Origin of the sequence: Qipengyuania sp. SS22 (assembly GCF_025736935.1) — a bacterium.
In the GTDB taxonomy this organism is placed as follows: Bacteria; Pseudomonadota; Alphaproteobacteria; order Sphingomonadales; family Sphingomonadaceae; genus Qipengyuania.
On the sequence record NZ_CP107048.1, the window covers coordinates 282,688 to 338,348 of the forward strand.

The window sequence follows — 55,661 nt, forward strand, 5'->3', positions numbered from 1 at the left end:
CCCGACTTCGCCGCGCTGCTGGACGGCCGCGTACCGGTGGAACAGTGCGAGACGCTCGACCGCGCAGTAAGCGCCGCCGCTGCAAAAGCCGAGGCCGGTGATACCGTGCTCCTCTCGCCTGCCTGCGCCAGCTTCGACCAATATGCCGACTTCGAGAAACGCGGTGACCATTTCCGCGCGCTGGTGGACGGGCTGATATGAACACCATGCAGCCCTATGTCCCCGGCAAGCGCCAGCCAGCTCACATGCCCAAGGGCAAGCTCTCGCGCTGGTCCGAAATCAAGATCTGGTGGCGCGAGATCGACCGCGTGCTGCTGCTGCTGGTGCTCCTGCTAATGAGCTTCGGCACGATTGCCGTCGCCGCAGCCTCGCCCGCCAGCGCGGATCGCCTGTCGACTGCGAGCCAGACGCTCGACCCGCTTTATTTCTTCTACCGCCACCTCGCCTGGCAGGTGCTCGCCATCGCGGCCCTGCTCGGCATATCGATGCTCACGCGCGAGAATGCGCGGCGGCTCGCCATCGTGCTCGCTGCGGTGATGACCGGACTGCTGTTCCTCGTCCCGCTGATCGGGGTGGAGATCAACGGCGCGCGGCGCTGGATCAATCTCGGGATGCAATTCCAGCCGTCCGAATTCCTCAAGCCCGGCTTCGCCATCGCCATGGCGTGGATCCTGTCGTGGCGCATGCGGGATCCCAACCTGCCGGTTCTGGGCATCGCCACCGCCTATCTCGCGCTGATCGCGGCCCTGATGATGATGCAGCCCAATCTGGGCAGCACGATACTGTTCGGCGGCGTATGGTTTGTGATGGTGGTGCTGTCGGGGGTCGATGTGAAGCGGCTTGGCGCAGTGATCGGCGGCTGCATTATCGGTCTGACCGCGACCTATTTTCTCTATGACAATGCGCGCCACCGGATCGACGCCTTCCTCGGCGGCGGGACGGCCTTCGACCAGGTCGACCTCGCCAGCCGTACGCTGCTGGCGGGCGGGTGGACGGGAGCGGGATATGGCCTCGGCATCCGCAAGATGAGCCTGCCCGAGGCCCATACCGATTACATCTTCAGCGTCATCGGCGAGGAATTCGGCCTGATCGTCTGCGGCATGATCGTGCTGCTCTATCTCGCTATCGTCGTGCGGGTGCTGATGCGCCTGATCGACGAGGAAGACCTGTTCGCGCTGCTGGCCGGTGCAGGCCTGATCGCGCTGCTCGGCGGGCAGGCCTTCATCAATATCCTCGTCAATCTGCAGCTGTTCCCGTCGAAGGGGATGACGCTGCCGCTGGTCAGCTATGGCGGCTCTTCGACCATTGCCATCTGCCTCAATGTCGGGCTGATGCTGGCGATCACCCGGCGCAATCCGTTCCTGAAAAGCCGGACCATTGGACTTGGCGACAGGCTCGGCTTCGGGCAGACGGCCCCGATGAAAGACACTACGGGTTCCGCACGCCGGGAGATTCACCCATGACCGGCGCCAGTCGCCACTTCGTCCTCGCTGCCGGGGGCACCGGCGGGCATTTGCTCCCCGCCTTCGCGCTCGCGGCCGAGCTGAACCGACGCGGTCATCATGTCGCGCTGATCACCGACAAGCGCGGCGCGGACATCCCCGGCAAGCCCGATTTCCTCCCGGCGCACGTCATCCCCGCAGGCCGGTTCGGCAAGAACCCGCTCAGCTGGTTCAAGGGTCTCAAGGCGGTATGGGAAGGGCGGCGCATGGCGCTGCGCCTGTTCGACAGTTTCCAGCCCAGCGCGGTAGTCGGCTTCGGCGGGTATCCCTCGCTACCCGCGATCCTCGCCGCGACCAGCGCGGGCGTTCCCACCGTCGTGCACGAGCAGAACGCCGTGCTCGGCCGGGTCAATCGCCTGTTCGCACGTCGGGTTGATGCGATCGCCACCGCCTATCCCGAGGTCCAGCGGCTCGATGGCAAGCACGCCGGGAAAGTCCACCTTGTCGGCAATCCGGTGCGAGCGGGCGTGCTCAGCCTGCGCGACGAACCATTCCCTCCCTTTACTGAAGACGGCTTGCTGCGGGTGCTCGTCACCGGCGGCAGCCAGGGCGCGCGCGTGCTGTCCGAAGTGGTGCCCGATGGTCTTTCCATGCTCCCGCCCGCGCTGCGCCAGCAGTTGCAGGTGACGCAGCAGTGCCGCCCCGAGGATGTCGATGCGGTCCGCGAACGCTATCGCACGCATGGCATCCCCGCCGAACTGGCAACCTATTTCGAGGACATGGCCGCCCGGCTAGCCGATGCGCATCTGTTTATTGGCCGCGCGGGCGCGTCGACCATTGCCGAACTGACTGCGGTTGGCCGCCCCGCGATCCTGATCCCGCTGCCGATCGCGACCGATGATCACCAGGCCGCCAATGCACGCGAACTCGCCAAATCGGGCGGCGCGCGAATGATCCGGCAGGAGCGTTTCACCGGCAAGGAGCTGGCCAAGCAGATCAAGGTGCTGGCGGAAAATCCGCAGGGTCTCGCCAAGGCGGCGCATGCCGCGTGGAATTGCGGGCGACCCAAGGCGGTCGAGGATCTGGCCGATCTCATCGAAAGCTTCGGGGGGGCGGAACTGATGGATGTGATCCGCGTCGGCGGCAACAATGCACGCGGGTCCTCGCAAGGTGTGCCCGCCGGCCAGGGCGCGGTGCGGGAGGCTGCGGAATGAGAGGCGTTCCCACCGATATCGGTACCGTTCATTTCGTCGGCATCGGCGGCATCGGCATGTCCGGGATTGCCGAAGTGATGAACAATCTCGGCTATGCGGTTCAGGGTTCCGACGTGAAGGACAGCGCGACCGTCGAACGGCTGCGACAGCGCGGGATCGAAGTGGCGATCGGCCATGCTCCCGAAAACGTCGAGAGTGCTGCCGTCGTCGTCACCTCGACCGCGGTCAAGCGGACCAATCCCGAAGTCGCCTACGCGCTGGAAAATCGCATCCCCGTGGTGCGCCGGGCGGAAATGCTCGCCGAATTGATGCGTTTGAAATCGACCGTTGCCGTGGCCGGTACGCATGGCAAGACGACGACCACCAGCATGATCGCCGCGCTGCTCGATGCGGGCAATATCGACCCCACCGTGATCAATGGCGGGATCATCGAGCAGTACAGTTCGAACGCGCGGCTGGGCGACAGCGAATGGATGGTGGTCGAAGCGGACGAGAGCGACGGCAGCTTCCTGCGGCTCGACGGGACCATCGCGGTGGTCACCAATATCGATCCCGAACACCTCGACCATTACGGCGATTTCGACGGGGTGAAGGACGCTTTCGTCGAGTTCATCCACAACGTCCCGTTCTACGGCGCGGCGATCCTGTGCATCGATCACCCCGAAGTGCAGGCGGTGATCGGCAAGGTGCGCGATCGCAATGTCGTGACCTATGGCTTCAACCTGCAGGCAGACATCTGCGGCGTGAACATTCGCCCCGATGCGGGCGGCAATGTGTTCGACGTGATCGTGCGTCGCCGCGGACAGGAAGATCGCCGGATCGAGGGGGTGCGCCTGCCGATGCCGGGCCGCCACAATGTCCAGAACGCGCTGGCGGCGATTGCCGTGGCGATCGAGATGGGCTGTCCCGACGACGTTATCTGCAACGGCTTTTCCGCGTTCGGAGGGGTCCGGCGGCGCTTTACGCGGGTCGGCGAAGTGCCCAGCGGCGACGGCGTCGCGACGATTATCGATGATTACGGCCACCACCCGGTCGAAATCAGGGCGGTGCTGTCCGCCGCGCGCGAAAGTGCGGGCAAGGGCCGGGTCGTCGCGGTGGTCCAGCCGCATCGCTTCACGCGCCTGCGCGATCTGATGGACGACTTCCAGAGCTGCTTCAATGAAGCAGACGAGGTCTATGTCACGCCCGTCTATGCCGCTGGCGAGGATCCCATCGACGGGGTCGATGCCGATGCGCTGGTCGCCGGGCTCAAGGCGCGCGGCCACCGTGCAGCGCAAACCGTGACCGACGAGGAAGACCTGGCCGAAAAGCTGGCCGCCGATCTGCAACCGGGCGATCTGGTCGTATGCCTCGGTGCGGGCGATATCACCCAGTGGGCAGCGGGCCTCGCCAATGGCATCGCGAAGGTGAGCACCGCATGAGCGCGGGCGAGCAGCCCGGAGATGTGTGGAACCGCGACAGCGGCATGGCTCCCGATTGCGAAGTCGAGGGGAGTGTGGCTGCACCGATCGACACGCAGGGTTTGCGCGGCAAGCTGACCCCCGAGGCCCCGCTCGGCAAACTCGTTTGGTTCAAGGCCGGGGGCAAGGCCGACTGGCTGTTCGAGCCAGCCGACGCCGAAGACCTCAAGGAATTTCTCGAGCGGCTTGGCGGCAATCTGCCGGTAATGGCGCTTGGGCTGGGCTCGAACCTGATCGTGCGCGACGGCGGCGTGCCCGGCGTAGTGGTCAAGCTGGGCAAGCCCTTCGCCGATGTCGCGATCGATGAGGACGCATGCGTGGTTAAATGCGGCGCGGGTGCGCACGGCATCCTCGTCGCCAGCGCGGCGCGCGATGCGGGTGTGGCGGGACTCGAATTCATGCGCGGTATCCCCGGCACGGTTGGCGGCTTCGTGCGCATGAACGGCGGCGCCTATGACCGCGAAGTCAGAGATGTGCTGATCGATTGCACCGTAATCATGCCCGGCGGCCAGTGCCACACGTTGCCCGCGTCTGATCTGCAATATACCTATCGCCATTCGGCGCTGCCCGGTGGCGCGGTGGTCATTTCGGCGCGCTTTCAGGGCGAGCCGGGCGATCCGGTGGAAATCGGTGCGAAGATGGACGCCATCGGCGAAGCGCGCGAAAATTCGCAGCCGCTGCGCACCAAGACCGGCGGATCGACCTTCAAAAACCCTCCGGGCAAGAAGGCGTGGGAGCTGGTCGATGCCGCCGGCTGCCGCGGCCTGCGCATGGGCGGCGCGCAGGTGAGCGAGAAGCACACCAATTTCCTGCTCAATGTCGATAATGCCACCAGCGCCGATATCGAAGGGCTGGGCGAAGAAGTGAAACGCCGTGTGTACGAACATTCGGGTGTCGAACTCGAATGGGAAATCCAGCGTGTGGGGCGACCCTAAGGACCGACAATGACCGATCTCCCCAAACTGCATATCGTCGTCCTGATGGGCGGCTGGGCCAATGAGCGCCCGGTCTCGCTGATGTCGGGTGAAGGCATCGCCAAAGCGCTGGAAGAGCGCGGACACCGCGTGACGCGGATCGATATGGACCGCCAGGTCGCCGCGCGCATTGCCGAAGCCGCGCCCGATGTCGTGTTCAACGCACTGCATGGCGTCCCGGGCGAAGATGGCACCGTGCAGGGCATGCTCGACCTGATGGGCGTGCCCTATACGCATTCGGGCCTGGCGACCTCGGTGGTGGCGATCGACAAGCAGCTGACCAAGCAGGCGCTGGTGCCTCGCGGCATTCCCATGCCCGGCGGGCGGATCGTGAAAAGCGCGGACCTGCACCAGCGCGATCCGATCCCGCGCCCCTATGTGCTCAAACCGGTCAATGAAGGCAGCTCGGTGGGCGTCGCTATCGTCACCGACGAGGGCAATTACGGCAATCCCATCGCTGGCGATGCCAAGGGGCCGTGGCAGGATTTTGCCGAACTGCTGGCCGAACCCTATATCAAAGGCCGTGAGTTAACCGCGGCAGTGGTCGATTTCGCCGACGGGCCGCGCGCGCTGGCGGTCACCGAACTGAAGCCCAAGAGCGGGTTCTACGATTTCGACGCCAAATATACCGATGGCATGACCGATCATATCTGCCCGGCGGACATTCCGCCGCGGATCGCTGAACTGTGCCTCGAGTATACGCTGACCGCGCATAAGGTGCTCGGGTGCCGCGGGACCAGCCGGACCGATTTCCGCTGGGACGAGGAACAGGGCGAGGACGGGTTGTTCGTGCTCGAAACCAACACCCAGCCGGGGATGACCCCGCTCAGCCTCGTGCCCGAACAGGCCCGACACGCCGGGATTGAATACGCCACGCTGTGCGAGCTGATCGTGGCTGCAGCGCTGCGCGATCACGCCGACCGTTCCGGGGGCGATGATGGCTAAGGTCAAACGCACACCGACGGGCGTGCGCCGGTCAGCAGCCGCGCGCAATCGCAGCCAGAAAGCGCATGCCGCACGCAAGCATACGAGCGGATTGTTCGACCGCGCGATGGCCGCTCTGCCCTTCACCGAGGAGCAGTGGCACAGGTTTTTCCTGTTCGTGATCATCGCGGCGGGGCTGGGTATCGCTTGGACGATCGCGAGCTATGCCGGCGTGCCCGAAATGGCCAAGACGGAACTGGCCAAGTCGGCCTCGCGCTCGGGTTTCGAGGTCAGCCGCGTGCGCGTCTCGGGTGTCGAGCGCATGAACGAACAGCAGGTCTACGAGCGGGTGCTGGCCGAGCAGCACCGCCCGATGCCGCTGGTCGAACTCGATGCCGTGCGTGCGCGCCTGCTCGACCTGCCGTGGGTGGCCGATGCGCGCGTCTCGCGCCAGCTACCCGATACGCTCAAGATCGATATCGTCGAGCGGGTGCCGCATGCGGTGCTGCGCAAACCCGACCGGCTGGTGCTGATCGACCCGCGGGGTAACGAACTCGAACCGATCAGCGCCAAGGATGCGGAAGGCAAATTGCTGATCGAGGGGCCCGGCGCCGCGCGCCAGGTCGAGGAACTTGGCCGGCTGCTCGATGCCGCCCCTGCGCTCAAGCCGCAGATCGCGTCTGCCGAATGGGTTGGCAACCGGCGCTGGAACCTGACCTTCAAGACCGGCCAGTTGCTCGCGCTGCCCGAAGGCGATCTGGGTGCGCCCGCGCTGGTGAAGTTTGCCCAGCTCGACGGGATGCACCGGCTCATCGGGGGCAAGCCCATCGCAATCGACATGCGCGTGCCCGACCGCGCCTACCTGCGCTGCGCGGACGGGCCGTGCCCCAAACAGATGGCGCTTAACGGGAAGGCTGAGTAATGGCGTCGGAGCAGCCGCGCATCACCCGTGTCTTCGGCGCGGTGAACATTGGGTCGTTCCGCGTCTCGGCCATGATCATGGGGCAGGCCGAAGGCGGCGAGATGGTCGTGCTCGGCTCGAGCCACCGCGCCAGCGACGGGATCAAGCGTGGCTATGTCACCGATATGCGCGCGGCCAGCCATGCGATCCGCACCGCGATCGAAAAGGCCGAGGCAAATGCCAATACCTCGATCCAGAGCGTGTGGATCGGCTGCGCCGGCGCGGGCCTCTCGAGCAAGATTTCCAGCGTCGAGATCGCCATCGGCGGACGCCGGATCGAAGAAGATGATATCGAGCATCTGCTCTATGCCGCGCGCGATCACCTGCATCCCGACGGGCGCATGGTGTTGCATGCACAGCCCGCCCATTACACGCTCGACGGGGCGCATGGCGTCGCCAACCCCAAGGGTCTCCATGCCGAGGCACTGGGGGTCGATGTCCATGTCACGCTGGCCGAGGGACCGCCGGTCCGCAATCTGATCGAAGCGGTGCAGACCGCGCATCTCGATGTCGAGGGCGTGGTCGCCAGCCCCTTGGCGGCGGCTTATGCCTGCCTGACCGGCGAGGAACGCGATCTGGGCGTCGCGCTGGTCGAAATCGGCGCGCAGGTGACCAATGTCTCGGTCCATGCGGCGGGCATGCTGCTTGGGCTGAAATCGATCCCGATCGGGTCGAACGACATCACCGATGCGATCGCCTCGTCGCTGGGCATCCGTCGCAGCCAGGCCGAACGGCTCAAATGCGTTTCGGGGTCGGCCATCGCAACACCGACCGACCACCGCGAGATGATCCCCGTCAATGGCCCCGGAGAAGAGCCCGGCGGACGCCTGGCCCGCGGCGCGGACGAGCATAATCGCATCGCCCGCGCCGAACTGGTGTCGATCGTCACCGACCGGCTCGGCATCACCACGGCCGAAGTGGGCAAGGCGCTCAAGGCGATGGGATTCTCCGGTGCGCAGGGCGGGCAAGTTGTGCTCACCGGCGGCGGGGCGGAACTGCACGGGATCGCCGAATTCATGCAGGGCGCGCTCGGCCGCCCGGTGCGGATCGGCAAACCGCCCGTGTTGCAGGGCCTGCCGGAAGCGCATGCCACGCCCGGTTTCGCCACGCTCGCGGGCCTGTGTCTGTACGCGTCGGACGACCCGGTCGACATCCGTTCGGTCGGGCCGCGCTATCAGCCTACCAAGCGTTATCGCGGCATGGGTCTGATCAACCGTGTCTTACTCGCGGTGCGCGAGTATTTCTGAGGGTTGAACCACCGTGCAAACACGCCTTTAGGCCTTGTGGATAAGGCAATCATGACTTCGATGTGCGATTCGCTTTGTGCCAAAGTTGTGACATAAAGCCAGCAAACGACTTTTCGAATACCCAGGGGACTCTTGATGAGTATCAATATCGGACCGGCATCAGACGACGATCTTCGTCCCAAGATCATGGTCGTCGGCGTCGGCGGTGCGGGCGGCAACGCCATCGCCAACATGATGCAGGCAGAGATCGAAGGCGTCGACTTCATCGTCGCCAACACCGACGCCCAGGCGCTGAGTACGTCGCCTTCCGAAAAACGCATCCAGCTCGGCCCCGACATTACCGGCGGGCTCGGCGCCGGCGCGCGCCCCGAAGTGGGCAAGGCCGCGGCCGAGGAAACGGTTGAGGAAATCGAAGATTCGCTCGACGGGGTGAACATGGTGTTCATCGCCGCGGGCATGGGCGGCGGTACCGGCACGGGCGCGGCCCCCGTTATTGCCGAAGCGGCGCGCAAGCGCGGCGTGCTGACCGTCGGCGTGGTGACCAAGCCGTTCCTGTTCGAAGGCACGCGCCGCATGCGCGCCGCCGAGGCGGGCATCGACGAACTGCAGAAGCACGTCGATACGCTGATCGTCATCCCCAACCAGAACCTGTTCCTGGTCGCCAAGGCGGAAACGACCTTCAAGGAAGCCTTCATGCTGGCGGACGAGGTCCTCCAGCAGGGCGTGCGTTCGATCACCGACCTGATGGTCATGCCCGGCCTGATCAATCTCGACTTTGCCGACGTCCGCTCGGTGATGAGCGAGATGGGCAAGGCAATGATGGGCACGGGCGAGGGCGAAGGCGACAATCGCGCACTCGAAGCCGCTGAACGCGCCATCGCCAACCCACTGCTCGACGGCGTGTCGATGGCCGGCGCCAAGGGCGTGATCATCTCGATCATCGGCGGCGAGGACATGAAGCTGCTCGAAGTCGACGAAGCCGCGAACCACATCCGCGAATTGGTCGACGAAGACGCGAACATCATCTGGGGTTCGGCTTTCAATCCCGACCTCGACGGCAAGATCCGCGTGTCGGTGGTCGCCACCGGGATCGAGCCCGAGGGTTCGGTCGCGGCAGCACCTGCGCGGGCTTTCTCGATGCGTGAAAGCAGCGCGCCGCGGCGCCCGGTGCTCGACCTGCCGAGCGAAAATGTGGCCGAGGAAGAGCCGTTCGAACTCAACGAAGGCCTCTCGGCCGATCCCGAACCCGAACAGCCGTCCTACCGGTCGCAGCCCGCTCCCGAGCCGGAATACGACCCCGAGCCTGTCACGCCCGATGCGGATGCGTTCGACCTCACCGACGAAGCCGAGGAAGAGGATGTCGGTCAGGGCTTCGGTCTGTCGCCGGCAACTGCGGGGTCCTTCGACGAGGACGACGAGGAAGGCTTCAACGATGTCGAAGGCATCGTCGATCCGCTTGCGGGCATGCGCAACGAACATACCGAACGCTTTGACTGCGACGATGACGACGGCGTCCCGGCGCCTGCCGATGACCGCGAATTTGGCGGCACGCCGACGAAGGATGGTTGGAACGAAGACCGTCCCCCGCTCGACCTGTCGGGCGAAATGCGCGAATCCGACGGCGGATCGCAGGACGAATTCGAGCTCGGCGACGACCAGCGCGGCGCAGAAAGCCCGCTCGCGACCAAGCCGGGGCGCAAGCAACCGCTGTTCCCGGGCGAAGGCGCTGCCGATGAACAGCCTGCGCGGAGCGGTTCCAGCGGTGGGGCGGGCTCCGGCTCGCTGCCCGGGAATACGCTGTTCGAACGGATGGCCAATCTCTCGCGCGGAGCCAGCAATCCCGAAGGCGCGGATGACGAGGACGAAGACGATGATGGCGGCAGCAGCGGCGGCCTCAACATCCCGCGCTTCCTCGGGCGCCAAAACAACCAGTAGATAAGGCCGCGTCAGCGCGGGTTAACGCCCGCGCGGCGAGGGACAGGACATGATTTCGACCGGGCGACTTGCTGCTGCCGTGGCGTTGCTGGCTTTCGCAGCGCAGGCCGAGCGTGTCTCCGCCCAGCGCGAGATCGTGCAGCCATTACCCGCCGAAGGCGAGCGCAGGCTGGGGGACGCGCTGTCGCGGCTGGCGCGCAATTCGCTGGATGTCACCGCGCTGCTCGACGCGGGCGAAGCGACACTCGAACTCAATGATATCGACGCGGCAATCGGCTTTTTCGGCCGCGCCAACGAGCTGTCGCCAGGCAATTCGCGCAGCAAGGTGGGACTGGCCAAGGCCTACACCCGCTCGCGCCGCCCGGTAGAGGCGCTGCGCCTGTTCGCCGAGGCCGAGCAGGCGGGTGTCGCCAATGCACGCATGGCCGAGGATCGCGGGCTGGCCTTCGACCTCGTCGGCGATTCCGCCAGCGCGCAGCAATTGTACCGGCTCGCGCTGGCGAATGGGGCCGGTCCCGAAGCGACCCGTCGCCTCGCCTTGAGCCTGGCCATTTCGGGTGATCGGGATGGCTTCGAAGGCGCCTTGCTTCCCTTGCTGGAACAGCGCGATGTCGCCGCTTTCCGCACCCGCGCTTTCGGCCTGGCGATCCTGGGTGACGCGCGCGAAGCGAAGGACATCGCCAATACCATGCTCCCCGCGGGGATCGGCGGACGCATGGCAGCCTATTTCGAATATATGCCCCGGCTGACCAAGGCGCAGCAGGCGGCAGCGGGCAATTTGGGCGTCTTCCCGCGCACCGCCAGCATCGGCACAGACGATGCCGGGATTGCCGGGTATGCGGGCGATGCGGTGCAGATAGCCCGTGCCGGGCCGCCGCCTGTGCGGCAGGCTTCCGCACCTCCGCCTGCAGCCGCGGATCCGCGCAATCGCCAGGCCCGCCGTCGTCCCGATATGACGGGCAGCAAGGCTACAAGCGGGGAGACGAGCGCCATCGCGTCGGCTGCTGCAGTGGCACCCGCAGCACCACCCGATGTGCCGTCGTCTCCTCCGGCCGCGTTAACGATCCCTACGCCGAGCCCTGCACCTTCGCTGGCGACGACGCTTACCGAACCAGATTCCGCGCCGCAGCCCGACACTGCACCGGTCGTCATAGCGCGCGCAGACCCGCCGCCATCCATTCCGATGGGAACGACAGCCCCGCCACCGCCACCGCCACCGCCGCCGCCCGCGCCTATCCAACCGGAGCCCGAGCCGCAGCCCGCATCGGTCGCGGATGCCTTCGATGGTTTCACGCTTGCGCCCGGCACGCCGACGCCATCGGCCAGCGGTGCGGTGGATATCACGCGCATCGCCATCCCGCGCGAGCGTGAAGAACCCAAGCCGCCGCCGCCGCCCGCCCATCCGGCACGCCACTGGGTGCAGGTGGCGACCGGCAAGGATGTTTCGGCGCTCAAGTTCGACTGGCGGCGCATTGCGCGCAAGGCGGAGGGCAAGCTCGATGGCAGGGGGCCGTTCGTCACTCCCTGGGTCGAGGCCAACCGCTTGCTTTCGGGACCCTATGACAGCGCCGCCAAGGCGCGCGAAATGGTCAAGGAACTCAAGGAATTGGGCGTCGACTGTTTCACCTTCACCAGCGCCGAGGGCGAGGCGATCGAAAAGCTGTGAACCCGCGCAAAAGTTAACGCGCGCGGCCGTTTTGTTCACAAGCTTTGCACAACCCTTAACGGTTCTCCCCAGCGTCGAGCCGTGCTTCCATTGCCAAGCGACCCTGCGTTTCTGCATCCAGCAAGTCATGACGCGCATGGGACAGCTCCGATGAGACCATCAGAAGATCGCTACGAGGTCGAAGAAGACGCTGCGCCGCTCGACCTGCTGGTTGCGCTGTTCGAAGCGCGTGGCTGGCCGTGCGAATCGACCGCGACCGAAATGAGCGGCGAGATCCAGGGTAGCTGGACCAAGTATCAACTGCGCGGCATCTGGCGTCCGGAAGACATGGTGCTGCAGATCCTGTGCCTGCCCGATACCCGTATTGCCAAGGACAAGCGGACCCCCGCGTACGAACTTGTCAGCATGATCAACGAACAAATGTGGCTTGGGCATTTCGAGATCTGGTCGAATGGCGGCGTCCTGCTCTATCGCAATGCCACGATGCTGGGCGATGACGGGATGCTCAGTCTGGGCCAGGCGCAGGCGCTGGTCGAAATCGCGGTCGACGAATGCGATCGCTTCTACCCGGCGTTCCAGTTCGTGCTGTGGGGCGGGCGCACCCCGAGCGAAGCGCTCGAGGCCGCGATGGTGGATGCCGTCGGCGAGGCCTGAGCCGCTGTCCCGATCGGTTAAATCGCGTTAGTCTTACAAATTCCGGTTTCGCTTGAAATCGACGCGTAAAATGCCGATATTCTCAACCAAGAGCGGTGCGTATTTCCGCACTGCCAAGAGGAGTTGCATACAGATGGCCGATTGGAACGACACCAACCAGAGGCAGGGCTTCGGCTCGGTGCCGCGCGCTGGCGACGCTGTGGCCAGGCAGGAAACCTTCGATGCGGGCCTGCGTGCCCATATGCTCAAGATCTACAATTACATGGCTTCGGGCGTGTTGCTGACCGGTCTGGTCGCGCTGCTCACCGCCCGCAGCGGGCTGGCGCTGACGTTTGCCAGCGGTCCGCTGATGTGGATCGTCGCGCTTGCGCCGCTCGCTTTCGTTTTCGCGATGAGCTTCGGCGTGAACAAGTTCAGCCAGGCGACGCTGCAGCTGATGTTCTGGGCGTTCGCCACCGTCATGGGGCTGTCGCTCTCGACGATCTTCCTCGTCTATACGGGCGAAAGCATCGCTGCGACGTTCTTTGCTACTGCGGGTGCCTTCGCCGGTCTCAGCCTGTTCGGCTATACCACGAAGAAAGACCTGTCGGGCATGGGTACCTTCCTGGTGATGGGCGTGATTGGCCTGCTGATCGCGATGGTCATCAACATGTTCCTGCAGTCGAGCACGCTGGCATTGGCCGTCAGCTTCATCGGCGTGCTGATCTTCGCAGGCCTCACCGCCTACGATACGCAGCGCCTCAAGCGCGAATATCAGTACCTGCGCGGTACCGAATTCGCCGGCAAGGCCGTGATCATGGGCGCGCTGAGCCTGTATCTCGACTTCATCAATATGTTCCTGTTCCTGCTGCGCTTCATGGGCAGCCGCGAGTAAACCACTCGTCGCACACAGGAATCATTTTAACGTGCCCGGGGCGTAACCAGCGCCTCGGGCATTTTCTTTGTATGGGGCGAGCGCTAGGAAGCGCGTCTTCATCCTCTGTCAAGGGACGGCGACGCAGGATGAATGCCAGATTTATCGAGGAGTGCACGCGCCATGAGTCGCGGTTCTAACATCACCATTCGCATGACAGCCGCGGCTGCCGGGTTCGCCGCTCTGGGGGCCTGCGCTACGCCGCCTCCGCCGCCACCGCCACCGCCGCCGGCGGTCGAAGCGGTGCCGTATCGCCCATTGCCGCCGGGGCAGGCATCCTATGCGATGGCCATTCCGCCGGTAAATTCGCTGGGCCTGCGCGAAACGGTCAACCTCGGCATTTCGGACGATGAGAAGGTCTGGCACTTCCGCTCGGCCTGGAACGTCGCCGCGCTCAACTGCCTCGACCCGCAATACCAGCCGATCCTCGATGCCTACAGCAGCTACATCAAGGATCACGCCCGCCCGCTGAAGCAGGTGAACGACCGCATCGATGCCGATTACCGGCAGGAATACGGCAAGGGCCGGCCCGCGATCATGGCGCGCGAGAGCCAGATGACGATGGTCTACAACTACTTCGCGTTGCCGCCTGCACGGTCGGACTTCTGCCGCACCGCGCTGGGCATCTCGCAACAATATCTGGCTTCGGAGACTGTCGACCCGACCGGCTTCGCGCTGACCAATTTCTCGGCGCTCGAAGGGCCGTTCGAGCGGTTCTTTGTTGCCTATGAGCAGTATCAGAACGAATCCTCCGCCTGGGATGCCCGCTATGGTGAGCGGTATGGGGATTCGCAGCCGGGCTATATCGCCGTCCAGAACGCGCGCGCGTTCCAGACGCCGCAGCCGGGTGCCGATCCCGCATCGCTGAGCGCGACCCCGCTGCAGGAAACCAAGGTGGTCGACCCCGACACCGGGGCGCAGATTCCGATCGTGCCGGTCGACGAAACGCGCTCTTCGGTGCCAGTCGTGCAGCCGATCCCCAACAGCGAGGACGGTGAAGGCACCTCGCAAAACTAAGCAGATTGGTGCTTTTCAGGCGCGCCGCCATTCGCTAGGTGGCGCGCCGTGCATCACGCTTGGCGGTGTGCCGCAAACCTGGAACGGGGCCGTAGCTCAGTTGGGAGAGCGCGTCGTTCGCAATGACGAGGTCAGCGGTTCGATCCCGCTCGGCTCCACCAGGACGCCTTCCGCCATCCGATAGTATCGCCGCCGCTAGCGCGCGCCGAAGGTCCAGCCTTCGGTCCGCGCGATTCCCGGGGTCAGGCCAGCGGGCGACCACCGAGCACCATCCTGCGCGACGTGACGCAGCCACGCAGCAGTGAGCAGGGCATCGGAGGAATGGTCATCGATCGGCCCGTGGCCGCCTACGCCCGGGCTGCCCAGATGGGCCAGCGCGGCGTTCAGGTCTTCATGGCTGCGCATCTTGGCTTTCGAGGCGCTTCTCCCCCCTTCCAGCGCGGCGAGGCTGGTGTAGATTTCGACCAGTGCCGAGCCGCGCGCTGGCAGCGGGTCGATCGGCCATACCGGCAATCGCCCGCGTAGCTGGTGCAGCACCCGCATCCCCGTCAGGCTCGATTTGCCCACCTGCGCCGCCCCGACGAGATTGAAGTTCGAATAGGGTTTGCAGCCCATCTCCGCCTGTGCCTGTTCGGTCACCCGGAAACGCCCGCGTCCATGCGCGGCGCCATCGCAGCCGAAATGCACGCCGGTATCGCTGCCGTTGCGAAAGTATGGCGCGAATTCGGGATGATCGACGAAGCTCTGCGCGCCCAGATGGGGATCGCCAGCGCAGATATCGTCGATCAGCGCCCAGAGCGACCGGGCATCGGGCAGCAGCACGTCGCGCCCGGGAAAATAGGCGCCGCAATCGGCGAAGGGCAGCGCGATGCCGAGGTCCATTCCGACCAGCGTGTCATTGGGCAGGTCCTCGCGAAGTAGTGCGAGCACATCGACGCGCGACCAGCCGCGCCCGCGTTTGACCAGCACTGGCGGGCCGCCAGCCGCATCGGCCAGCGCCAGCGCTATGCCCTTCTGCACCGGGCCCTTAGCGCCGGACCAGTCGATTGCGAGGAAGTGGCTAAACCTGCCCACGCTCGCGCCGCAGCTTGTCCCAATAGTCGAGCCGCTTCTTCACTTCGCGTTCGAACCCGCGTTCGACCGGCTGGTAATAGCTCTGCGGCTCCATCTCCTCGGGCCAGTAATCGTCGCCCGAAAAGCCCTCTTCCGCGTCGTGATCGTAGCTGTAGCCGGACCCGTAGCCGATATCCTTCATCAGCTTGGTCGGCGCGTTGAGGATGTTCTGCGGGGGCATGAGGCTGCCGGTTTCGCGCGCGTTCTTGAACGAGGTTTTCTGTGCCTTGTAGACGGCGTTCGATTTGGGCGCGGTGGCGAGGTAGACGCAGGCCTGCACCAGCGCGAGTTCGCCTTCGGGCGAGCCGAGGAATTCGAACGCGTCTTTCGCCGCCATGCATTGGACCAGCGCCTGCGGGTCGGCCATACCGATGTCTTCCACCGCCATCCGGATCAGGCGCCGCGCGAGGAAGCGCGGTTCCTCGCCCGCGGTAAGCATGCGCGCGAAGTAATAGAGGCTGGCCTGGACGTCGCTCCCGCGCACCGCTTTGTGCAGCGCGGAGATGAGGTTGTAATGCCCCTCGCGGTCCTTGTCATAGACCGCGACGCGCCGCTGGAGAAACCGTCCCAGCGCGGCCGGGTCGAGCGGCTCGGTGATTTGCGCGTTGTAGAGCGTTTCCGCTTGGTTGAGCAGGAACCGCCCGTCGCCATCGGCGCTGGCCACCAACGCATCGCGCGCTTCGGGCGTCAGGGGGAGGGGGCCCTCCAGCGTCTCGCCCCGGTCGAGCAACTGACCCAGCGCTTCATGGTCGAGACGCTGGAGAATCAACACTTGCGCGCGGCTGAGCAGCGCCGCGTTGAGTGCGAAACTGGGGTTTTCGGTCGTCGCGCCGACCAGGGTCACCGTGCCGCGTTCGACAAAGGGCAGGAAGCCATCCTGCTGCGCCCGGTTGAAGCGGTGGATCTCGTCCACGAACAGCAGCGTGCGCTGGCCGGCTTGCGCGGCCTTGTCGGCAGCGGCGAAGGCCTTCTTGAGATCGGCGACACCGCTGAACACCGCGCTGACGCTTTCGAAGCGCATGCCCACGCTGTCGGCAAGCAGCCGCGCGATGGTGGTCTTGCCCGTGCCGGGCGGTCCCCACAGGATCATGCTGGAAAGACGGCCGGCGGCCACCATGCGTCCGATCGCGCCTTCGGGCCCGGTCAGATGGTCCTGGCCGATCACCTCGTCGAGGGTTGCAGGGCGCAGCCGGTCGGCCAGCGGCGCATCTTCGCGCAGGGTCTCGGGTGCAGCTGCCTGGGGCAGGTCGTCGGGAAACAGATCGGCCATTGGTCGGCTGACATAGGGTGTTCGCCGAGGATTTGCAGTGCCCTCTTGTAGAACTGACCTAAAGATATATCTTAGAGCTATCGAAGATACTGCAAGGATATGATTATGCATAAGGCACACAAATGGCGCAGGATGCGCCGAATGGGCGGTTGGCCCTTCGTGGCAGCGATGATGGCGGATGCCGATTGCCGCGATGGCTATGGCGCATCGGCCAAGTTCGGCGGACCCGGCTGGACGTTCGATTTCGGCCAACGCGGGGGTGGTCGCCGCCGTCGCCGCATGTTCGGGTCTGGCGAGCTGCGCCTCGTCCTGCTCAAGCTGCTCGCCGACGAGCCGCGTCACGGCTACGAACTGATCAAGGCCATCGAGGAACTGACCGAAGGCTCCTATGCGCCGAGCCCCGGGACGATTTACCCCACGCTCGCGCTGCTCGAAGATGAAGGCGCGATCGCGCAGGCTGCAGGCGACGAAACCCGCAAGGCCTATGAAGCCACCACCGCTGGCCTGACCGAGCTGGAAGAACGCGCCGACGAGGTCGCCGCGCTGTTCGACCGCCTGTCGGGCCATGGCGAGCATCGCCGCGCCTATGCCACGCCGGAAATGTTCCGTGCCGTCGGCAACCTCGCCAATGTGCTCAAGAACCGTGCCCGCTCGGGCAAGCTCGACGAAGAGACCGTGCAGGAAATCGTCGATCTGGTCGACGATTTGGCGAAGAAGATCGAACGGCTTTGACCCCGACCCATTTGATGATCCGCGGGAGAAGCGTTAGTCTTCGCCCGCGGATCTCATTTGGGGAGAGAGTTCGATGGAACAGGCAATCAAAACGCCGTGGCATTTATGGGTCGTGGGCATTGCGACGCTGCTGTTCAACGCGATCGGTTGTTACAGCTATACGATGACGCAAACGGGGAGTCTGGCCGATCTTGGCATGACCCCCGACCAGATCGCCTATTTCGACGGCTTTCCCGCCTGGGCCGATGCTGCATGGGCACTGGGGGTATGGGGCGCCTTTAGCGGCTCGGTCCTGTTGCTCCTGCGCCGCAAATGGGCGTTTGCCGCTTTCGTGGTGGCGACCATCGGGCTGATCGCAACCACCTATTTCGAACTGGTCGTGTCCCAAATCCCCGACAGCCTCCAGAACCCTGCGCTGATGGCGGCGATCTGGATATCGACGCTGTTCTCGTTGTGGTATTCGCGCCGGATGAGCGCGGCAGGCGTTCTGCGCTGAGCGCCTAGCGCGCCGCCGTGCGTGCTTCGAGCAATCGCAGATAGGTATCGACCACGGCCTGGTTGATCATATCCCACGAATAGGCGCGCGCCGCCCGCTCGCCATTGGCGCCGTGGGTGAGCCGCAGCGCATCGTCCATGCAATAGGGCGCCAGCGCATCGGCGCAGGCCGGGGCGAACACATCGGGCAGGCCCGGCGCGACCAGCCGCCCGGTCTCGCCTTCCTTGACCAGGCTCGCAGCGCCCGTTGCGCCTGCGGCCACCACCGGCAGCCCGCAGGCCATCGCCTCCAAAGTGACATTGCCGAAGGTTTCGGTAATCGACGGATTGAAGAAGATGTCGCCGCTGGCAAGCGCTTGCCCAAGCTCCTTACCGGTCTTGAACCCGGCGAAGATGCCGCCGGGCAGCGCTTTTTCGAACCAGCCGCGCGCCGGACCGTCGCCGATCACCAGCACCTTGTGCGGCACCTGCCGCTTGCGCAATTGCACGATGGTTTCGGCAAAGACGTCGAGGCCCTTTTCCATCACCAACCGGCCGAGGAAGACAATCGCCACATCGTCATCGGCAAGCCCGTGCGCATGGCGCCATTCGAGATCGCGCTTGGATGGATCGAAGACTGTGCGGTCCACGCCGCGCGACCAGATCGAGATGTCGTCATGCATCTCTTGCGCCTTCAATTCGGCGATCTGGCTTTCCGATGGCGCGACCAGGGCATCGCAACGGCGATAGAAGCGCCGCAGAATGCCCTCGACCGCAGGCTCGAGGAAACCGAGCCCATAATAGCGCGGATAAGTCTCGAACCGCGTGTGGACCGATGCGAGCACCGGCAAGTCGCGCTCGCGCGCCCATTTGAGCGCGCCGTGTGCCACCGGATCGGGCGAGGACAGATGCAGCATATTGGGTGCGAATTCCGCCAGATCCGCGCGCACCTTGGCGTCGATCCGCAGTGGCAGGCGATACTCGCCGCGGCCTTTTACCGGCATGCGGGCATTGGGCACATCGACCAGATCTCCCGTCGGCGGGAAGTCGGGTTCGGCCACTACCGGCGCATAGACCCGCAATGCGGCGCCCTGGCGCAGCAGATAGTCCGCCAGCCGGTTGAGCGCCTGGTTGGCCCCGTCGCGGGTATAATTGTAGTTCCCGCTGAAAAGCGCGATGCGGAGATCGGTCACATCCATTGCGCGCGGCTTTAGGGAAGTTGTCCGATGCCGTCCATCCGCTCCATCGGCCGTGCCTACGATGCTGGAAAGACGCACAAAACGCACCGCCGATCACCGCCAGCGTTACGATGGCGCCGGTCGTGTCGCAAAGCCGCTTCACCGATGCATAGCTATTTCGCATTGACTTGCTGCGGCGCAACATTAGTGCGGTCGACGGGCCACGCGGTCCCAACGCCGCGCGAGCTCTCTGCAAGGAGAGAATACATGACTGCCGAACCTACGCTCAAACCCGAGCGCCCTTTCTTTTCGTCCGGACCGACCGCCAAACGCAAAGGCTGGTCTGCCGCCAATCTCAAAACCGAATCGCTCGGCCGCTCGCATCGCAGCGCGCTCGGCAAGTCGCGGCTGAAACATGCCATCGACCTGTCGAAGGAAATGCTCGGCGTGCCCGAGGATTATCTCGTTGGCATCATGCCGGCATCGGATACCGGCGCGCTCGAATGCGCAATGTGGACCATGCTGCGCCCCGATCGCCCGGCGACCGTCGCGGCATGGGAAAGCTTCGGCAATGTCTGGATCCAGGACGCGGTCAAGCAGCTCAAGCTGCCGCAGCTGACCGTCATGAATGCCGATTACGGCGAAATCCCCGATCTTGCGAGCATCCCGCAGGCCAATGATGTCGTCTTCACCTGGAACGGCACCACTTCGGGCGCCAAGATTCCCAACACCGACTGGCTGGCGCCGGGCCGTGAAGGCGTGACGATCAACGATGCCACCAGCGCCGTCTTCGCAATGGAGATGGACTGGGCCAAGCTCGATGCCACGACCTACAGCTGGCAGAAGGTGATGGGCAGCGAAGCCCAGCACGGCATGCTGGTCCTCAGCCCCAAGGCGGTGCAGCGGATCGAGGAATACGATCCCGAATGGCCGCTGCCCAAGCTCTTCCGCCTCAAGAAGGGCGGCAAGATCAACACCGGCATTTTCGAAGGCGCGACGATCAATACGCCGTCGCTTCTGGCGACCGAGGACTATATCGACGCGCTCGAATGGGCGCAGGCGATGGGTGGGCGCAAGGCGATGTTCGAACGCGCCGATGCCAATGCGAAGATCGTGCTCGACTGGATCGAAGCGACGCCCTGGCTCCGCAACATGGTCGCCGACCCGGCCAAGCGGACCAATACCGGCGTGTGCTTCGTCTTCCAGGGTGACTGGTACGACAACCTGCCCGCTGACGAGAAGGCTGCAGTGCCCAAGAAGATCGTCAAGCTGCTGGAAGATCGCGACGTCGGTTACGACTTCAACGGCTATCGCGACGCCCCGCCGTCCTTGCGCATCTGGTGCGGCGGCACGGTCGAGCAGGAAGACCTCAAGCGTCTCCTGCCGTGGATCGAGTGGGCCTACGAGCAGGTCAAATCCGCGAGCTAATCCGTCATCCCCGCACAGGCGGGGATCCAGATAACGTCAGTATATGAGCGACAGGCGGGATGGACTCCCGCCTCCGCGGGAGTGACGAAAAATGACCAAGCCCAAAGTCCTTATCTCGGACAAGATGGACCCGAACGCCGCACGCATTTTCGAAGAGCGCGGCTGCGATGTCGACGTGAAGCCGGGCATGACGCCCGACGAACTCAAGGCGGTGATTGGCCAGTACGATGGCCTCGCCATCCGCAGCGCGACCAAGGTCACGCCCGAAATCCTCGATGCCGCCGACAACCTCAAGGTGATCGGCCGCGCCGGTATCGGCGTCGACAATGTCGATATCCCGCATGCCAGCGGCAAGGGCGTGGTGGTGATGAACACGCCGTTCGGCAATTCGATCACCACTGCGGAACACGCCATCGCGATGATGTTCGCGCTGGCCCGGCAGATCCCCGCTGCAAATGTGCGTACGCAGGCAGGCGAATGGCCCAAGAACGACTTCATGGGCGTCGAAGTAACCGGCAAGACGCTCGGCCTGATCGGGGCGGGCAATATCGGCTCGATCGTCGCCAGCCGTGCGCTTGGGCTGCGGATGAAAGTGCTTGCCTACGATCCCTTCCTCACCGCGGATCGCGCGGTCGAGATGGGTGTCGAAAAGGCCGATCTCGATACGCTGCTTGGCAAGGCGGATTTCATCACGCTGCACACGCCGCTGACAGATGAAACACGCAACATCCTCTCGGCAGAAAATCTCGCCAAGACCAAGCGGGGCGTGCGGATCGTCAATTGCGCGCGCGGCGGGCTGATCGACGAAGCGGCACTGGCCGACGCGCTTGACAGCGGACAGGTCGCGGGCGCCGCGCTCGACGTGTTTCAGAGCGAACCGGCCAAGGACAGCCCGCTGTTCGGCAAGCCCAATTTCATCTGCACGCCGCACCTTGGCGCCAGCACCACCGAAGCGCAGGTCAATGTCGCGCTGCAGGTGGCCGAGCAGATGGCCGATTATCTGGTCAATGGCGGCGTCACCAATGCGCTCAACATGCCCAGCCTCAGCGCGGAAGAAGCGCCCAAGCTTAAACCCTATATGGGCCTTGCCGAAAACCTCGGTAGCCTCGTCGGGCAGCTGGCGCATGGCAATCTGACCAAGATCAGCATCGAGCGCGAAGGCGCCGCGGCCGATCTGTCCGGCAAGCCGATCGAAGGCGCAGTGCTCGCCGGGCTGATGCGCTGCTATTCGGACACGGTGAACATGGTCAATGCGCCCTATCTGGCCAAGGAACGCGGGCTCGACGTGCGCTCGATCCGGCATGAAAAGGAAGGCGCCTACAACACGCTTATCCGCGTGACGGTGGGGACCGAACAGGGCGACCGTTCGGTCGCGGGCACGCTGTTCGGGGCCGATGCCCCGCGGCTGGTCGAACTGTTCGGCGTGCGTATCGAAGCCGAACTCGAAGGGCACATGCTCTATATCGTCAACGAGGATGCGCCCGGCTTCATCGGCCGGATCGGTTCGCTGCTGGGCGAGGCGGGTATCAATATCGGCACCTTCCATCTCGGCCGCCGCCAGGCCGGAGGCGAAGCCACCGTGCTGCTCAGCGTCGATGCGCCGATCCCGCCCGAAGTGGTCGAGCAGGCCTGCGCGCTGGAAGGCGTCAAGGTCGTGATGCCGCTGGCATTCTGACAGGCGATAGGGCAGGGGGCGCGGCGCGATGACCAATCAAGACGACCTCCTGCCCGTCGGCCTCGAAGACGCGCTCCCGGCCCGCGCCCGCGCGATCACCACCGCCAAGCGCGCAATGCTCGATGCGATGGACAGCCATGGTTACGACCGCGTGCGTCCGCCGCTCGTCGAATTCGAACACTCGCTGGCAGGCCGGATGGACGGTGTTGCGACGCGCCGCATGGTGCGCTTCACCGACCCCGACAGCCTGCGCACGCTGGCCCTGCGCAGCGACATGACCGTTCAGGTGGGGCGTATTGCCGCCACCGGCATGGCGGCTGCGCCGCGCCCGCTGCGCCTGTGTTATGCGGGCGATATCGCACTGCTCAGCGCGGACCAGCTCGATCCGGCACGACAGCGATTGCAAGTGGGGGCCGAACTGATCGGCACCGACAGTGTTGCTGCTGCCAGCGAAATGGTCTCGGTCGCGATCGCGGCGCTCAAGGCAGCGGGGGTAGCCAATATCTCGGTCGATTTCACGCTGCCCGACCTGGTCGATACTCTAGCCGAGGACACGCTGCCGCTCGATGCCGAGCGCCGCGCCGCGGTTCGCCGCGAGCTCGACACCAAGGATGCCGGCGGGCTGCGCGATGCAGGCGGCGAGGCCTATCTCCCGCTGTTGTATGCGACCGGCCCGTTCGACCAGGCGATCGACACGCTGGCGGCAATCGATGTGGACGGCGCGCTGGGCAGCCGGATCACCGGCCTGCGCGAAATTGCCGCGACGATCGGCGACCGCGCGCGGGTCACGCTCGACCCGACCGAACGGCACGGCTTCGAATATCAGAGCTGGTTCGGCTTCACGCTCTATGGCGAAGGCGCGCGCGGCGCGCTGGGCCGCGGGGGGACCTATACGATCAAGGGCAGCGGCGAGCCCGCGACCGGCTTCTCGCTCTATATGGACCCGCTGCTCGATGCCTTGGGCGGACCCGAGGCCGATGAGCGCGAGATCCTGTTCCTGCCGCTGGGCCACGACCGCGATGTCGGCGCGCGCCTGCGGGCGATCGGCTGGCGGACCGTGGCAGCGGTGTCGGCCAGCGATGATGCACGCGCGCTCGGCTGCTCGCATGTGCTCGACGGGACCGAGCCCAAACCGCTCTAGGCAGCCACCCACTGTGGGTGCTTGGCCATGATCCCGGTGAAAAGATCGGACTCGATGAGGCCGGAAAGCCATGCCTGCAGATGCGGTAGCGGCTGTCCATCGAACCAGTCGCGATCCGCATTGGCGAACTGGCGAATGAAGGGGAAGATCGCGATATCGGCAAAGCCGCGCGTGTCGCCGCACAGATAGGCCGACTGCGCCAATCGCTCGTCGAGATCGCGCAGGATCGTCAGCGCCGCGTCGCGATGGTCCGCCGGGTCCACATCGTCATAGCGGGTGGCGTACTTGTAGCGGTCGAGATGGTGCTTGAAGGCCCCGTCATTGGTCTCGACCAGCGCCGTGTCGGTACGGTCCAGCCAGCCTTCTGGATCGTTGCGCGCTAGCGCCCAGCGCATGATGTCGCGGCTTTCCTCGATCACCTCGCCCGTCTCGGTTACCAACACCGGAACGGTCCCCTTGGGCGACACCGCCAGCATTTGCGGCGGCTTGTCGCGCAACACCACCTCGCGATGCTCGTAATCCGCCCCGCTCACGCTCAGCGCCATGCGCGCGCGCATCGCATAGGGGCAGCGGCGGAAACTATAGAGGATCGGCTCAGCCATCGGTGTCGATGTCTTCCCTGCGCCCGATATGCTCCTTGCCCCGTGCCTTTGCGAGCGCCGCCTGGCGGTTCCGCTCGGCATAGCGCGCGCGCTGTTCGTCGGTACGCTCACCGTGGCACCGGGGGCAGGATACGCCCTCGATGAAGTGTTCATGCGCCATGTCCGATGCGCTCAGCGGGCGGCGACAGGCGCGGCATAGCCCATGCGTCCCTTCGACAAGGCCGTGCCCTACGCTGACACGCTCGTCGAAGACGAAGCATTCGCCGCGCCACAGGCTTTCCTGTTCGGGCACGTGCTCGAGATAGTTCAGTATCCCGCCCTTGAGGTGATAGACCTCGTCCACCCCCTCCGCGCGCGCGAAGGCGGTCGATTTCTCGCAGCGGATTCCGCCGGTGCAGAACATGGCAATCCTGGGCGTGCGGCCCTCGGCTTCCAACTTGGCCCGTTTGGCGCGAAACCATTCTGGGAATTCGCCAAAGCTGGTGGTTTGCGGATCGATTGCGCCCGCAAAGGTGCCGATCTGCACTTCGTAATCATTGCGCGTGTCGATCACGATCGTGTCGGGGTCGGAGATCAGCGCGTTCCAGTCCTCGGGCGCGACATAGGTGCCGACGCCTGCAAGCGGGTCGAGATCGGGTTGCCCCATGGTAACGATCTCGCGCTTGAGGCGGACCTTGGTGCGGTGGAACGGCAGGGTCGCCGCGCGCGATTCCTTCACCTCGATCGCGCCGCAACCGGGCAGGGCGCGGATATGTTCGATCACCGCCGCGACGCCTTCGTCGCTTCCGGCAATGGTCCCGTTGATCCCTTCCTTCGCCAGCAACAGCGTGCCACGCACCTCGTTGCTCTCACACGCGGCCAGCAGGGGCGCACGCAGCGCGGATGGGTCTTCAAACCGCGCGAACTGGTAGAGCGCGGCGATACGGATGGGGGGTAGCGACATAATGGCGCCCCGTTAGCAGGGCTTGGCCGCCGAGGCACCCCCGCCGATCAGTCGGCCTTCAAAACCACATCGGTATCGACCACAACGACATCGCTCGTCATGCGCAGATAGCGTTCGTAGTAGGGCTTGTGCGAAACGCCGACGATCGCGAGCACGCGGCGCTCGTCGCCGATCACCTGGCGCAGGTTCGCGACCATGCGCAGATTGCGGGTCTCCCAATACGCGAGATATTTGCGGCCATTATTGCCCGGCAGCGTCGATCCTGCGGCCGCACCGAAATCGCCCGCCATTGCCAGTCGAGCCGGTTCGTCGGCATTATGGCGCCGATACCATTCGAGTACCGATAGCGTGCCATCTTCGAGTTCGTTCTGCCATTCCTGATAGGCGGCCAGCCGCTTGGCAGTGGCGGGATTGTCCCAAATCTGGCGGAGGTGTTTGCCGAAGGATTCCTCGTCGATCGGCTGCCCGGCAATGTCGCCGGTGTGATCGTCCACCGGATAGACCCGTTCATGGCCGAGGCGGGCCGCCAGCCGTGCGGCGATCAGGCTGGATTCGCTCATGCGCGCCATTCGCTTTGCCAAGGTCTGGACAAGCTGGTCGGAAAGCGCGCCGCCTGCATGTCGTTCGGCTTCGGGTAGCCTGAGCCATTGGACCAGCGCCGAATTCGGATCGCTCATGGCCAGGAACAGCGCGCCCAGCTGGCGGCGCTGCGATGCCGGGCGGTCGGGGGCGGCCTCGGCCAGCAGTTCGCCGATCTCGCGGTGCGCCTGCGCCGCGCCGATGCCCAGCGCTTCACGCGCCGGTGTGGGATCGGGGCAATAGGTCTCCGCCGTGCCATCATAGGCATGCTCATAGGCGCGCAGGAAATCGCATTGCGGCCCATCGAGGCTCTCGATCGCGATTGCATCGGGCTGCCAGCCCTCGAGCCGGTCGAGCAGCGGGTTGAGCCGCTTCGTGTCGAAATTCTCGGGGAGCGAACTGAGGTGCGCGCTGCCCAGCACCAGCACTTCGCTCAGTTCGCCCCGATCCCGCGCAGCCTGATCGACGGTGGATACCGGATCGTTCGCCTCGCTTGCGATGGGCGCCGAGGGCGTCGTCGCGGCGAGCAGGGCAGCAAGAAAAATGGACATGACACTCTCCCGAAAACTCCACGGGAGGTGTCATGTCCATATAATACAGTCAAGCACGGCAGTTAGCCTTCGAAATCGCCCGGATCGGGTCCGATGCGTCCTTCGGAATCGTCGAGCGCGTCGATGCGGCTCATCTGGTCGTCGGACAGTTCAAACTTGAGCGCGGCGAAATTGGCTTCGATGTGGTCGCGGCTCGATGCCTTGGGGATGGGGCACAGCCCGTGCTGCAGGTGCCAGCACAGGATCACCGCGCTCGCAGGCTGGCCGGTTTCGCCCGCAATCGCCTCGATCGTGTCATTCTCGATGCCCGCACCCTGGCCCAGCGGCGACCAGCACTGCGTGACGATGCCGAGTTCGTCGTGCAGCTTGCGCAATTCGCGCTGCTGGAAGGTCGGGTGCAGTTCGATCTGGTTGAGCGCGGGAGTCACACCGGTCTCGTCGATGATCCGGCGCAGGTCCTGCTCGCGGAAGTTCGACACGCCGATCGACTTCGCCTTGCCTTCGTCGCGCAGTTCGATGAACGCTTTCCAGGTATCCACGAACAGGTCCTTGTCGGGGCAGGGCCAGTGGATCAGCAGCATATCGACATGGTCGCGGCCCAGCCGTTCGAGGGATTTGTCCGCCGCCTTCTTGGTGCGGTCGAAGCCCTGACTGTCGTTCCAGATCTTGGTCTGCAGGAAGATGTCCGACCAGTCGCCAACGCCTTTGCCGACACCGCCCTCGTTCTGGTAGATCGCGGCGGTGTCGATGAGCCAGTAGCCCACGTCTATAGCGGTTTTGACCGCAGCAGGTGCGTCGTCTTCGTCGATCTTGTAAGTGCCAAAGCCCAGCTGCGGCAGTTGGCGGTCGTCATTGAGCGCGAGGGTGGGGTAATCGGTCATAGAATCTCCTTTGCCCTACCAATGGATGTGCGCCCTCATGTTTCCGGCAAAGCGCCTTGCCCCGTGCCCTAGATAAGCCTAACGCCCGCGGCGTTTGATTTCCTTACATTTGCGAGAACTATCGAATGGCCAACGTCACCGTGATCGGCGCCCAATGGGGCGATGAGGGCAAGGGCAAGATCGTCGACTGGCTGGCCAGCCGCGCCGATGCCGTGGTGCGCTTCCAGGGCGGGCACAATGCCGGCCATACGCTGGTTATCGACGGCACCACCTACAAGCTCTCGCTGCTGCCCAGCGGCATCGTCTCGGGCACGCTCAGCGTGATCGGCAATGGCGTGGTGCTCGACCCCTGGGCGCTCAAGGCCGAGATCGAGAAGCTGGAAGCGCAGGGCGTCACCATCAGCGACGATAACCTTGCGGTGGCCGACAATTGTCCGCTGATCCTGCCGATCCACCGCGATCTCGACGGGCTGCGCGAAGCGGCCGCGGGATCGGGCAAGATCGGCACCACCGGACGCGGTATCGGCCCGGCTTACGAGGACAAGGTCGGCCGCCGCGCGATCCGCGTGTGCGACCTGGCGCATCTCGACCATCTCGAACCGCAGCTCGACCGGCTGTGCGCGCATCATGACGCGCTGCGCGCCGGGTTCGACCAGGACCCGGTCGATCGTGAGCAATTGCTCGCCGAACTGCGTGAGATCGCGCCCTTCGTGCTCAAATATGCGCAGCCGGTGTGGAAACGGTTGAAGAAGGTCCGCAAGGCCGGCGCCAAGATCCTGTTCGAAGGCGCGCAGGGCGTCCTGCTCGATATCGACCACGGGACCTATCCCTTCGTCACCAGCTCGAACACGGTCAGCGGCACGGCTGCGGCGGGCAGCGGGCTGGGGCCCAATGCCACCGGCTTCGTGCTTGGCATCGTCAAGGCCTACACCACCCGCGTCGGCAGCGGTCCCTTCCCGACCGAGCTCGATGACGAGGTGGGCAAAGGCATTGGCGAGCGCGGCCATGAATTCGGCACGGTCACCGGGCGCCAGCGCCGCGTCGGCTGGTTCGATGCCGTGCTGGTGCGCCAGACCTGCGCGATCAGCGGCGTGACCGGGATCGCGCTGACCAAGATCGACGTGCTCGACGGGCTCGACGAAGTGAAGATCTGCACCGGCTATCGCCTCCATGGCAAGATCATGGACTATTTCCCGAGCCACGCCGCCGACCAGGCCGCGGTCGAACCGATTTACGAAAGCATGGAAGGCTGGCACGAATCGACCGCCGGGGCACGCAGCTATGCCGATCTGCCCGCCAATGCAGTGAAGTATATCCAGCGCGTGCAGGAACTGATCGAAACGCCGGTGGCGCTGGTGTCGACCAGTCCCGAGCGCGACGACACGATCCTGATGCGCGATCCGTTTATGGATTGATGGGAAATCCGCGCTATGGTGGCGACACCATGCGCGTTCTCGCCGCCTTCCTCGCTGCCCTGTTTGCCGCCGCCGCGCTGCCGGTTTCGACGGCGGAGGCGCAGCAGGCGCGGCCGGGTGAGCGGGCCGATTTCGTCCTGATCGACAAGTCCGAGCGCACGCTGTGGGTCTATCAGGGCGGTCGCGCGATCCGCACCTATTCGGGCCTGCAATATGGCGATGCGCCGCAAGGCCACAAACGCTTCCAGGGTGACGAACGCACACCCGAGGGGCGGTATAGGATTACCTACGGCAATGAGCAGTCGAGCTATTATCTCAGCCTGCACATCGATTATCCCAATGCGCGCGACCGTGCCTATGCGCGTTCGCGCGGGCGGTCGCCGGGCGGGCTGATCTTCCTCCACGGCCAGCCCAACGGCCTGCCTTACGAAACGCGGATTCCCGGCGACTGGACCGATGGCTGCATCGCGCTGTCGAACGCGGAGATCGCCGAGCTGTGGAGCCTGATCCCCGATGGCACGCCGATCGAGATCCGTCCCTAGCCGCGCTTTTCCTCCAGCATTGCGACCTGCAGCTGGAGCCGCTTCACTTGCGCCAGCAACGTCAGCATGTTCATTCGCGCGAACATCCATTCCTTGAGGAAGCCCTGCATCACCAGCAGTGCGATACAGGTCAGTCCCCAGCCAACCAGCGCCTCGATGCTTGCGAAGGTCAGCGCGCGGTAGAAGGAATAGGCGAGCGCCACGCCGATCACGATTGCGGTGGCAAAGCTCACTTTGGCCCAGCCGCCCAGCGGACCGCGCATGCTGTCGCCGATTTGCTGGAACATCCCGCGGTCGGGATCGAGCGCGGCGAGGAAAGCTTCGTCATCCGCGTCGAGCGCGCCGCGGATACGGGTGTCGATATCGGTCATGTGTCGTCTCCGGATAGGGCCGCCTTCAGCTTACGGCGGGCATGAAAGAGGCGCGTCTTGGCGGTACCCAGCGGCACCTCCTGCACCTCGGCGATTTCGGCGAGGGTCAGCCCCTCGACGAAGAACAATTGCGCGGCGAGCCGCTGGTCCGCCGGCAGCGCGGCGAAGGCCTGCCGAATGGCCAGCGCGTCATCCGCCGCAGCGGGAAGCACGGGTTCGTCCTCGCTTTCGCCCCGGCGCGTGCGGTCGGCCTGCATCCGCCGGATCCGATCGGCGCAGCGCCGGCGCAGGATGCCGAAGGCCCAGGGGGCAAACCGCGCCGGGTCGCGCAAACCCGCAATATTGCGCAGGATCGACAGCCATGCCTCCTGCACCGCCACCAGCGCCGCTTCGTCATCGCCAAGCAAGCGGCGCGCGGTTCGTGCCAGCCGCGGCTGCCAGCGGATCGCCAACCGTTCGCCCGCGCGCCGGTCGCCCTTCTGCACCAGCGTGACGAGCAGCTCGTCATAGAGCCGCCCGGTATCGGGTGATGAGGCTTCGTTAGCTGCCATGATCCGATAGTCGCAGCAGCAGCGCGAAAGGTTCAATCGTGATGTGGAATTTTTCCCGCCTTCTTGACGTGATCCACATTTGTTCTCATCCTGTTCCCGTATTCCAGCGAAGGAGGGCGAGTCGATGGCGGCGAATTTCGATTATGAACCGGTGCGCGATGCCGCCGGGTGCCAGCTGGCGGTGACCGTGCTCGCCGACCGCGCGCATATCCGCGCCGAAATGCGCGAGGATGCGGCCGCGGCGGGATTCCGCATACGCGAATGCTGCAGTCTCGAGGAATATGCGCAGGGGCCGCTCGGCGCGCTGGGCGATCTTGTGCTGGTCGATTGCGCGGAAGCGAGCGCGGATGCGCTGGCGCTGCTGTCGCGGCTCGACATGCGCGGGGGGAAGGCAGGCGCGCAGCTTGTGGTCTCCACCACCATGGGTGCGCTCGACAGCGTGTTCGGCTGTTTCTCGATGTCGGCACCGCAAATCCTCGTCGATCCGGGCCGTGCCGAGCGCATCATCGCGATCGGCCGCGTGCTGGCGCGGGTGCCCAATCTGCGCCTGCGCGAAATGGGCGAGGAAGACCGGCTGATGCTGCTCCGCCTGACCGAGCAGGTTGGGCAGATCGCCGAACGGCTCGAACAATTGTCCCCCGGACAGCGCGAAGGCGGCGGTGCGTTCCGCTTCGAATCGCCCGCACCTGCGTGGCGCGGGGAGGGAGAAGACTACAAAGTCGCGCAAGACGGAACCGATCGCCCGCGTCTTCCCGAGGCGGCGGTGCTGCGCAAGCTGATCAAGGCGCGCCAGCTGCGGATGCGTTTCCTCGATGCCGAGCTGTTTGCCGATCCGGCGTGGGATATCCTGCTCGATCTCGCCGCTGCGCGGGCCGAGCGGCAGCAGGTCTGCGTTACCTCGCTATGTATCGCCGCCGGGGTGCCCGCGACCACCGCCCTGCGCTGGATCGGGCAGATGGTCGATGCCGATCTGCTGGTGCGCGTATCCGATCCGCATGACCGCCGCCGCGCCTATATCGCGCTGGCGGACAATACGGCCGATGCATTGGCGCGTTATTTCGCGGCAGTCGGCGCGACCGAACTCGCGGTCGTCTAACCGCGCCGCAACAATACGGTCAGCCCGCTCGCGGGTGGCTCTGAAGGAAGCGGCTGGCGCACCGCATCGGCGCGCGCGCGGACCAGTATCGCTTCGGCAATCGCGGGATCGTGCAGCACTGTATCGGCCTGGCCCAGCGCGCGTGCCTGCCGGATGGTCAAATCTTCGGGGTCGTCGCTGGTGAGCGTGAATTCGAGCACGCGCTTCTCTTCGGCGGCTGTCTTGCCCTCCAGCCATGTCTCCACCGCGTCCGCGCTGCCGGGTTCGAACGGATCGAGTGCGCCACCTTCCTGAAGCGCGGCATCTATCGCGCGCCGCCGGCTGTCGCCATCGGGATAGCGCCCGCGGATCCGCTCGCGCGCCGCGCTCAGCGCACTGGCCAGCGCGCCCAGCGATTGCGGCAGGATCGCTTCGAGCCGCAGCCGCAAGTGCTTTGCCAGTCCGGCAGAGGCACCGCCCGTGCTCACCGCCACCAGCACCGGGTCGCGGTCGAGCAGGCTGGGAAGGGTAAAATCGCACAATTCGGGCCGGTCGGCGACATTGACCAGCAGACCCGCGCGCTTGAGCCGCAGTGCCGCGGCCTCGGCCGCACGGGGGTTATCCAGCGCGACGAAGGCCAGCGCCGCATGATGCGCTTCGGTTTCGGTACAGGGAATTCCGCCCGCGCGTTCGACTAGCCGCGCTTTCGCGCCCGCCATGTCGCCATCGCCGACCACCACGACGCGCCGCCCGGCGATCCGGTGGAACAGCGGCAGGCTATGCATCGCGGTATCGAATCAGTCGAGCCATTCGGGCACGCGTTCGGCATCCATGATCGCGCTGGCGGCGATCCGGTCGGCGACCACTGCATAGCGATCGCCATCGACCAGCGTTTCCGCCACGAAGCCGCGTGAATTGTAAGACGAAGCCATCGTCGCGCCATAGGCGCCGGCAGTGCGGAACACCGCCAGATCGCCCGCCACCAGCGCATCGCAATCGCGGTCCATCGCGAAGGTATCGCCGGTTTCGCAGATCGGCCCGACGATATGCGCGGTCATCCGCTCGCCGCTGGGTTCGACCGCATCGAAATCGTGCCACGCGCCGTACATGGCGGGGCGCGCAAGATCGTTCATCGCCGCATCCACCACCACGAAAGGCGGGCCGTTGCCGCTGCGCTTGGCGCGGATCACCCGGGTCAGCAGCACGCCGGCATTGCCCGCGATCACGCGGCCCGGCTCGAACGCGAGGCGGACGTCCCAATCCTTCGTGACGCGCGCGACCATGGCGCCATATTCGGCCGGGGAGGGCAGTTCTTCGCCCGCCTTATAGGGTACGCCCAGCCCGCCGCCGAGATCGGCGTGGGTGACAGTGCAGCCGCGCGCGCGCAACTCTGCGATCAGCGCGCCGACCTTGCCGAAGGCGGTCTCGAGCGGCTCGAGCGTCGACAGCTGGCTGCCGATATGCACCGCCACGCCGCGCATATCGAGACCGTCCTCTTCGGCCAGACGGGCATAGATTTCCGCCGCCCGGTCGAGCGGTACACCGAACTTGTTCTCGCGCTTGCCGGTCGAGATTTTCTCATGCGTGCGCGCATCGACATCGGGATTGACGCGCAGAGCGCAGGCGGCGCGCTTGCCGTGCCGTGCCGCGATGGCGGCAAGCTCGTAGCCCTCTTCCTCGCTCTCGATGTTGAACTGGCCGATGTCCGTATCGAGCCCCTGAAGCAGCTCGGCATGGGTCTTGCCGACGCCCGAGAAAACGATGTCCTCGGGCTTCATCCCCGCGGCCAGCGCGCGGGTCAGCTCGCCGCCCGAAACGACGTCGGCACCGTAACCTTCATTGGCCAGTATCTTGAGCACGGCGAGGTTGGGATTGGATTTCACCGCAAAGGCGATATGCGGGTCTTTGAGCTTGCCGAGCGCCTCGCGGAACACGCGCGCATGCCGTTCCAGCGTCGCGCGCGAATAGATATAGACCGGCGTCCCGACCTCTTCGGCAATACGCGGCAGCGGCACGCCCTCGGCATGCAATACGCCGTCTCTCAGCTCAAAATGATCCATGGGCACCGCCTCTGCCCAAAGCCCCGCTGCATGTCGAGCAAGGCTTGCTTGCGGTGTTGAAATTACTCGGGCGGAAGCTCGAAAGGGTCATCCTCGCGTTCTTCCGAACGGGTGCGCAATTCCACGCTGCGGTCGGGCGCGGCAGTGGGTTCGAGCGCGAGCAATTCGTCCGCTGTCGGCTGCACCGCCGCGCCATAGGGCGCGGGCGGGAGGGCGGTCCCTTCGACCGGCTGAAGCGCCGATTTCTGCCCGCAGGCGCCGAGCATCACGAAAGCGGCAAGGGCGACCCGTTTGCGCATCAAACCTCCATGCCGAGACGCTGTTTCGCCGCGGCTACCTGCTGCCTTACGCGAACCGGCGCGGTCCCGCCATAGGATGCGCGCGCGGCCACCGAGGCATCGACCGACAGCGCATCGAACACGCGCGCGTCGATGCGGCGGTCGATCCGCTGGAGATCATCGATCGACAATCCGTCGAGCGCGACGCCCTGCTCGTCCGCCAGCTTGACCGCGGCGCCCGTGATATGGTGCGCTTCGCGGAAGGGAATGTCCGCCTGCCGCACCAGCCAGTCGGCCAGATCGGTCGCGGTGGCGTGGCCCGCTTCGGCGGCCTTGCGCATCCGGGCGGTCTCGAATCCGCTATCGGCGACCATGCCCGCCATCGCGGCAAGGCTCAAATCGATCAGCCCCGCGGCTTCGAACACCGGCGGCTTGTCGTCCTGCATGTCCTTGGAATAGGCGAGCGGCAGGCCCTTCATCGTCACCATCAGCGCGGTCGCACAGCCGATCACCCGCCCCGCGTGCCCGCGCACCAGTTCGGCGGCATCGGGATTGCGTTTTTGCGGCATGATCGAACTGCCGGTCGACAGCGTGTCGGGCAGTTTGACGAAGCCGAAGGGCTGGCTCGCCCAGATGATGAATTCCTCGGCCAGCCGGCTGAGATGGAGCGCGCACTGGCTCGCCGCCATGAGGTAATCGAGCGCGAAATCCCGGTCCGACACGGCATCGAGGCTGTTGCGCGTGGGCTGCGCGAAGCCGAGCGCCTCGGCGGTCATGTCGCGGTCGAGGTCGAAGCCGGTGCCCGCCAGCGCAGCCGAGCCCAGCGGGCATTCGTCCATCCGCGCCAGCGCATCGGCGAAGCGCGAGCGGTCGCGCATCAGCATTTCGAAATAGGCGAGCAAATGGTGGCCCAGCGTGACCGGCTGCGCGGTCTGCAGATGGGTGAACCCGGGCATGATGCTGTCGGCATGTTCCTCTGCGCGCGTAATCAGCGCCCCGAGCACCGCCTCGATCCCCGCCATGGCGCGCCGGTTGGCGGTACGCACCCACATGCGGAAATCGGTCGCCACCTGGTCGTTGCGGCTGCGTGCGGTGTGCAGCCGCCCGGCAACCGCGCCGACCACTTCGGTCAGCCGCGCTTCCACGGTCATGTGGATGTCTTCGAGATCCCAATCCTCGGGCACGCCGTCGCGTTCGTACTCCGCCGCGATCTGCTGCAGGCCATTGTCGATCGCCTCGGCATCTGCGCCGCTGACGATGCCCTGCTTCGCAAGCATCGCGACATGCGCGCGGCTGCCTGCGATATCCTCGCGCCACAACGCCTTGTCGAAGGGGATCGAGGCGTTGATTTCGCGCATGATCGCGCTAGGCCCTTCGGCGAACCTGCCGCCCCACATACTGTTGGAGCCTTTTGTGTCCCGATTGTCGTTCACGCTTGCACTCGTCCTCGGCCTTGCTGTCGCGGGCTGCGATAGGGGCGCACCCGATGCGGCGCAAGAAAGCAGCGCTTCATCCGCGCCAACCGCGCAGATCGACCCGAGCGAGGCGGGCACGCCCATGCCTGCGATGATGGTCAGCGATCCGGCAGGGCGCACGCTCAATCTCGGTACGCTGCGCGGGACGCCGGTGCTGCTCAATTTGTGGGCCACCTGGTGCGCGCCCTGCGTCAAGGAAATGCCGCTGCTCGACGCGCTGGCGAGCGAATATGACGGGCGCCTCAGGGTGCTGACGGTCAGCCAGGACATGCAGGGGGCCGCAGTGGTCGAACCGTTTTTCGCGGCGGGCGGCTATGCGAGGCTAGAACCGTGGATGGACCCGGACAATGAACTCGGCTTCACGCTCGGCGGCGGGGTGATGCCGACCACGGTGCTCTACGATGCTACGGGGGAGGAGGTCTGGCGCGTGCAGGGCGATTACGACTGGTCGGGCGAAGAAGCCCGCGCCGCCATCGACGCGGCGATCGCGGAGTAATCGGGTAGGTCGAGCCCCAGAATTGGTAGCGGGAAACCGAACAAACCGCTCATGAGATTTGCCTGCAGCCTGGCCACGGGGCCGAAGCCGGACAGCGGCGCGACGATGCGATCACGTAGCCACGGCCAGAGCGCATCGTCCGACTGGAACAGCGGAGTGAAGGCGTAGGTAATCGCCTGATAGAGATCGACATGGTCGCGCCGCCAGCCGGCCGACAGGCGCAGACCTTGGCGTAAGCAATGCCCTTCGCGCAGGCCGGCAGCGAGGCTCCAGGCATCGAGCAGCGCCATGTTCGCCCCTTGCCCAAGTTGCGGGCTGGCCGAATGCCAGGCATCGCCGATCCGAACGAACCGCTCGCGGTAGGGGCGATGCGCGCTGCGATGCGCATAGCGCGCGAAGGTGAGATCCTCGTGTGAACCGATTCGGTCGAGTAGGAATTCGATTTCGGGCCAAAGTTCGAGGACGTCTGCCTTCCAGCGTTCAATGGGGTTGTTGCACCACTGCGCATGGCCCTTACGCCTGAGCGACCAGAAAAAGGCAGCCTCCTGTGGCAGGCCTTCCCCGCGCGATCCGATCGGTAGCACGCCTGCCATTTGCGATGCGCGGCGATAGCGCTGTTCAAGGAGGTTCTTGGCATAAGGATCGCCCGGCTCGACCGGTATGGTGGCCCACAATGCGCCGAAAGGCAGCAAGCCGTGGTTGTTGCCAAATTCGATACTAGAGGACCAGCCGCTGGCATCGACGACCAAATCGAAGCGGTCCGACAGGCTGCCATCGGCAAACAACAGTCTCCGGGCGGCGCTCACGAGTTTTGTGTCGCGCACTTCGTGCCCGGTCCGGATCGCAATACCGGCCGCCCGCACCTCCTCGTAGAGCACACCGAACAGGCTCGCGCGGTGAATGCCGATACCGAAAGCCTCGCCTTTGCCGAGCTTCGCATAGGGAGCATCGAGCGCGGTGCGGCCATGTTCCTGCATGCCGAAAAGCGCATCGATCCGCGCGCCGCGAGTGGCCGTTGCATGCGCGAGCCCCATCGCATCAAGCACGGCCATGCCCGAGGGCTGCAGCATCAGTCCCGAGCCGAGCGGCTTTGGTTCGTTGAACCTTTCGAAAAGGGTGACGGCATGGCCGTCCGTATTGAGCAGCAATGCCGCTGCGAGCCCTGCCGGACCGCAGCCGATGATCGCGATGTCGTAGGTCTGGCGGATGCCCCTCTCCCGCACCTGATCCCAAGATGCTCAGGCCCTTCGCTTGCGCTCGGGAGTTTCCGCGCTGGCGGAGATGGTGGGCGCTGACGGGCTCGAACCGCCGACCCTCTCGGTGTAAACGAGATGCTCTACCAACTGAGCTAAGCGCCCCCTGTTCATTGGGGTGGATGCGCACATAGCGGCTGTTCCCTGAAAATCAATTGCCGAGAACGTCGCCGGGCCGCTATTCGCCGCGCCATGACCAAGCTTACCGTCCTCGCCACCGGCGGCACGATTGCCGGGATCGCCGGTTCTGCCATCGCGCATGACTATCGGTCGGGCGAGATCGGGATCGAGGATTATCTCGAAAAGGTCGGCGGGCTGGGGCTCGAGGCCGAATTGTCGGGCACGCAAATCGCCAATATCGATTCGGCCGATATCGGGCCGGCGGTGTGGCAGGCCTTGCACACCGCCGCGATGGCCGCGCTGTCGGACCCGGCCTGCGATGGCATCATCGTCACTCACGGCACCGATACGCTGGAGGAAACCGCTTTCCTGCTCGATCTGACGCTGCCGGGGAACAAGCCCGTGGTGGTGGTCGGCGCGATGCGGCCCGCCGATGCGGTGGGCTATGACGGGCTGCGCAATTTTGCCAATGCGGTGCGCGTGGCGAGCGATCCCGATGCCGCGGGGCGCGGGGTGCTGGTGGTGATGGGCGACCGCGTGTTCGGCGCGCGCGACGTCTACAAGGTCCGCACCCGCGGGACCGAGGCGTTTCGCGGTTTTCCTCGCGAATCGGTCGGACTGGTTACGCCCGCTTCGCTCGAATGGTTCGGCGCGCCCTGGCGCAGCGGGACCGAGGCCGCTTTCGTCTGGTCCGATGAGCTGCCCGAGGTGGTGATCCTCTATGTTTATGCCGGTCTGGATGCTGCCGGGCTTTCGCGCCAACTCGCCGAAAGCACGCGCGGTATCGTGGTCGCCGGGGTAGGCGAGGGCAATATGCCCGAGAGCGTTCGGCAGGAACTGGCGCGGCTGGTAGCGCGCGGCGTCTGCGTCGTCCGCGCGAGCCGGGCGGACGAAGGGCTGGTCGATCGCGAGCCCGAGGATGCCGCCAATGGCTTCGTCGCGGCGCGGGCGCTCAACCCGCAAAAGGCGCGTATCCTGCTGCAATTGCTGATCGCCAGCGGCGAGCGCAATCCCGCCGCCATCCAGCGCGCCTTCAACGGGCGTTAAGGCCCCCTCTTCTTAAGAGGAGGGGGTTGGGGGTGGTGGCGACGCGCCAGCGTCGCGCTTGCCGCTATCACCACCCCACTGCGACTAGGCTCGCCTGCGGCTTGCCAAGTCTCGTTGCCCCTCCTCTGAAGAGGAGGGGGCATGTTCGTAGATCAGCCCTGCGGCATCACGAGATATTTCTCGCCGGTCTTCATCTGCCGATAATCGAGGATCGCATCCTTGGTCAGCATGCCTTCGAGATCGACCTTGGTCTTGTAACCGCTGGCGAAGGTGGTGGTGAGGTTGTCGAGCACGCGCTTGCGCATCCGCATCACCGTTTCCATTCCCGCACTCTGCAGGAACGGCGTCAGCAGCCAGCCCGAGAGCGTCCAGCCGAAGCCGTAGCTGGGCGTCAGCGTGGTCGGTCCGAAGTCGAGGCGGCCATAGATGAACATCCGCTTCTGCTGGTTCGAGCCATAGCGCGAATATTCGGTCATCTTGCCGACCGCGACCTGTTCCATCGCCTTGAAGCAGGTGTCGACCATCTTGCCGCCGCCGATCGGATCGAAGCCGTAGAAAGCGTCGGTATCGTCGATCGCCGCCTTGAGCTGATCGAGAAAATCTTCGTCGGAGGAATTCACGACATGCGTCGCGCCCTGGCTCTTTAGCAGCTGGGCCTGCTCGTCCTTGCGCACGATATTGACGAGACCCATGCCGTCCTCGAGGCAGATGCGGTTGAGCATCTGGCCGAGGTTGGACGCTCCGACGGTGTGCAGGATCGCCTTGTGTCCGTCCATCCGGGCGTTCTCGACGAAGCCGAGCGCCGTCATCGGATTGACGAAGCTCGACGCGCCGGCTTCGGCGCTGTGATCGCCAAGCGGCAGGCACATCGCAGCATCGGCAATCGCATATTCGCTGTAGGCGGTGCCGGGTACGCAGGCGACCCGCTGGCCCATCAGCGCCTTGGCCATGTCCGAATCGCCCGTAGCGACGACCGTGCCTGCGCCTTCATTACCCGCGGGCAGGCGCTGGCCATGGCGGGCTTTCTGGCCCGAATTGAACGGCTCGGGCATCTTGGCGACGACCTTGCCGGGCGAATACTCGGCATTCTCGAAATCGGCCGCGCCGGTCAGGATCGCGAGGTCCGACGGGTTGATCGGCGCCGCTTCCATCTTGACCAGCACCTGATTGCCGGTGGGATCGGGAAATTCGCTCTGCGCGATCTCGACGGTCAGCGTACCGTCGCTTTCAAGAGTGGTGAAAAGCTGCTTTCCGGTGGTGGTCATCTACATTCTCCCAATTCGATTCTCGACCGATTGCGCCTATCGCTAGGCGCGCTCGTGGCGCTTGGCTAGGGTGACGTTGGGTCAAGCATCGGTCGCCTTTTCCCGCGTGAGTTCTGCCATCACGATCATGATCGCCCAGACACCAAGTGTGGGCTGGAGTTGCGGGACCTCCGCGCGCGCCACTCCAGCGAATTCGAGCAGGAACGGTAGGAACACGATACTGGCTGCCGTCACTAATGCGTAAAACAGCGTATATTCGGTTGATCCGAGATAGAGGATCATCACCACAACGAAGGCGCTGATAAACAGAAGACCTGCGAAATCGAGTGGCGGAAGGCCCTCGGCGCCGGCGAGGACGAATCCCAAGACCGCGCCAAAAACAATATTTATTCCATTGATATTGGCGCGATACTCGCGCTCGGTAATTCTGAAGCTTAGTGGGATTTTGTACCACTTTGCCATGTTTAGTCCCCTGCGTCCGTGCCGTAGCTGGCGCTTACGAAATACAGGCCATGCGGGGGGGCATTCAATCCCAATTCCTGTCGGTCGCGCGCGGCCAGCGCTTCGGCCATGCGCTCCTCGGGCCAGCGATCCATGCCGACCAGCGCGAGGCAGCCGACCATCGAACGAACCTGATGATGCAGGAAGCTACGCGCTGCGGCATGCACGCGCACTTCCGCGCCCATGGGCGTCGCCACCTGCTCGACATCGAGCCGGTCGAGCGTCTTCACCGGGCTGTCCGACTGGCAATGGACCGAACGGAAAGTGGTGAAATCGTGCAGGCCGACCAGCGCCTGCGCCGCGCGGTGCATGGCCTGCACGTCGAGTTCCTGTGGCACCTGCCACAGGCGGCCGCGTTCCAGCGTCAGCGGCGCGCGGCGGTTGGCGATGCGATAGACATAGGACCGACCGGTGCAGGAAAAGCGCGCATGCCAGTCGTCGGGGACGATCGCGCAATGCGTCACCGCGACGGGATCGGGGCGGAGGTGCGCATTGAGCGCCTCCATCAGGCGGTAAGGCTTGATGTCCTTCTCAACGTCCAGATGGCTGCGCATCGCGATCGCATGCACGCCCGCATCGGTCCGGCCGGCGCTGTGCAGCCGCACCTCCTCGCCCAGCACACGATAGGCCGCTTCCTCGACCGCCTGCTGGACGCTCGGACCGTCCTTCTGTCGCTGGAGGCCGAAAAAGGGGGTCCCGTCGAATTCGAGAGTTAGCGCGAAACGGGTCATCGGCGGACCATTCTCCCTACACCCGTCATTCCCGCGCAGGCGACAATCCAGCTGACGATCGCGGCAGCCGAGAAGGTATCTGGACCCCCGCCTGCGCGGGGGTGACGGACAAGGTCGGCAGTCATTCGAGGATCGTGCTCGGCACCACTGCATTGCCGCGCAGGAAGGTGTCCCGGTCCATCTTCGGCTTGCCCGCGCGTTGCAGTTCGAGCGGACGGATCGCCCCCTCGCTGCATGCGATCCTCAGCCGATCGTCCAGCACTTCTCCGGGTTTGCCCGATCCTTCGACCATCTCGGCGCGCAAGAGTTTCACCCGCTGGCCATCGAGTTCGAACCATGCCCCGGGAAAGGGCGAGAGACCGTGGACATGCCGGACCACCTCCACCGCTGGACGATCCCAGTCGATCCGCGCCTCGGCCTTGTCGATCTTGGCGGCATAGGTCGCATCGGCATCGTCCTGCGAGACCGGCACGTGGATTTTGAGGTCGCGCAAGGTGCCGACCATCAGTTGCGCGCCGAGTTCGGCCAGTTCCCCGGTTAGCTCGCCTGTGGTCTTGTCCTCGATCGGGGTGCGTGCCATCGCCAGCATCGGACCGGTGTCGAGCCCGGCCTCCATCTGCATGATCGTGACGCCGGTCACATTGTCTCCCGCCATCACCGCGCGGTGGATCGGCGCGGCCCCGCGCCAGTGCGGCAGGATCGAGGCATGGACGTTGAGGCAGCCATGCCGCGGTGCATCGAGGATCGGCTGCGGCAGGATCAGCCCGTAGGCGGCCACAATCGCGATATCTGCATCGAGCGCGGCAAATGCCGTCTGCTCCTCTGCCGGTTTCAGTGACTTGGGATGCCGTACCTCGATCCCCAGATCGCTGGCGCGCTGGTGTACCGGGGTGGGGGTCAGTTCGCGCCCGCGCCGGCCGCCGGGGCGGGGCGGCTGGGTATAGACGCAGACCACCTCATGCGCCGCATCGACCAGCGCCTGCAGCGTCGGCACTGCGAAATCGGGCGTTCCCATGAAGATTATGCGCATGACTGGGCTGGTGGCCTTTCTCTGTTCCGCTGCGGCCCCTATCTGTCGCCCCATGGCATCGCAAGAGATCGAAACCCTCGCCGCGGCACTGGCGCGGCTACCCGGCCTCGGACCGCGTAGCGCACGGCGCGCGGTGCTGTGGTTGGTGAAACGGCGCGAAAGCGCGCTGCCCGCACTGCTCGAAGCGCTGGCCACGGTAGGCGAGGCGCTGGTCGAATGCGAGACCTGCGGCAATGTCGACACTACCAACCCCTGCGGTATCTGCGCCGACCCGCGGCGCGATCCGAAGGCGCTCTGCGTGGTCGAGGATGTCGCCGATCTGTGGGCGCTCGACCGCGCCAAGCTGTTCACCGGCAAATATCACGTGCTGGGCGGAAAGCTGTCCGCGCTCGACGGCGTGCGGCCCGAAGACCTCAATATCGCGCAATTGCTGGCACGCGTGGAGGCGGGCGGGGTGGACGAAATCGTGCTCGCCATGAATGCCACCCTCGAAGGACAGACCACCGCGCATTACCTCGCCGAACGGCTGGAGGAATTCCCGGTCCGCATCACGCAGCTCGCGCATGGCCTGCCGGTGGGCGGCGAACTCGACTATCTCGACGAGGGCACGCTGGCGCAGGCGCTGCGGGCAAGAAGGCCGATGGGGTAGGTTTTTGTCGGCAGCGCCTTCGACCTCCTTCGAAGGCTTGCGGCACCGGCCCACTCCCCCACCCGGCCACCCACGGCACGGTATCTTATGGGTGGCCGGGTGGGGGAGTGGGCCGGTGCCGCCCCAAGCGAAGCGCGGAGGCGCTTCCTGCACGCAACGAACAATTGAAGAATCCGCATAGCGCGACTATCTGGCAACCCATGGCTATCCGTGAAATCCTCGAAGTGCCGGATCCCCGGCTCAAGACCGTGTCCGAACCCGTCACCGAATTCGGCGACGAGCTGAACGAGCTCGTCGCCGACATGTTCGAAACCATGTATGCCGCGCCCGGCATCGGCCTTGCCGCGATCCAGGTCGGCGTGCCCCAGCGCGTGCTGGTGATCGACCTTCAGCCCGAGGATACCGAAGCCGAGCCCGAGCCGTGCGATCACGACGGGCACGAGCATGTGCACTATCCGACGATCAAGGAACCAAGGGTGTTCGTGAACCCGGTAATCCTCGATCCGGCGGAAGACCTCGCCAGCTATCAGGAAGGCTGCCTGTCGGTCCCCGATATCTTCGCCGATGTTGACCGCCCGGCGACCTGCCGCGTGCGCTATCAGGACCTTGAGGGCGAAACGCATGAAGAGGATATGGAAGGCCTGATGGCCACCTGTATCCAGCACGAGATGGACCATCTCGAAGGCATCCTGTTCATCGACCACCTCAGCCGCCTCAAGCGCAACATGGCGCTCAAGAAGCTGAAAAAGCTGCGCGAAGCGGCTTAATCCCCCGCTGCTCCCCCAACCTTGGCGTCATCCCCGCGAAGGCGGGGATCCAGCTAACTTTGCGTTCTTCCGAGAGGTCAGCTGGGCCCCTGCCTGCGCAGGGGCGACGCATGTGTTGATTGTGGCGATGTGCATCTAGCGTTCCCTCTCCGTTCTGCGTAGGATCGCGTCATGGATCCGACCCTTATCGCCATCATCGTGCTCGTCCTTGGCCTTGGGCTGGGATATTTCCTCGGTCACCGCTTGGGCTCCGCGCCGGTCAAGGACTGGCAGGCCCGTCATGGCGAGCGGGATGCGGAGGCGAAGGAACTCGACGCAAAGTTCCGCAAGGCGATCGTCGATCTGGAAAATGCCACGGTCCGCGCCGAGCGCGCCGACGCGCTCGACGGCGAATTGCGCGAGACGCGCCGCCAGCACGAGGCCGTGCTCGAGGAAATGCGCCGCACCAACGGGACGCTCAGCGCCGAGCTTGCGACGCTGAAGGAAAAGACCGCCAATTTCGACGAGCAGAAACGCTTGCTGATCGAAGCGCGCGAGGAAATGCTCAAGGAATTCCAGAACACCGGTTCGGCGGTGCTGACCAAGGCGCAGGATGCGTTTCTCGAGCGCGCGACCGAGCGGCTGGGGCATTCGGAAAAGACCTCCGAAGCCAAGATCCGCGAATTGCTGCAGCCGGTGGGCGACCGGCTCAAGAAATACGAGGACCAGGTCGCCGCGCTGGAGGAAAAGCGCACCAATGCCTTCTCCTCGCTCGCAGCGCAGATCGAACAGATGCGGCTGGGCCAGGAAGAGGTCCGGCGCGAGGCGCAGCGTCTCGGCAATTCCCTGACCAATGCCCCCAAGGCGCGCGGGCGCTGGGGCGAGCGGGCGTTGCAAAACGTGCTCGAGCAATGCGGCCTATCCGAACACACCGATTTCATTCTCGAGCATTCGATCGAGACCGACGAAGGCCGCCTGCGCCCCGATGCGGTGGTCCATGTTCCGGGCCAGAAGAAGCTGGTGATCGACGCCAAGGTTTCGCTGAACGCCTACCAGGCCGCGTTCGAAGCCGATGACGAGAACGAGCGTGTGCGGCATCTCGACCTGCACGCGAAATCGATGCGCGGCCACGTGCAGACTTTGGGATCGAAGAGCTATCAGAGCCAGTTCGACGACACGCCCGATTACGTGGTCATGTTCGTTCCCGGCGAGCATTTCGTTGCCGCTGCGCTGGAGCATGACCCGGAGTTGTGGGACTTCGCGTTTCGCAACAAGGTGCTGCTCGCCACCCCCACCAACCTAGTTGCGATTGCGCGTACCGTTGCACAGGTCTGGCGGCAGGACACAATCGCCCAGGAAGCGGTCGAGATCGGCAAGGCGGGTGCGGAGCTCTACGACCGCCTCGCGGTCGCGGCCGAGCATATGAAACGCGTCGGCGGCGGACTCGAAACCGCGGTCAACAATTATAACAAGTTCGTCGGCAGTTTCGAGCGCAATGTGCTCTCTGCCGGGCGCCGCCTGCATGAAAAGGGTATCGAGATCGGCAAGCGCGAGATCGACGAGGTGCCCCAAGTCGAAGCGACCCCGCGTTACAACGCCGAAGATGCCGCGCAGATTGAGGACGGACGCGAGGCTGCGGAGTAGGGCGCTACTTCAGACGGCGCGCATTGCGGCTGGCTTGGCCCGCGCAAGCCGATTGGCGAGGAACGTCCGGACGGGCTTGTCGTACCATGCATCGAGCGCAAGTGCGGCGGGCACCAGCAGCGCCGCGATAACCAGCCGGGCGAGTGGGTCGTCGGCCAGCGCGATGATCGGCACATGGATGCAATAGAGCGGGTAGGACAGCGCACCCATCCGTCGCCATAGCGGCTGGAACGGCATCTCCATGCGCATACCGAGCCAGACGATTGCGGGCAGGCCGAACAGGATCGCCGCCGTGTCCCACAGCGCGCGGTCGGGTCCGCCGAAATAAGTCATGGCAAGGAGCGCGGCAGGCAGCAGCAATGCCAGCCGGCTGGTGCGCCGGACCGGCGCTGCCTGCGCATGCCAGCGATAGATCAGCATACCCGCGGTGAAGGAGTAGAGCGTACGCGGGACCGCCCATCCGGCCCCGTCCCAATGCGAGCCGAGCTCGCGTGGCCACGGGCCCGACAGGATCGCGAAGGCGAGCAGCAATCCCGAAACCACAGCGACCATCCCCAGCTTGCGGGTCGATAGTCCCACGAGGACCAGCGCGAAGGCGATATTGGCGAGCACTTCGGCGAGCAGTGACCAGAACGGCGGGTTGGTCGGAAACAGGCTCAGTCCCATGACATCTGGGACCAGCAAGAGGATGTTGGGATTGCCGCCATGCAGGATAATGCCGAGCAGGCCGCCGATGAACATCATCGGGTAGAGCCGGGCAAAGCGGGCCTTGGCAAAGGCGCGGAACGCCAGCCCGTCTGCGAACCGCTTTCCAAAGGCCAGCGCGATCACGAAGCCACTGAGGCAGAAGAAGAAATCGACTGCCAGGTAGCCGCCGGGCATGTAACCAAGCGAAACGTGAAACAGCATGACTGCGATAGCCGCAATGCCGCGTAATCCGTCGAGGGAGACAAAGCGATCGGGTGAGGTCATGGGCGGTCGGGCCCGTCAGTAGCGAACTGTGGTTAACATCCCCTTCGTTCGCTGGCGGGCTGCCGCCCGTCTTCAGAGCGTGGCCAGCACCTCATAGCCCAGCACAGCCGCGGCGACGGCGGCGTTGAGACTGTCGGCGCGGCCCTTCATCGGCATTGTCACGCGCAGGTCGCAGGCCATCTCGTATGCCTTGGGCAGGCCGCGGCTTTCATTGCCGACCATGACGAAGCAGGGCGCGGTATAAGGCGCGCCGCGATAGGGTTGCGCGTCGCGCAGGCTGGCGGCGACGAGTTGCCCTGCGCCGCTGCGTAGCCACGGTTCGAATTCCTCCCACCGCGCCTGCGCAATGCGCTGCGTGAACACCGCGCCCATGCTCGCGCGCACCGCCTCGACGCTGAAGGGATCGGCGCAATCGTCGAGCAGGATCACGCCGCCCGCACCGATCGCGTCGCCGGTGCGCAGCATGGTGCCCAGATTGCCCGGGTCGCGGAGCGCCTGCGCAACCAGCCAGATATCGGCGCTGCTGCGATCGAGCGCGGCGAGCGACGTGTCGAATTCGGCGAAGACCCCCGCGACTGCCTGCGGATTGTCCTTGCCGGTGATCTTGGAAAGGATGTCGGGCGTGGTTTCGATGATCTCGCCGCCATCGGCCTCGACCGCGTCCTCCAGCGCCGCCAGCAGCGGGTGCGGCTCGCGTCTGTCGGATAGCACCAGCACTTCGGGCAAATGCCCGCATTCGCGCGCATCGGTCAGCAGCCGAAGCCCTTCGGCCAGGAAGCGGCCCGCGGCCTTGCGGTGCTTCTTTTCGCGCAGCGCGCGTAGGGCCTTGACCGTGGAATTGGAAAAGCCGGTGATTTCGCGGCGGGTCGGGCTCACGTCAGGGTTCCCCGAAGCCATCCTCGACCATGGCCGAAAGCTGCGCCATCACCGCATCCGCATCTTCGCCTGCAACCACAATCTCGATCGTGTCGCCCTTGGCCGCGCCAAGCATCATCAGGCCGAGGATCGAGCCGCCGGCTGCCTCATTGTCGCCCTTCGCCACGCGGACGGTGCAGCCTGCGGGGAGTTCGGCTACCGCATTGACGAACTTCGCGCTCGCCCGGGCGTGGAGCCCGCGCTGGTTGACCACCACAAGACTCTTGCGCAGCTCGTTCAAGACGCTTTCCGTGCGCCTGCGATATCCTGGCCGAGGAATTCGCTGGCGACCGTGATGTAATTGCGTCCGGCGGTCTGCGCGGCGTTGACCGCATCGACCACATTCATGCTCTTGCGCGCGCCCGCGAGGCGGATCAGCATCGGCAGGTTGATCCCGGCGATCACTTCAATGTGGCCCGTATCGAGCAGCGAGATGGCGAGGTTGGAGGGCGTCCCGCCGAACAGGTCGGTCAGGATGATTGCGCCCTGGCCATCGTCGACCGCCTTGATCGCGTCGGCGATGTCGGCGCGGCGCTGCTCCATATCGTCATTGGGACCGATACAAATGGTCGCCACGGCTTCCTGCTTGCCGACGACGTGCTCCATCGCATCGATGAAGTGTTCGGCCAGTTTGCCGTGGGTGACGAGGATCATGCCGATCATGCAGCTTCAGTTCCGTTGCGATGCCCGAAGAATATGCCAGCGTGGCGCTTAATCATTCCTTGCCCCCGGGTCTAGCGGCGCTCGAGCGGATCGGCGGGACGCGAACCGAGGTTACGGTGAATGACCGTGGGCGAAAAGCCAGCCTCACGCAAGACCTCGGCGGCGCGTTCCGCGCTATAGACCGAGCGGTGTCTCCCTCCGGTACAACCGAAGGCGATGTTGAGATAGCTGCGGCCCTGCGTTGCGTAGCGCGGCATGACCTCGAGCAGCAAATCGGTGATCTTGTTGAAAGCGGGGGCGAAGGCCGGATCGGCGGTAATATGGGCGCCCACCGCCTCGTCGAGCCCGGTCTGTTCGCGCAGCTCCTCGATCCAGTGCGGATTGTCGAGAAAGCGCATGTCGAACATCAGATCGGCGAGTGGGGGCATGCCGCGCGCGAAGCCGAAACTGGACACGGTTACCGTCATGCGCGGCTCGGCATCGTCGGCAAAGCGTTCGCGGACAATCTGTTGCAAATGGTTGGTGGAATAATCGGTCGTGTCGATGACGATATCGGCCCAACGGCGCAGCGGTTCGAGCAATTCGCGTTCGGCCTTGATACCGTCCATCGCAGTGCGCCCGCGGGCCATTGGATGCGGTCGGCGCGTCTCGTTGTAACGCCGTTCCAGTTCACCGCTGCCGCAATCGATGAACATGGTGGTCACATCGACCTCGTCCAGCCGGTCGAATTTCTTGAACAGCTCGATGATCTTGTCCGGCGCGAAGCCGCGAGTGCGCGAATCGACCCCGATAGCGAGCCGCGGATTGTCCGCCCCGCCACCAACCACCCGGCCCAGCAGGCGGATGGGGAAATTGTCGATCGTCTCCCAGCCAAGGTCGCCAAGCACCTGAAGCGCGGTCGATTTGCCCGCCCCGGACACACCGGTGACCAGGAGAACGTGCTGCTTGCGAGGCGAATCATCGGCCATGGCGGGGGTGCCTATGCCTTTTCATCGCCTTTGGGGAGGGGAAGCCCGTGCAGTTCCAACGCATATTCGGCGCGCAGTGCCTGCACCGCATCACCGGGAGCAAAAGGCAGCATCGGTATGGCGACACCGTCGATGTCGCGCGCGGGAATGTCCATCGGGAAACGCGGTGCAGCGGGATCGAGCGTGAGCAGCAGCGCGACCGGGCCTTCGGTCACGGGCAGTTCGGCGATACCCACATTGCGGATCTCGATCAGCCCGCAGGTATTGGGCGGCGGTCCGGCAAGCAGCGTGTCGCGATTGCGGATGACGGACACGGCATCGTCTCCCACCAGCGTGGCTCCGCGATCGATCAGCGCCAGTGCGAGCGCCGATTTGCCAGATCCCGGCGGACCCTCGATCAGCAGCACCCGCCCAGCGACCGCCACAGCGGTAATATTGGCGAGCACCGCCATGCTCAGCGCCTGGCCGGAAGGCCCAGGTGCAGGCAGGCTCCGCTTTCGCCATCCATCCGCGAGGTGGCGACCAGCGTACCGTCATGCGCCTCGGCGATGGTCCGCGCGATCGCGAGGCCAAGGCCCGAATGATTGCCAAAATCTTCTTCCGCCGGGCGGTCCGAATGGAAGCGCCGGAAGACCTTCTCGCGCTTTTTCTCGGGGATGCCGGGACCCTCGTCGCAGATTGTCAGTGTGATCCAGTCGTCGCGGCGGCTGAGGTCGGCCCAGATGCAGCCCGAAGGCGGTGAAAAGGACACTGCATTGTCGAGCAGGTTCTGGATCACGCGCTCGAGCCGTACCGGCACGCCCATGACCCGCGCTGGCCGATCCGCGCCCGAGATTTCGAGCGTGCGGCCCTCGTTCTCGTCGCGCGCCTCGCGGCTTTCGACGATGGTGCAGAGCAATTGCGCCAGGTCGACGGGCTCGAATTCGGTCCGCGACATTTCGGCATCGATGCGGCTGGCGTCCGAGATCTCGGTGACCAGACGGTCGATCCGCCGCACGTCATGCGTGGCGATATCGAGCAATTGCGCGCGCAATTCGGGATCCTCGACCTTGCTCAGCGATTCGGTGGCGCTGCGGAGCGAGGCGAGCGGGTTCTTGATCTCATGCGCGACATCGGCCGCGAAATGTTCGACCGCATCAATCCGCTGCCGCAGCGCGGCGGTCATGTCCGAGATCGAACGCGCGAGCATGCCGATCTCGTCGCGGCGCTGGGGCAGGCGCGGCACTTCGACCTGCCGGTCGCGGCCCTGCCGCACGCGGACTGCCGCATGGACCAGTTCGCGCAAGGGGCGCACGATCGTCTGCGCGAGGAAGAACGACAGCAGGGTCGAAATGACCAGCGCCAGCAGCACGACCAGCGCCACGGTCGAACGGGCTTCGCGGACGCTTTCGGTGATGTCGACCGGGTTGCGCGTCAGCAGCAGCGTATCGCCGTCGAGCCCGACCGGCGCGGCGGCGTTGATTACATGCGTGCCGTCGGGCGCATCGCGCAGGACGATTTGCGTCAGGCTGTCTTCGCGCGCCCGTGTCAGTTCGGGCCAGTCGCCGACATCGTCTGTCTCGGGCTCGACATAGTCGGGCAGGGCAGGGGCACCGACCACCCGGTCGAACCAGCGATCGAGCCGCAGCGCGAAGGCATCCTGGTCGACCTCCTTCGCGCTCGGCAGGACGAAACTGGGCGGAGCAAGCTTGAAACTGTCCGATTCGAGCGTGCCGTCGGGGCTGTAGACCCGCAGGCGCAGGCGTTGCTCCTTGCCGATCTGGATCAGCAATGCTTCCTGCCGTTGCGGGGTTGCGCCGGCCAGCGCTTCGGCGGTGATCTGCGCTTCCACCAGCGCCAGCTTGAACCGCTCGTCGAGCAATTGCTTGCGATAGGCATCGACATAGATGACCCCGCCGCCCAGCAGCACCAGCGGCAGGATGTTGACGAACAGGATGCGGCTGGTGAGCGAGAGCCGCCGCGACCAGCGCTGCTTCTCGATCCGCGGATCGCCTTTGAGGACACTGCCGGTTTCGGACATGGACCGTGTGCCTCGCCTCAGCCTTCGTTGAAGCTGTAGCCTGCACCGTACAGCGTCTCGATGGCGGAGAAGGTGGAATCGACGCTGCGGAACTTGCGGCGCATGCGCTTGATATGGCTGTCGACCGTGCGATCATCGACGAAGACATCGTCGGGATAGGCGGCATCCATCAGCTGGTTGCGGCTCTTGATCACGCCCGGGCGCGCAGCCAGCGCCTCGAGCAGCAGGAATTCGGTCACGGTCAGCGATACCGGCTGTCCGTCCCAGGTCACATGGTGGCGCGCCGGGTCCATGAACAAGCGCCCGCGTTCGACCAGCTCGCCCGGCTTGTCGTCGAACTGCTCGGACAGCAGCAGTGGATGGTCACCCCCGCTGCGCCGCAGGATCGCGCGGATGCGCGCCAGCAGCAGGCGCAGGCTGAACGGCTTGGCGATGTAATCGTCCGCGCCCATTTCCAAGCCGGCCTGCTCATCGGTTTCATCGTCCTTGCTGGTCAGGAAGATCACCGGCAGCGGCGAGTGTTCGCGCAGGCGGCGGAGCAGCTCCATCCCATCCATCTTGGGCATTTTGATATCGAAGATGGCAAGGTCGGGCGGATTGGACAGCAGCGCGCCCAGCGCCGCCTCGCCGTCCGAGTAAACGCGTGTGGCGAATCCTTCGGCCTGCAACGCGATCGACACGGTGGTAAGGATATTGCGGTCGTCATCGACCAGCGCGATGACCGTGCGGTTCGTCTCGCCCTGCGGCATCGCCTCTGCGCCCATGTGCTCCATGCCCCGATGACTAGCCGCAATGCCGCGGCAAAACAACGCAGGCTGTCGCCTGCCGCGCACTTATCGGCAGTCAGCCGTTTGACGGCGGGTGGCAGCCGGACTATTGGCGTTCAGGACAGCCGCGCATTCGTATGCGCAGGCCACTTTCGGACGAACCCGCATCATGCGCTGGAGAATTCAGTGACCTTTTCGCTTTCCCATTCGCTTGCCGATCAGGGCATCCAGACTTCCGCCACCATTCACCCCAACATGACGTCGGAAGAGCTGACCGCTGCCGCGCTGGAGCGCAGCGAGGGACGCCGCGCCAAGGACGGTCCGCTGGTGGTCGAAACGGGCAAGCACACGGGCCGCAGCGCGAAGGACAAGTTCATCGTCCGCAACGCCGAAACCGAAGACACCGTATGGTGGGACAACAACGCCTCGATGACCCCGGCGCATTTCGCCGCCCTCAAGGAAGATTTCCTCAAGGCGGTGGCGGACAAGGGCGAGCTTTTCGTCGCCGATCTGTTCGGCGGCTCGCAGCCCGAACACCGCGTCAATGTCCGGGTGATCAACGAACTCGCGTGGCATAACCAGTTCATCCGCACGCTGCTGGTCCGCCCGACCGAGGCCGAGCTCGACGGTTTCGTGCCCGAATACACCATCATCGACCTGCCCAGCTTCAAGGCCGACCCCGAATGCCACGGGACGCGCAGCGAGACCGTGATCGCGGTCAATCTCGAAGAAAAGCTGATCCTGATCGGCGGCACCAAATATGCCGGCGAGATGAAGAAGAGCGTCTTCGGCATCCTCAACTACCTGCTGCCCGCCAAGGGTGTGATGCCGATGCACTGCTCGGCCAATATCGGCCCCGACGGCAAGTCTGCCGTGTTCTTCGGCCTGTCGGGCACTGGCAAGACCACGCTGTCGGCCGATGCCAGCCGCACGCTGATCGGCGACGACGAACATGGCTGGTCGGATACCGCGGTCTTCAATTTCGAAGGCGGCTGCTACGCCAAGATGATCCGTCTCAACCCCGAGGCCGAGCCGGAAATCTATGCCACCACCAAGATGGAAGGCACTGTCCTCGAGAACGTCGTGATGAACGATGCGGGCGAAATCGACCTCGACGACAACAGCCTCGCGGAAAATACCCGCGGCGCCTATCCGCTGTCGTCGATTCCGAACACGTCGGAAAAGAACATGGGCCCGCCGCCCTCCAACGTCATCATGCTGACCGCCGATGCCTTCGGCGTGCTGCCTCCGATCGCGCGGCTGACCCCCGATCAGGCGATGTATCACTTCCTGTCGGGCTACACCGCCAAGGTCGCGGGCACCGAAATCGGCGTGACCGAGCCTGAAGCCACTTTCAGCACCTGTTTCGGCGCGCCCTTCATGCCGCGTCACCCGAGCGTTTACGGCAATCTGCTGAAGAAGCGCATCGCCAAGGGCGAAGTGCATTGCTGGCTGGTCAACACCGGCTGGACCGGCGGCAAATACGGCGTGGGCAGCCGGATGCCGATCAAGGCGACGCGCGCGCTGCTCAACGCTGCGCTCGACGGGTCGCTCAACGATGCCGAATTCCGCAAGGACCCAAATTTCGGTTTCGAAGTGCCGGTTGCGGTTGCGGGCGTCGATACGGGCATTCTCGATCCGCGGTCGACCTGGACCGACAAGGACGAATACGATCGCACCGCCAGCAAGCTGGTGCAGCTGTTCGTCGACAATTTCGAACCCTTCGCTGCGCATGTCGACCAAGGCGTGCGTGATGCGGCGCCGCGCAAATCGGTCGCTGCCTGACCCGTTTCGCTCCGCTCAGGAGCGCACCAGTCGGAGAGGAGGCCCCCGGCCGCAGCAATGCGGACCGGGGGCTTTAACATTGTGCCCCCAACTGGCATGCTGTGGCCACTTTACCGCAGGAGATACGCGCGATGGGCCTTTTCGACAGCATTCTCAGCCAGGTCGGTGACAATCCGACCGTGACCAACATGGCGGAGAAATTCGGCATCGACCCCGAACTCGCGGCGAAGGCCGTTGCGGCGCTGGGCGAGGCGCATCAGGACCCGGGCGACACGATCGAAGTCGCCTCGGCCAAGACCGGAATGGACACGCAGATGCTCGAACAGATCCGCGATGCGATCGGCGGCGAAGGCTCGCTCGCCAAGTTCGCCAGCATGCTCGACCTCGATGGCGACGGCAATCCGCTCGACGATATCGCCGGCATGGCCAGCGGGTTGTTCGGAAAGAAGTAACGCTGGCTCAGACCGTGCTGGTGGGCACCGCCAGCCGGTCGAGTTAGCTCCAAATACGGCTCGCCACGACCGAGCCTTCGCCGACCGCGCTGTTCTTCAGCTCGAACTGACGCCGCCGGCGGGCGGAGAACACGCCGATAACATGGTCGGACAATTCGGCACGCGCGGCATGGTCTCGAGGTCTTCGCCCGATGCTCCCATCGCGCCGACTTCATCGTGCCGGAGCGACCCGGCGTGCCCAGCTATAGTCGTGGGCGGCTGTCTGCGCGAGCGCGGATTACTCGTCCTCGTCTTCGCTATCGTCGGTGAGCTTTCCGGCCAGTTCCGTGAGCATATCGGTCAAGTCGAGCACGCGGCCCGGGCGCCATTTCGTCCCTTCGTCAACGAGCGCAAGCTCATCGAGATACCGCTGCGCCAGGCTTGCCTCGGACCCACCATGCGGATTGGCGGCAACGGGTGCGAGGTTGCTGCGGGCCAGTTCGATCCTGCCTTCGCGTGCCTGCATCAGTGCCACATTCATTGCCAGGCCGCGGTCGAAGGGCGCCAGCTGCGCCGCACGCTCGAGCGCATGCTTGGCGTTCTCGCTGGGCTCCTCGCCGCGTTCGGTGAAACTGCGATAGTAATAGACCAGCGGGAGCGGGTGATCGTTCTCGAGCCGATTGAGCGCGGAGAAGGGCTGCATGGCCTGGGCATAGGCAGCGGCCTCGTCATCCGCCTCGCGCGCCATCCTGAACAGCGCATAGCCTTTCTGGACATAGGCGTTCTTCACCGATGGATCGATTGCCAGCGCCGCATCGGCGGCCGCAATCGCGGTGGCGGTGTTACCGGCATCGTATTCTGCCTCTGCCAGCGCCGCGCGGACCCCGGCATCATCGGGGTAGAGCGCGGCCACTTCGCGCGCGTCGATGAGCACTTCGGCGGCGAGTTCCTCGTCCACACCGCGCTTCGAACGGATGATCACGGGGAGCATTTCATCCATCCCCTCGCTCAGGCGTTCGACCGTGATGGGTTTGATCGGCAGGATATGGGACTGGAGAGCAAATCCACTCAGCTTGCGCTTCATCAGATAGCGGTCGAGATCCTTGCCGAGCGTGCGCAAATCGCCGAATTCAGCGTGCGCGGCGTCGATTGATGCCTCGCCCGCGGCGATGCGGCGCGCGTAGCCGAGCAGCTGGCCTTTGCGATCCGGGTCGAACGTCAAAAAATGGTACAACGCCCAGCTACGCCCGTAGAAATCGTCGCGCGAACCCGATCCGCCGATCTTGAATTTTCCCCGTTCGAACAGCTCGTCCATCGAGACTTCGGGTGCGTAGGCCAGCTCGGCCGAACGGTGATAGGCCGGACGTCCGATGTGAACCTCGCCATTGCGCGGGAAACGCGCCGAGGCGAAGAATTCGGCCCCGCCTTCGTCCATCCAGCGCGGCATGGCGAACCGCGAGCTCGCGATCAGGAAATGGTGGGCATATTCGTGGAGCAGGACGGTCATCGACCAGTCGAGCTCGCCATGCCCCGCGCGGATATTCTGGACGAAGGCGGTCGAACCGCCGGCGCGGGGAATATAGAACCCGCCGACGTTTCGCGATCCCGAGAGCTTGCGCATGGTGCGCGAGCCGCCGACGGCATAGACGGTCACCCGGTTCGACGGGCTTGGCGTTTCGACCTCGCGCCCGGTCACGAAAGCCATCGCCGAATGATACCGTTCGAGCATGGTGGCGAAGCGCGTGATGTCCTTGGCGCTGTCGTCGGCATAGATGACGAAATGCTCGCTTTCCGCGCGATGCCAGTCGGCCTGCGCGGGAACAGCGAGAGCTAGGGCTGCGATAGCAGCAAAGAACCGGAACATGGATGCGACCCCCGTCGATGTGTTGTGGCATCGAACCTAGCGGGGGGCCGTTAGAATTCTATGACAAAAACGTCATTCCATCGTCGACGCGGCGATATAGCGGCCGACGTTCTTTTCCAGCACGTCCATCGGGACATTGCCGCCGAGCACGACCGCGTCGTTGAACGCCTTGAAGTCATAGGCCGCGCCCAGTTCGCGCTGCGCCCGCGCGCGCTGGTCGACGATGCGGCTGTGGCCCAGCTTGTAACCGGTCGCCTGTCCCGGCCAGCTGCAATAGCGATCGACCTCGCTCTCGACCTCTGCGGGCTTGCTGCCATTGCGGGTGACGAAGAAATCGACCGCCTTCGCGCGGCTCCAGCCCTTGGCGTGCAGGCCGGTATCCACCACCATCCGGCAGGCGCGGAAGGCGAGGCTCTGCAGATAACCCAGCTTGCCGACTTCGAAATCCTCATAGGCGCCCAGCTCGTCGGCGAGTTGCTCGCCGTAAAGCGCCCAGCCTTCGCTGAACGGATTGAAGGCGAGGATAGAGCGGATCAGCGGCAGGCGGTTCGAATATTCGCCCTCCCACACATGACCCGGAATGGTCTCGTGATAGGTGAGGTCGGCAAGATCGTATTTGCGGTGCAGATCGGTGCTGCGCAAATTGATCCAGAACCGACCGGGGATGCTGCCATCCTTGCTGCCCGCGCCGCCATAGGCGCCTGGCGCGCCGACTTCCTCGGCGGGCGGGATGCGGCGCACCTCCATGTTGGGATCGACCAGCGTGTTGAAGGCGCGGGGCATCTGCGCCTTGATCCACTCGACCCGATCGGCGATGAAATCCATGATCTGCGCGCGCCCCGGATCGCCCTCGGCGAACTTGTAGCGCGGGTCGGCGGCCAGCGCCTGCATGCGTTCGCCCACCGAGCCGCTGGTATAGCCGATGCCGCGCAGGATCGGGTCCATCCGCGCATGCAGCGCTTCGAGCTCGGCGAGGCCCTGCCGGTGCACCTCGTCGGCGGACAGGCGCGTGGTCGTGCTCGAACGCAGCGCCCAGGCGTAGAATTCCTCGCC

The 55,661-nt window shown here is 65.0% G+C and carries 56 protein-coding genes and 2 tRNA genes (2 of these 58 only partly in view); 29 read left to right on the forward strand and 29 right to left on the reverse strand.

From position 1 onward, the window contains the following. The 14 genes from murD to N6L26_RS01375 all read left to right on the forward strand — a co-directional run. A protein-coding gene (murD, locus tag N6L26_RS01310; RefSeq protein WP_263606261.1) for a UDP-N-acetylmuramoyl-L-alanine--D-glutamate ligase crosses the window boundary here: on the forward strand, positions 1-201 show its 3' end. 1,155 nt of this gene lie to the left of the window's left edge; the window shows 201 of its 1,356 coding nt (coding positions 1,156-1,356); its start codon lies off the left edge, out of view; it ends in the stop codon at positions 199-201. Positions 202-206: 5 nt separating this feature from the next. Further along, a complete protein-coding gene (locus tag N6L26_RS01315) occupies positions 207-1,463 on the forward strand; it encodes an FtsW/RodA/SpoVE family cell cycle protein (RefSeq protein WP_412071347.1) in 1,257 nt (418 codons plus the stop codon). Then, positions 1,460-2,656 (forward strand): undecaprenyldiphospho-muramoylpentapeptide beta-N-acetylglucosaminyltransferase, encoded by a 1,197-nt coding sequence (gene murG / locus N6L26_RS01320; RefSeq protein WP_263606263.1) that lies wholly within the window; start codon positions 1,460-1,462, stop codon positions 2,654-2,656. Before N6L26_RS01315 ends, murG begins: the two co-directional genes overlap by 4 nt. Further along, the gene (gene murC / locus N6L26_RS01325) at positions 2,653-4,077 is read left to right on the forward strand and encodes a UDP-N-acetylmuramate--L-alanine ligase (protein WP_263606264.1); all 1,425 of its coding nucleotides are present in this window, start codon (positions 2,653-2,655) and stop codon (positions 4,075-4,077) included. Before murG ends, murC begins: the two co-directional genes overlap by 4 nt. 44 nt (positions 4,078-4,121) lie before the next feature. Beyond that, positions 4,122-5,051, forward strand: a complete 930-nt coding sequence (murB, locus tag N6L26_RS01330) for a UDP-N-acetylmuramate dehydrogenase (RefSeq protein WP_263607226.1) — start codon at positions 4,122-4,124, stop codon at positions 5,049-5,051. Positions 5,052-5,060: 9 nt separating this feature from the next. Continuing rightward, entirely contained in the window at positions 5,061-6,035 is a 975-nt protein-coding gene (locus N6L26_RS01335) for a D-alanine--D-alanine ligase (RefSeq protein ID WP_263606265.1), read from the forward strand. Further along, positions 6,028-6,936 carry a cell division protein FtsQ/DivIB gene (locus N6L26_RS01340; RefSeq protein ID WP_263606266.1) on the forward strand — a complete coding sequence of 303 codons (909 nt, stop codon included), beginning with the start codon at positions 6,028-6,030 and terminating at the stop codon, positions 6,934-6,936. Before N6L26_RS01335 ends, N6L26_RS01340 begins: the two co-directional genes overlap by 8 nt. Next, complete coding sequence (gene ftsA / locus N6L26_RS01345) at positions 6,936-8,222, forward strand: cell division protein FtsA (protein ID WP_263606267.1); 1,287 nt, start codon at positions 6,936-6,938, stop codon at positions 8,220-8,222. Before N6L26_RS01340 ends, ftsA begins: the two co-directional genes overlap by 1 nt. Positions 8,223-8,357: 135 nt before the next feature. Next, positions 8,358-10,157 carry a cell division protein FtsZ gene (gene ftsZ / locus N6L26_RS01350; RefSeq protein WP_263606268.1) on the forward strand — a complete coding sequence of 600 codons (1,800 nt, stop codon included), beginning with the start codon at positions 8,358-8,360 and terminating at the stop codon, positions 10,155-10,157. A gap of 49 nt (positions 10,158-10,206) precedes the next feature. Then, the gene (locus N6L26_RS01355; RefSeq protein WP_263606269.1) at positions 10,207-11,823 is read left to right on the forward strand and encodes an SPOR domain-containing protein; all 1,617 of its coding nucleotides are present in this window, start codon (positions 10,207-10,209) and stop codon (positions 11,821-11,823) included. Between the two features lie 150 nt (positions 11,824-11,973). Then, positions 11,974-12,477 carry a YbjN domain-containing protein gene (locus N6L26_RS01360; RefSeq protein WP_263606270.1) on the forward strand — a complete coding sequence of 168 codons (504 nt, stop codon included), beginning with the start codon at positions 11,974-11,976 and terminating at the stop codon, positions 12,475-12,477. 133 nt (positions 12,478-12,610) lie between these two features. Then, complete coding sequence (locus tag N6L26_RS01365) at positions 12,611-13,351, forward strand: Bax inhibitor-1/YccA family protein (protein WP_263606271.1); 741 nt, start codon at positions 12,611-12,613, stop codon at positions 13,349-13,351. 162 nt (positions 13,352-13,513) lie between these two features. Next, positions 13,514-14,407 (forward strand): hypothetical protein, encoded by an 894-nt coding sequence (locus tag N6L26_RS01370; RefSeq protein WP_263606272.1) that lies wholly within the window; start codon positions 13,514-13,516, stop codon positions 14,405-14,407. 85 nt (positions 14,408-14,492) lie between these two features. After that, positions 14,493-14,568: transfer RNA gene (locus N6L26_RS01375), tRNA-Ala, on the forward strand. Positions 14,569-14,602: 34 nt separating this feature from the next. Here the strand turns inward: N6L26_RS01375 and N6L26_RS01380 are convergent. Both N6L26_RS01380 and N6L26_RS01385 read right to left on the reverse strand, forming a co-directional pair. Continuing rightward, complete coding sequence (locus N6L26_RS01380) at positions 14,603-15,481, reverse strand: hypothetical protein (protein ID WP_263606273.1); 879 nt, start codon at positions 15,479-15,481, stop codon at positions 14,603-14,605. Beyond that, positions 15,468-16,790 carry a replication-associated recombination protein A gene (locus N6L26_RS01385; RefSeq protein ID WP_263606274.1) on the reverse strand — a complete coding sequence of 441 codons (1,323 nt, stop codon included), beginning with the start codon at positions 16,788-16,790 and terminating at the stop codon, positions 15,468-15,470. Before N6L26_RS01385 ends, N6L26_RS01380 begins: the two co-directional genes overlap by 14 nt. A 141-nt stretch (positions 16,791-16,931) precedes the next feature. Here N6L26_RS01385 and N6L26_RS01390 point away from each other — a divergent pair, with 141 nt between their 5' ends. Continuing rightward, entirely contained in the window at positions 16,932-17,522 is a 591-nt protein-coding gene (locus N6L26_RS01390; RefSeq protein ID WP_263606275.1) for a PadR family transcriptional regulator, read from the forward strand. Positions 17,523-17,595: 73 nt separating this feature from the next. Beyond that, a complete protein-coding gene (locus N6L26_RS01395; protein WP_263606276.1) occupies positions 17,596-18,018 on the forward strand; it encodes a hypothetical protein in 423 nt (140 codons plus the stop codon). A gap of 4 nt (positions 18,019-18,022) precedes the next feature. Here the strand turns inward: N6L26_RS01395 and N6L26_RS01400 are convergent, their stop codons facing one another. Beyond that, positions 18,023-19,195, reverse strand: a complete 1,173-nt coding sequence (locus N6L26_RS01400) for a glycosyltransferase family 4 protein (RefSeq protein ID WP_263606277.1) — start codon at positions 19,193-19,195, stop codon at positions 18,023-18,025. A gap of 246 nt (positions 19,196-19,441) precedes the next feature. Between N6L26_RS01400 and N6L26_RS01405 the strand changes: the two genes are divergently transcribed. The 3 genes from N6L26_RS01405 (at position 19,442) to N6L26_RS01415 (ending at position 23,418) form a co-directional block, all read left to right on the forward strand. Next, the gene (locus tag N6L26_RS01405) at positions 19,442-20,602 is read left to right on the forward strand and encodes a phosphoserine transaminase (protein WP_263606278.1); all 1,161 of its coding nucleotides are present in this window, start codon (positions 19,442-19,444) and stop codon (positions 20,600-20,602) included. Positions 20,603-20,693: 91 nt separating this feature from the next. Next, on the forward strand, positions 20,694-22,277 hold the full coding sequence (gene serA / locus N6L26_RS01410) for a phosphoglycerate dehydrogenase (protein WP_263606279.1): 1,584 nt from the start codon (positions 20,694-20,696) through the stop codon (positions 22,275-22,277). A gap of 28 nt (positions 22,278-22,305) precedes the next feature. Continuing rightward, positions 22,306-23,418: an ATP phosphoribosyltransferase regulatory subunit gene (locus N6L26_RS01415; protein WP_263606280.1), complete on the forward strand. Its 1,113-nt coding sequence runs from the start codon at positions 22,306-22,308 to the stop codon at positions 23,416-23,418. On the opposite strand, the gene N6L26_RS01420 is transcribed toward N6L26_RS01415, so the two are convergent. The 4 genes from N6L26_RS01420 to N6L26_RS01435 all read right to left on the reverse strand — a co-directional run bounded on the left by N6L26_RS01420 (position 23,415) and on the right by N6L26_RS01435 (position 26,974). Then, positions 23,415-24,020, reverse strand: a complete 606-nt coding sequence (locus N6L26_RS01420; RefSeq protein ID WP_263606281.1) for a glutathione S-transferase — start codon at positions 24,018-24,020, stop codon at positions 23,415-23,417. The two genes, N6L26_RS01415 and N6L26_RS01420, sit on opposite strands and share 4 nt — an antisense overlap. Continuing rightward, positions 24,013-24,963 carry a rhodanese-related sulfurtransferase gene (locus N6L26_RS01425; protein ID WP_263606282.1) on the reverse strand — a complete coding sequence of 317 codons (951 nt, stop codon included), beginning with the start codon at positions 24,961-24,963 and terminating at the stop codon, positions 24,013-24,015. The genes N6L26_RS01420 and N6L26_RS01425 overlap by 8 nt, the downstream gene beginning before the upstream one ends. Before the next feature lie 47 nt (positions 24,964-25,010). Further along, positions 25,011-26,093, reverse strand: coding sequence for a DUF5694 domain-containing protein (locus N6L26_RS01430; protein WP_263606283.1), 1,083 nt, complete (start codon positions 26,091-26,093; stop codon positions 25,011-25,013). Positions 26,094-26,155: 62 nt separating this feature from the next. After that, positions 26,156-26,974, reverse strand: a complete 819-nt coding sequence (locus tag N6L26_RS01435) for an aldo/keto reductase (protein ID WP_263606284.1) — start codon at positions 26,972-26,974, stop codon at positions 26,156-26,158. A gap of 125 nt (positions 26,975-27,099) precedes the next feature. On the opposite strand from N6L26_RS01435, the gene N6L26_RS01440 reads away from it, so the two are divergent. Next, positions 27,100-28,389 (forward strand): adenylosuccinate synthase, encoded by a 1,290-nt coding sequence (locus N6L26_RS01440; RefSeq protein ID WP_263606285.1) that lies wholly within the window; start codon positions 27,100-27,102, stop codon positions 28,387-28,389. Positions 28,390-28,418: 29 nt separating this feature from the next. Beyond that, positions 28,419-28,931 carry a L,D-transpeptidase family protein gene (locus N6L26_RS01445; protein ID WP_263606286.1) on the forward strand — a complete coding sequence of 171 codons (513 nt, stop codon included), beginning with the start codon at positions 28,419-28,421 and terminating at the stop codon, positions 28,929-28,931. Here the strand turns inward: N6L26_RS01445 and N6L26_RS01450 are convergent. Both N6L26_RS01450 and N6L26_RS01455 read right to left on the reverse strand, forming a co-directional pair. Then, positions 28,928-29,302 carry a DUF6768 family protein gene (locus tag N6L26_RS01450; RefSeq protein WP_263606287.1) on the reverse strand — a complete coding sequence of 125 codons (375 nt, stop codon included), beginning with the start codon at positions 29,300-29,302 and terminating at the stop codon, positions 28,928-28,930. The genes N6L26_RS01445 and N6L26_RS01450 overlap by 4 nt on opposite strands. Then, the gene (locus tag N6L26_RS01455; protein WP_263606288.1) at positions 29,299-29,853 is read right to left on the reverse strand and encodes an RNA polymerase sigma factor; all 555 of its coding nucleotides are present in this window, start codon (positions 29,851-29,853) and stop codon (positions 29,299-29,301) included. Before N6L26_RS01455 ends, N6L26_RS01450 begins: the two co-directional genes overlap by 4 nt. Positions 29,854-29,977: 124 nt before the next feature. Between N6L26_RS01455 and N6L26_RS01460 the strand changes: the two genes are divergently transcribed. Beyond that, on the forward strand, positions 29,978-30,949 hold the full coding sequence (locus tag N6L26_RS01460) for a MarR family winged helix-turn-helix transcriptional regulator (protein ID WP_263606289.1): 972 nt from the start codon (positions 29,978-29,980) through the stop codon (positions 30,947-30,949). On the opposite strand, the gene N6L26_RS01465 is transcribed toward N6L26_RS01460, so the two are convergent. From N6L26_RS01465 to argH, 4 genes are all read right to left on the reverse strand, one after another. Then, entirely contained in the window at positions 30,946-31,713 is a 768-nt protein-coding gene (locus N6L26_RS01465; RefSeq protein WP_263606290.1) for a bifunctional precorrin-2 dehydrogenase/sirohydrochlorin ferrochelatase, read from the reverse strand. The two genes, N6L26_RS01460 and N6L26_RS01465, sit on opposite strands and share 4 nt — an antisense overlap. Before the next feature lie 12 nt (positions 31,714-31,725). Further along, a complete protein-coding gene (gene lysA, locus N6L26_RS01470) occupies positions 31,726-32,988 on the reverse strand; it encodes a diaminopimelate decarboxylase (RefSeq protein WP_263606291.1) in 1,263 nt (420 codons plus the stop codon). A gap of 62 nt (positions 32,989-33,050) precedes the next feature. After that, a complete protein-coding gene (locus tag N6L26_RS01475; RefSeq protein WP_263606292.1) occupies positions 33,051-33,287 on the reverse strand; it encodes a hypothetical protein in 237 nt (78 codons plus the stop codon). After that, positions 33,287-34,624 (reverse strand): argininosuccinate lyase, encoded by a 1,338-nt coding sequence (argH, locus tag N6L26_RS01480; protein ID WP_263606293.1) that lies wholly within the window; start codon positions 34,622-34,624, stop codon positions 33,287-33,289. The genes N6L26_RS01475 and argH overlap by 1 nt, the downstream gene beginning before the upstream one ends. A gap of 55 nt (positions 34,625-34,679) precedes the next feature. Here argH and N6L26_RS01485 point away from each other — a divergent pair, with 55 nt between their 5' ends. Next, the gene (locus N6L26_RS01485; RefSeq protein WP_318173611.1) at positions 34,680-35,237 is read left to right on the forward strand and encodes a TlpA disulfide reductase family protein; all 558 of its coding nucleotides are present in this window, start codon (positions 34,680-34,682) and stop codon (positions 35,235-35,237) included. On the opposite strand, the gene N6L26_RS01490 is transcribed toward N6L26_RS01485, so the two are convergent. Together N6L26_RS01490 and N6L26_RS01495 are read right to left on the reverse strand one after the other, a co-directional pair. Then, a complete protein-coding gene (locus N6L26_RS01490; protein WP_263606294.1) occupies positions 35,180-36,460 on the reverse strand; it encodes an FAD-dependent oxidoreductase in 1,281 nt (426 codons plus the stop codon). The genes N6L26_RS01485 and N6L26_RS01490 overlap by 58 nt on opposite strands. A 59-nt stretch (positions 36,461-36,519) precedes the next feature. Continuing rightward, a tRNA-Val gene (locus N6L26_RS01495) sits at positions 36,520-36,595 on the reverse strand. A gap of 87 nt (positions 36,596-36,682) precedes the next feature. On the opposite strand from N6L26_RS01495, the gene N6L26_RS01500 reads away from it, so the two are divergent. Next, positions 36,683-37,657: an asparaginase gene (locus N6L26_RS01500; RefSeq protein WP_263606295.1), complete on the forward strand. Its 975-nt coding sequence runs from the start codon at positions 36,683-36,685 to the stop codon at positions 37,655-37,657. Positions 37,658-37,809: 152 nt separating this feature from the next. Here the strand turns inward: N6L26_RS01500 and N6L26_RS01505 are convergent, their stop codons facing one another. The 4 genes from N6L26_RS01505 to fmt form a co-directional block, all read right to left on the reverse strand. Continuing rightward, the gene (locus tag N6L26_RS01505) at positions 37,810-38,922 is read right to left on the reverse strand and encodes a zinc-binding dehydrogenase (RefSeq protein ID WP_263606296.1); all 1,113 of its coding nucleotides are present in this window, start codon (positions 38,920-38,922) and stop codon (positions 37,810-37,812) included. Positions 38,923-39,003: 81 nt separating this feature from the next. Beyond that, positions 39,004-39,384, reverse strand: a complete 381-nt coding sequence (locus N6L26_RS01510; protein WP_263606297.1) for a hypothetical protein — start codon at positions 39,382-39,384, stop codon at positions 39,004-39,006. Between the two features lie 2 nt (positions 39,385-39,386). Next, positions 39,387-40,154, reverse strand: a complete 768-nt coding sequence (gene truA / locus N6L26_RS01515) for a tRNA pseudouridine(38-40) synthase TruA (protein ID WP_263606298.1) — start codon at positions 40,152-40,154, stop codon at positions 39,387-39,389. A gap of 121 nt (positions 40,155-40,275) precedes the next feature. Further along, on the reverse strand, positions 40,276-41,184 hold the full coding sequence (gene fmt / locus N6L26_RS01520; protein ID WP_263606299.1) for a methionyl-tRNA formyltransferase: 909 nt from the start codon (positions 41,182-41,184) through the stop codon (positions 40,276-40,278). A 52-nt stretch (positions 41,185-41,236) separates the two neighbouring features. On the opposite strand from fmt, the gene recR reads away from it, so the two are divergent. From recR to N6L26_RS01535, 3 genes are all read left to right on the forward strand, one after another. Further along, the gene (recR, locus tag N6L26_RS01525; protein WP_263606300.1) at positions 41,237-41,833 is read left to right on the forward strand and encodes a recombination mediator RecR; all 597 of its coding nucleotides are present in this window, start codon (positions 41,237-41,239) and stop codon (positions 41,831-41,833) included. Between the two features lie 200 nt (positions 41,834-42,033). Next, on the forward strand, positions 42,034-42,600 hold the full coding sequence (locus N6L26_RS01530; protein WP_263606301.1) for a peptide deformylase: 567 nt from the start codon (positions 42,034-42,036) through the stop codon (positions 42,598-42,600). 171 nt (positions 42,601-42,771) lie between these two features. Continuing rightward, positions 42,772-44,223, forward strand: a complete 1,452-nt coding sequence (locus N6L26_RS01535) for a DNA recombination protein RmuC (protein WP_263606302.1) — start codon at positions 42,772-42,774, stop codon at positions 44,221-44,223. Between the two features lie 9 nt (positions 44,224-44,232). Here the strand turns inward: N6L26_RS01535 and N6L26_RS01540 are convergent, their stop codons facing one another. The 8 genes from N6L26_RS01540 to N6L26_RS01575 form a co-directional block, all read right to left on the reverse strand. After that, on the reverse strand, positions 44,233-45,195 hold the full coding sequence (locus N6L26_RS01540) for an acyltransferase family protein (RefSeq protein WP_263606303.1): 963 nt from the start codon (positions 45,193-45,195) through the stop codon (positions 44,233-44,235). 72 nt (positions 45,196-45,267) lie between these two features. After that, positions 45,268-46,071 carry a TrmH family RNA methyltransferase gene (locus tag N6L26_RS01545; protein WP_263606304.1) on the reverse strand — a complete coding sequence of 268 codons (804 nt, stop codon included), beginning with the start codon at positions 46,069-46,071 and terminating at the stop codon, positions 45,268-45,270. A gap of 1 nt (position 46,072) precedes the next feature. Continuing rightward, on the reverse strand, positions 46,073-46,351 hold the full coding sequence (locus N6L26_RS01550; protein ID WP_263606305.1) for an HPr family phosphocarrier protein: 279 nt from the start codon (positions 46,349-46,351) through the stop codon (positions 46,073-46,075). After that, positions 46,348-46,773, reverse strand: a complete 426-nt coding sequence (locus N6L26_RS01555) for a PTS sugar transporter subunit IIA (protein ID WP_253517932.1) — start codon at positions 46,771-46,773, stop codon at positions 46,348-46,350. The genes N6L26_RS01550 and N6L26_RS01555 overlap by 4 nt, the downstream gene beginning before the upstream one ends. Positions 46,774-46,844: 71 nt before the next feature. Then, positions 46,845-47,741 (reverse strand): RNase adapter RapZ, encoded by an 897-nt coding sequence (gene rapZ / locus N6L26_RS01560; RefSeq protein ID WP_263606306.1) that lies wholly within the window; start codon positions 47,739-47,741, stop codon positions 46,845-46,847. Positions 47,742-47,752: 11 nt separating this feature from the next. Beyond that, positions 47,753-48,193, reverse strand: a complete 441-nt coding sequence (locus N6L26_RS01565) for an HPr kinase/phosphorylase (RefSeq protein WP_263606307.1) — start codon at positions 48,191-48,193, stop codon at positions 47,753-47,755. A 2-nt stretch (positions 48,194-48,195) separates the two neighbouring features. After that, a complete protein-coding gene (locus tag N6L26_RS01570; protein ID WP_263606308.1) occupies positions 48,196-49,761 on the reverse strand; it encodes a sensor histidine kinase in 1,566 nt (521 codons plus the stop codon). Between the two features lie 17 nt (positions 49,762-49,778). Further along, positions 49,779-50,534 (reverse strand): response regulator transcription factor, encoded by a 756-nt coding sequence (locus N6L26_RS01575; RefSeq protein ID WP_318173612.1) that lies wholly within the window; start codon positions 50,532-50,534, stop codon positions 49,779-49,781. A gap of 180 nt (positions 50,535-50,714) precedes the next feature. Between N6L26_RS01575 and N6L26_RS01580 the strand changes: the two genes are divergently transcribed. Together N6L26_RS01580 and N6L26_RS01585 are read left to right on the forward strand one after the other, a co-directional pair. Further along, positions 50,715-52,313: a phosphoenolpyruvate carboxykinase gene (locus N6L26_RS01580; protein ID WP_263606309.1), complete on the forward strand. Its 1,599-nt coding sequence runs from the start codon at positions 50,715-50,717 to the stop codon at positions 52,311-52,313. 131 nt (positions 52,314-52,444) lie between these two features. Further along, positions 52,445-52,765: a hypothetical protein gene (locus tag N6L26_RS01585; RefSeq protein ID WP_263606310.1), complete on the forward strand. Its 321-nt coding sequence runs from the start codon at positions 52,445-52,447 to the stop codon at positions 52,763-52,765. A 277-nt stretch (positions 52,766-53,042) separates the two neighbouring features. Here the strand turns inward: N6L26_RS01585 and N6L26_RS01590 are convergent, their stop codons facing one another. Together N6L26_RS01590 and N6L26_RS01595 are read right to left on the reverse strand one after the other, a co-directional pair. Then, positions 53,043-54,608, reverse strand: coding sequence for a hypothetical protein (locus N6L26_RS01590; RefSeq protein WP_263606311.1), 1,566 nt, complete (start codon positions 54,606-54,608; stop codon positions 53,043-53,045). Positions 54,609-54,680: 72 nt separating this feature from the next. Beyond that, on the reverse strand, positions 54,681-55,661 hold the 3' portion of the coding sequence (locus N6L26_RS01595; RefSeq protein WP_263606312.1) for a DUF885 domain-containing protein. 876 nt of this gene lie beyond the right edge of the window; only the last 981 of its 1,857 coding nucleotides appear in the window; its start codon lies beyond the right edge, outside the window; it ends in the stop codon at positions 54,681-54,683.

Bases quoted from the DNA above. Each gene is read 5' to 3' on its own strand.
- N6L26_RS01505 (WP_263606296.1), bottom strand. From the start codon at position 38,922: ATGACCACCACCGGAAAGCAGCTTTTCACCACTCTTGAAAGCGACGGT.
- N6L26_RS01315 (WP_412071347.1), top strand. From the start codon at position 207: ATGCAGCCCTATGTCCCCGGCAAGCGCCAGCCAGCTCACATGCCCAAG.
- N6L26_RS01435 (WP_263606284.1), bottom strand. From the start codon at position 26,974: ATGACCGATTACCCCACCCTCGCGCTCAATGACGACCGCCAACTGCCG.
- N6L26_RS01415 (WP_263606280.1), top strand. From the start codon at position 22,306: ATGACCAATCAAGACGACCTCCTGCCCGTCGGCCTCGAAGACGCGCTC.
- ftsA (WP_263606267.1), top strand. From the start codon at position 6,936: ATGGCGTCGGAGCAGCCGCGCATCACCCGTGTCTTCGGCGCGGTGAAC.
- N6L26_RS01405 (WP_263606278.1), top strand. From the start codon at position 19,442: ATGACTGCCGAACCTACGCTCAAACCCGAGCGCCCTTTCTTTTCGTCC.
- N6L26_RS01400 (WP_263606277.1), bottom strand. From the start codon at position 19,195: ATGGATGTGACCGATCTCCGCATCGCGCTTTTCAGCGGGAACTACAAT.
- N6L26_RS01565 (WP_263606307.1), bottom strand. From the start codon at position 48,193: ATGGCGGTGCTCGCCAATATTACCGCTGTGGCGGTCGCTGGGCGGGTG.
- N6L26_RS01430 (WP_263606283.1), bottom strand. From the start codon at position 26,093: ATGTCCATTTTTCTTGCTGCCCTGCTCGCCGCGACGACGCCCTCGGCG.
- N6L26_RS01465 (WP_263606290.1), bottom strand. From the start codon at position 31,713: ATGCATAGCCTGCCGCTGTTCCACCGGATCGCCGGGCGGCGCGTCGTG.
- rapZ (WP_263606306.1), bottom strand. From the start codon at position 47,741: ATGGCCGATGATTCGCCTCGCAAGCAGCACGTTCTCCTGGTCACCGGT.
- N6L26_RS01395 (WP_263606276.1), top strand. From the start codon at position 17,596: ATGGAACAGGCAATCAAAACGCCGTGGCATTTATGGGTCGTGGGCATT.
- N6L26_RS01585 (WP_263606310.1), top strand. From the start codon at position 52,445: ATGGGCCTTTTCGACAGCATTCTCAGCCAGGTCGGTGACAATCCGACC.
- N6L26_RS01530 (WP_263606301.1), top strand. From the start codon at position 42,034: ATGGCTATCCGTGAAATCCTCGAAGTGCCGGATCCCCGGCTCAAGACC.
- N6L26_RS01335 (WP_263606265.1), top strand. From the start codon at position 5,061: ATGACCGATCTCCCCAAACTGCATATCGTCGTCCTGATGGGCGGCTGG.
- recR (WP_263606300.1), top strand. From the start codon at position 41,237: ATGGCATCGCAAGAGATCGAAACCCTCGCCGCGGCACTGGCGCGGCTA.
- N6L26_RS01360 (WP_263606270.1), top strand. From the start codon at position 11,974: ATGAGACCATCAGAAGATCGCTACGAGGTCGAAGAAGACGCTGCGCCG.
- argH (WP_263606293.1), bottom strand. From the start codon at position 34,624: ATGCGCGAAATCAACGCCTCGATCCCCTTCGACAAGGCGTTGTGGCGC.
- N6L26_RS01575 (WP_318173612.1), bottom strand. From the start codon at position 50,534: ATGGAGCACATGGGCGCAGAGGCGATGCCGCAGGGCGAGACGAACCGC.
- N6L26_RS01475 (WP_263606292.1), bottom strand. From the start codon at position 33,287: ATGCGCAAACGGGTCGCCCTTGCCGCTTTCGTGATGCTCGGCGCCTGC.
- N6L26_RS01365 (WP_263606271.1), top strand. From the start codon at position 12,611: ATGGCCGATTGGAACGACACCAACCAGAGGCAGGGCTTCGGCTCGGTG.
- N6L26_RS01570 (WP_263606308.1), bottom strand. From the start codon at position 49,761: ATGTCCGAAACCGGCAGTGTCCTCAAAGGCGATCCGCGGATCGAGAAG.
- murB (WP_263607226.1), top strand. From the start codon at position 4,122: ATGGCTCCCGATTGCGAAGTCGAGGGGAGTGTGGCTGCACCGATCGAC.
- N6L26_RS01500 (WP_263606295.1), top strand. From the start codon at position 36,683: ATGACCAAGCTTACCGTCCTCGCCACCGGCGGCACGATTGCCGGGATC.
- N6L26_RS01420 (WP_263606281.1), bottom strand. From the start codon at position 24,020: ATGGCTGAGCCGATCCTCTATAGTTTCCGCCGCTGCCCCTATGCGATG.
- N6L26_RS01555 (WP_253517932.1), bottom strand. From the start codon at position 46,773: ATGATCGGCATGATCCTCGTCACCCACGGCAAACTGGCCGAACACTTC.
- lysA (WP_263606291.1), bottom strand. From the start codon at position 32,988: ATGGATCATTTTGAGCTGAGAGACGGCGTATTGCATGCCGAGGGCGTG.
- fmt (WP_263606299.1), bottom strand. From the start codon at position 41,184: ATGCGCATAATCTTCATGGGAACGCCCGATTTCGCAGTGCCGACGCTG.
- N6L26_RS01445 (WP_263606286.1), top strand. From the start codon at position 28,419: ATGCGCGTTCTCGCCGCCTTCCTCGCTGCCCTGTTTGCCGCCGCCGCG.
- murG (WP_263606263.1), top strand. From the start codon at position 1,460: ATGACCGGCGCCAGTCGCCACTTCGTCCTCGCTGCCGGGGGCACCGGC.
- N6L26_RS01385 (WP_263606274.1), bottom strand. From the start codon at position 16,790: ATGGCCGATCTGTTTCCCGACGACCTGCCCCAGGCAGCTGCACCCGAG.
- N6L26_RS01510 (WP_263606297.1), bottom strand. From the start codon at position 39,384: ATGGCAAAGTGGTACAAAATCCCACTAAGCTTCAGAATTACCGAGCGC.
- serA (WP_263606279.1), top strand. From the start codon at position 20,694: ATGACCAAGCCCAAAGTCCTTATCTCGGACAAGATGGACCCGAACGCC.
- murC (WP_263606264.1), top strand. From the start codon at position 2,653: ATGAGAGGCGTTCCCACCGATATCGGTACCGTTCATTTCGTCGGCATC.
- N6L26_RS01540 (WP_263606303.1), bottom strand. From the start codon at position 45,195: ATGACCTCACCCGATCGCTTTGTCTCCCTCGACGGATTACGCGGCATT.
- N6L26_RS01390 (WP_263606275.1), top strand. From the start codon at position 16,932: ATGGGCGGTTGGCCCTTCGTGGCAGCGATGATGGCGGATGCCGATTGC.
- N6L26_RS01535 (WP_263606302.1), top strand. From the start codon at position 42,772: ATGGATCCGACCCTTATCGCCATCATCGTGCTCGTCCTTGGCCTTGGG.
- N6L26_RS01450 (WP_263606287.1), bottom strand. From the start codon at position 29,302: ATGACCGATATCGACACCCGTATCCGCGGCGCGCTCGACGCGGATGAC.
- truA (WP_263606298.1), bottom strand. From the start codon at position 40,154: ATGACCCGTTTCGCGCTAACTCTCGAATTCGACGGGACCCCCTTTTTC.
- N6L26_RS01425 (WP_263606282.1), bottom strand. From the start codon at position 24,963: ATGTCGCTACCCCCCATCCGTATCGCCGCGCTCTACCAGTTCGCGCGG.
- N6L26_RS01590 (WP_263606311.1), bottom strand. From the start codon at position 54,608: ATGTTCCGGTTCTTTGCTGCTATCGCAGCCCTAGCTCTCGCTGTTCCC.
- N6L26_RS01460 (WP_263606289.1), top strand. From the start codon at position 29,978: ATGGCGGCGAATTTCGATTATGAACCGGTGCGCGATGCCGCCGGGTGC.
- N6L26_RS01455 (WP_263606288.1), bottom strand. From the start codon at position 29,853: ATGGCAGCTAACGAAGCCTCATCACCCGATACCGGGCGGCTCTATGAC.
- N6L26_RS01440 (WP_263606285.1), top strand. From the start codon at position 27,100: ATGGCCAACGTCACCGTGATCGGCGCCCAATGGGGCGATGAGGGCAAG.
- N6L26_RS01355 (WP_263606269.1), top strand. From the start codon at position 10,207: ATGATTTCGACCGGGCGACTTGCTGCTGCCGTGGCGTTGCTGGCTTTC.
- ftsZ (WP_263606268.1), top strand. From the start codon at position 8,358: ATGAGTATCAATATCGGACCGGCATCAGACGACGATCTTCGTCCCAAG.
- N6L26_RS01370 (WP_263606272.1), top strand. From the start codon at position 13,514: ATGAGTCGCGGTTCTAACATCACCATTCGCATGACAGCCGCGGCTGCC.
- N6L26_RS01340 (WP_263606266.1), top strand. From the start codon at position 6,028: ATGGCTAAGGTCAAACGCACACCGACGGGCGTGCGCCGGTCAGCAGCC.